Origin of the sequence: Rhodococcus sp. O3 (genome assembly GCF_048897285.1) — a bacterium.
Lineage (GTDB): Bacteria > Actinomycetota > Actinomycetes > Mycobacteriales > Mycobacteriaceae > Rhodococcus.
Window position 1 is genome coordinate 1 of the sequence record NZ_JBMBTE010000016.1, and the last position, 57,488, is coordinate 57,488.

A 57,488-nucleotide genomic window follows, 5' to 3' on the forward strand; every position below is an offset into this window, starting at 1 on the left:
GGCCGAACGCGCCGAACTTCTGGGCGTCGCCGCCGCGCCGGTTGCCGCACCGGTCGCGGTTCCCCCGGTGCCGGCCGCGCCGCGATCGGTCGAGGGTCTGCTCGTCGTCGACTTCAGTGCTCTGTGGGCGGGGCCGCTGTGCTCGCATCTGCTGGGGTTGGCCGGCGCGCGCGTGGTGAAGGTGGAGACCCCGTGGCGGCCCGACGGCGCGCGGCGCGGCAATCCCGACTTCTACCGGCTGCTGCACGCCGGCCACGAGTCGGTGGTGCTCGATCCGAACGTGCCCGGCGAACGCGACGCGCTGCGCAGTCTGGTCGCGGCGGCGGACATCGTGATCGAAGCGTCCCGGCCGCGCGCGCTCGCCGGATTCGGGCTCGACGCGGACGCGTTCGTCGCCGACGGGGGAACCTGGGTGTCGATCACCGCGCACGGGCGCGGCAGCAACCGCGTCGGTTTCGGGGACGACGTCGCCGCGTCCGCGGGACTGGTCGGATACGACCGTGGCACACCGGTGTTCGTCGGTGACGCGATCGCCGATCCCCTGACCGGACTGACCGCGGCCGCGCTCGCGATGTCGGCACCGAGTGGGGGTGGCGGGCACCTGTGGGATGTTGCGATGTCCGCGGTCGTCGCCGCCACGCTCATCGACTCCGATTCCGTTGTGCCGCAGACATATCGGTCCGGAGAGCGCTGGTGGGTGGACACCGCGAACGGCGCCGTCGCGGTCGCCGATCCGGCACTGCGCACACCGTCGGGTCTCGCGCCGGAATCGGGACGTGACACCGACAAGGTGCTGTCCGAGTTGAAGATCCGGCGATGAAGACGCTGCTGGTCCGCGACGTCGAGGTCGCGGGACGGCCCGGTGTCGACGTGCTGGTCCGGGCCGGGGTGATCGTCGCGGTCGGTTCCGGGCTCGACGTACCCGGCGCTGCCGAGGTGCTCGAGGGTCACGGCGGTGCCCTGATTCCCGGCCTGCACGATCACCATCTGCATCTGCATGCCGCTGCCGCACAGCGGATGTCGGTACGGTGCGGTCCGCCGCACGTGCGCTCATCAGGCGACCTCGCAGATGCGCTCGCCGCCGCGCCGGGCGACGACTGGATCCGCGGCGTCGGCTACATCGAGTCGGTGGCCGGACTGCTGGACTCGGCGGGCCTGGACCGGATCCACGCCACCCGGCCGGTGCGGATCCAGCACCGCAGCGGCGCGATGTGGGTGCTGAACACGGCCGCCGCCGCACAGGTCCGACTCGACGAGGCGGATCATCCGGGGGTGGAACGCGACGAACGGGGGCGGCCCACCGGCCGGGTGTGGCGCGCGGACGACTGGTTGCGCGACCGACTGCCCGCGACCGTGCCACCGCCCTTGGACGCGGTCGGCGCCGACCTGACGAGATTCGGGATCACGGGGATCACCGACGCCACCCCCGATCTGTCGGAGAGTTCGCTGGACGCGCTGGTCGACGCCCACCTCCGCGGGATCGTGCCCCAGCGGATGCGCCTGCTCGGGGTACCGCTCCACCACGAATCATCTTGGTGCACATACTCCCTGAGCTCAGGGCCCTACAAGATCGTGCTCGCGGACTCCGGCCTGCCCGAACTCGACGACCTCGTCGCGACGATCCGTCGCGTGCACACGGCCGGCCGCGCGATCGCCGCGCACTGCGTCACCCGCGAGGCCCTGCTCATCCTGCTCGTCGCACTCGACGAGGCCGGCACCGTCCCCGGCGACCGCATCGAGCACGGTGCGTTGATCCCGGCGGAGTCGGTCACGGAGTTGCGGCGGCGCGGCCTGACCGTCGTCACCCAGCCGGGTTTCCTGGCGCACCGCGGCGACGACTACCTGCGCGACGTCGAACCGCGCGACCTGCCGGACCTGTATCGGTGCCGGAGCCTCATCGACGGGCACGTCCCGACGGCGTTGTCCAGCGACGCCCCGTACGGCCCGCTCGACCCGTGGGAGGTGATCGCCGCCGCCGCGGACCGGCTCTGCCCGACCGGCGAGATCGTCGGGCCCGCAGAACGTATCGATCCGAGCGAGGCACTGGACCGGTACCTGGCACCGCTGGACGACCCCGGCGGTCCCGCCCGCACGATCCGTGTCGGCGCCGAAGCCGACCTGGTGCTGCTCGATCGCTCTCTCGCCGAAGTGCTGGCGTCACCGCACGCGGATCGCGTGCGCGCCACCGTGATCCGCGGCGAAGTGCGCTGACGCACCGGTGTGCCTTTGTGGCGGTCCCAGCCGCCACAAAGGCACACCGGGTCAGACGGACCACGTATTGGAACCGTTGAGCAGCGCCTGCAGATCCGCGGGCTTCTCCTGCCGCGCCTGTGCGACCTGTGCGCGCACCCCGTCGTCGTACGTGTTCCGCGCGACGGCGCGCAGAACCCCGGTGACGGTGTAGGTCAGATCGTGCGTCGACAGCCGCGTCAGCGCGTAGGCGTATTCGGGGTCGTCGGTGTACGCGTCGTGGACGACGATGTCCTCGGGTGCGGTCTCCGCCGTCGGTACCACCCGCAGGCCGAATCCGCTTCGCACCACGCACCATTGGTCGTCGATGCCGAAGACGATGGGCTTGCCGTGCACGACGGGGACGAGCCGGTGCTCCGCGCCTTCCTTGCGCAGGGCGTCGAACGAGCCGTCGTTGAAGATCGGGCAGTCCTGGAGGATCTGGACGAACGCGGTGCCGCGGTGTTGCGCCGCGGCCAGCAGCACCTCGGTCAGACCCGCCCGGTCGGAATCGAGGGCGCGCGCGACGAACGTGCCCTCGGCGCCGACGGCCAGTGACAGCGGATTGAACGGTGCGTCGAGCGATCCCATCGGCGTCGACTTGGTGACCTTCCCCGTCTCCGAGGTCGGCGAGTACTGCCCCTTGGTCAACCCGTAGATCCTGTTGTCGAACATGAGAATTCGCATGTTCACGTTACGGCGGAGGGCGTGGATGAGATGGTTGCCGCCGATCGAGAGGCTGTCGCCGTCGCCGGTGACGACCCACACCGACAGGTCCGGCCGGCTCACCGCCAAGCCGGTCGCGAGGGTCGGGGCACGGCCGTGGATCGAGTGCACACCGTACGTGTCGAGGTAGTACGGGAATCGGGAGGAGCAGCCGATGCCCGAGACGAACACGACGTTCTCCCGCTTGATGCCCAACTGCGGCAGCACCGACCGGACGGTCGCGAGGATGACGTAGTCACCGCACCCGGGGCACCACCGCACCTCCTGCGAAGACGTGTAGTCCTTGGGCTTCTGCGGTTCGTCGGTGTGCGGCACGTGCGCGTGCGCCGTCAACCCCGCGTGCTCCGTCAACCCGAGGTCGGCACCGACTCGCATCCCACCGGTCATGCCCGCTCCCCCTTCTTCACGACGGCCGCGACCGCGGCCCGGGTCTTCGCGTCCTCCGTCGCGGCGAGAGTGCCCGCGACCTCCGCGAGCAACGCGTCGTGCAGTTCGTCGGCCCGGAAGGCCATGCCGGACACCTTCGTCACGGGCTGGATGTCCGCGTCGAACCGCGCGCGCAGCAGCAGCGACAACTGGCCGAGGTTCATCTCGGGCACCAGCACCCGCCGGTACCGGCCGAGAACCTCACCGAGATTCGCGGGCATCGGGTTCAGATGCCGCAGGTGCGCCCGCGCGATCGCGTGCCCACCGCGCCGCATCCGGCGCACCGCCTCACCGATCGGCCCGTACGACGAACCCCAGCCGAGGACGAGGACGGTCGCGTCACCGGTCGGGTCGTCCACGTCGAGGTCGGGCACGGTGATCCCGGCGATCCGGGCCGCGCGTACCCGCGTCATGAGTTCGTGGTTGGTGTGGTGGTACGAGATGTCGCCGGTGCCGTTCGCCTTCTCGAGCCCGCCGATGCGGTGTTCGAGACCGGCCGTCCCCGGGATCGCCCAGTCCCGGGCCAGGGTGTCCGGGTCCCGCGCATACGGCAGGTGGCCGCCCTCGCCGTTCGCACGCGCGAGGTCCGGTTCGATGGCGGGCAGCGTCGCGACGTCGGGGATCCGCCACGGTTCGGAACCGTTGGCGATTGCGCCGTCGGACAGCAGCATCACCGGGGTGCGGTAGGTGACGGCGATCCGCGCGGCCTCGAGCGCCGCGTCGAAACAGTCGGCCGGGGACTGCGGCGCGACGATCGCGACCGGGGATTCGCCGTTGCGGCCGAACATGGCCTGCAGCAGGTCGGCCTGTTCGGTCTTGGTGGGCAGGCCCGTCGACGGGCCGCCGCGCTGGACGTCGACGACGATCAGCGGCAGTTCCGTCATCACGGCCAGGCCGATCGCCTCGGATTTCAGGGCGACACCGGGACCGGATGTGCTGGTGACGCCGAGCGCACCGCCGTAGGAGGCGCCGAGCGCGGCGCCGATCCCGGCGATCTCGTCCTCCGCCTGGAAGGTGACCACGCCGAAGTGCTTGAGTTTGCTCAGCTCGTGCAAGATGTCCGAGGCCGGGGTGATCGGGTAGGTGCCGAGGAAGACGTCCATCCCGGCCGACCGCCCGGCCGCGACCAGCCCGTACGCGAGCGCGGTGTTGCCGGTGATCTGCCTATAGGTCCCGGACGGCAGGGCCGCCGGCGCGATCTCGAATCGCGAGGCGAACGATTCGGTGGTTTCCCCGTAGTTCCAGCCGGCGCGCAAGGCCAGGATGTTCGCCTGCGCGACGTCGGGCCGGGCCGCGAACTTCCGGTCGAGGAATTCCTCCACCGCGGCGATCGGCCGTCCGTACATCCACGACAGCACGCCGAGCGCGAACATGTTCTTCGACCGCTGCGAGTCCTTCCGTCCGAGACCTGCCGGTTCCACGGCACCGACGGTCAGCGACGTCATCGGGATCGCATGCACCTGGTACTGCTCGAACTCCGGGGTCGCGAGCGGGTCGGTGTCGTAGCCGACCTTCGCGAGGTTGCGCTTGGTGAACTCGTCGATGTCGACGATGAGGATCCCGCCGGCCGGCAGGTCCGCGATGTTCGATTTCAGCGCGGCCGGGTTCATCGCGACGAGCACGTCCGGACGGTCGCCGGCCGTGAGGACGTCGTACTCGGCGATCTGGATCTGGAAGCTGGAGACACCGGGCAGCGTGCCCTGTGGAGCGCGGATCTCCGCTGGGAAGTTCGGTTGGGTGGCCAGGTCGTTGCCGAACGCGGCGGCTTCGGCGGTGAACCGGTCCCCGGCGAGCTGCATGCCGTCGCCGGAGTCGCCGGCGATGCGGATGACCACCTGTTCGAGGGCGGTCACCTCATCGCTACGGTCGGGTTCCCCCACCGCGCTGCGTCCTGCCGAACTCTGTACGTCCGAACTCATAGGCGAGTCTCACTTCCTTGTGTGACCGAACCTGCCGTGCGCACTCTCCATCGTCGTCCTCAGCCGGACGGACGCAACCTGCCCCGGTCGTCGCCCGCCGTCGTCGCGGCCGCGAACTCGAGAACCTGTGGCCAGGACACCGCATACGCTGCGGCGTTGACCGGGTTCGTGTGCCGGGCGCGCACGCTGAAACCGTGCTCGGCACCCGGGTAGACGTGCATGACGGTCGCACCCGACTCCCGGTTCTGCAAGGTCGTCTGCAACCGGGCGAACGTGGCCGGTGACATGACGGTGTCGGCGCCCGCGTGCAGCACCATCACCGGGGCGGTGATCCGCCCGGCACTGTCGACGGCATCGACGGTCTGGTTCGGGGGCCTCTGGTCGTGGATCGACGGGTGGTAGGCGACGACGTTCGCGAGTCGGTCGTCGCGGCTGCCGAGGATCAGGGCGAGACGTCCGCCGAGGCACCAGCCGATCACGCCGACCGATTGGAGTTCCAGTTCGCCGAACATGTGGTCGAGCAGGGTGCGCATCTCGGCGATGCATTCCTCGTCGTCGAGGGCGTTCATCAGTTCGACGAGGCGTTCGCGCGGGGCATCGTCGTCGCTGACCCCGTGGAACGGGTCCCACACGAGCGCGGTCAGTCCTGCCCCGGCGATGTCCTCCGCGTATTCGCGGACCTGCGCGCCGATGCCGGTGATCATGGGGAGAAGCAGCATCCCGCCGCGGCTGCGTCCGAGCGGTCGTGCGAAGAACGCGGACAATCCGCCGACAGTGATGCGTTCGGCCTCGATATCCTTCATGGCCTCGAACGTACGTCACCGGCAGGCGCGTTGCGGGAAAGTACACGCACCGCTGGGGCGACGCACTGCCCACCTGCCGGAACCCGCCGCGCGACTGTGACTTGCCATGCCCTAATCTGCCGACTATGACACGCACCACACTGATCACCGGTGGCACCGGCGGCCTGGGTTCCGCAGTGACCGCGCATCTGCTGGCGGCGGGCTGGCGGGTCGTCGTGCCGTGGCTCGTCAAGGAGGAGCTCGACCGCGTCCCCGAACACCCGAACCTGCACCTCATCGAGGCCGACCTGTCCGACGAGGCGCAACTCGAAGCGGCCGTCGACCTCGCCGCCGCCGATCCCGATGCCCCGCTGTTCGGTGTGGTCAACCTGGTCGGTGGCTTCGTGTCCGGTCCGCGCGTCCACGAGGCTCCGGTCGAGGTGCTCGATTCCCAGATCGACCTCAATCTGCGCACCACCTACGCGGTGACGCAGGCGGCGCTGCCGCATCTGATCCGCGGTGGTGGCGGCTCCGTGGTGTGCATCTCGGCGGCCGCGACCAACAACCCGTTCACCGGCGCGGCCGCCTACATCGCTTCGAAGGCAGCGGTCGCGTCGCTCGTGCAGTCTCTCGCCGTCGAGTACCGGCCCGACCGCATCCGCGTCAATGCGCTGTTGCCCGGGGTCATCGACACCCCCGGCAACCGGACCGCGATGCCCGACGCGGACACGACGCACTGGTCGAAGCCGGAGGATATCGCGAAGGTCATCTCGTTCCTGTTGTCCGACGAGAGCTCGGCGATCACGCGCGGACTGATCCCGGTGACCAGCCTCGGCTGAGCTCAGTCGAGCTGTTCGGACAGGTGCGCGCGCCGCGCGAGGGTCGCACCGATACCCGCCGCGGCCGCCCGCACCGACGCGGCGTGCTGCTGCGGCCGGAACCCGGTCACCGGGCCGGTGACACTGATCGCGGCGACCACGCGCCCCTCCGATTCGAAGATCGGCGCGCCGACGCACACGATGCCCGGCGCGGACTCCTCGAACTCGTAGGACACGCCCTCGGCGATCACCCGGTCGAGCAGCTGCCGCAGCATGCCCGGGGTCGCGACGGTGCGCGGAGTGCGGCGCGGCAGCGGGCCGGTGAGCACCTGCGTCACCACCTCGGGTTCCGCCCACGCCAGCAGGGCACGCCCGATTGCGGTGCAGTACAACGGCATCCGGCCGCCGACCCGCGACGGTGCGCCGACCTGCCGGTGACCGCCGATCTTGGTCAGGTAGATGACCTCCATGCCGTCGCGGATCCCGAAATGCACCGTTTCGTGGGTGCGTTCGTACAGGTCCTCCATGAACGGGATCGCGACCTCGACGAGACTGCGCTCCACCGAGGCACGCATCCCCAGTTCGAAGAGCTGACGGCCGAGCCGGTATCCGGCCGGGGTGCGTTCGAGCAGCCGTACCCCGACGAGATCGGTGGCGATACGGTGCAGCGAAGCCTTCGGGATATCCGTGCGGCGGGCGAGTTCGGCCAGGCTCACGCCGTGGTCGTCGATCGTGAAGGCGTGCAGCACGATCATGACCTTGCCGAGCACCGTGTTCCGGTCGAGGGCTCCGTGTGCGCTGCCGGCACCGACCTCGTCCGTCCCGTTCTCACCCACCGCGTGCCTTCCACACTCTCCGCGCGGCGTCCGCGCTGTCCGGTGCTCGCCGCATTCCCCGAGCGAATGTACCGCTCGGTCGGTTGAAGGAGACGAACGGTACATTCGCTCCGGTAACCCACCGTAGCGGCGAGCGGTCACGCGGACAGTACGCGCCCCAGCTTCCGCGCGCGGGCGTATGCGCGGCGTTCCGCATAGGTCATGCCACCCCAGATGCCGTGCGTCTCGTCCGCCTGCAACGCCGTCTCGCGGCATTCGGCGACCACCGGGCACGATCGGCAGATCGATTTGGCCGCGGATTCGGCGCGCGCCGCCGCGAGCCGGCCGTCCTCCTTCTGCGGGAAGAACGTCGTGGTGTCCATGCCCCGGCAGCGTGCCCACAGGGTCCAGTCGCGGTCCGTCATCTCGTGTCCTATGCGGTGGTGATCGAGGCAGCCATGCCCTGGCCGCCGCCGATGCACATGGTCACCAGTGCTCGGCCGCCGCCGCGGCGCTTCAGTTCGTGCAGGGCGGTCGCCGTCATGCGCACACCGGTCGCGCCGATCGGATGCCCCAGCGAGATACCGGATCCGTTGACGTTGAGGCGGTCCCGGTCGTCCCAGCCCCATTCCTTCAGCACACCGAGAACCTGGCAGGCGAATGCCTCGTTGAGTTCGACGAGATCGAAGTCGTCGAAGCCGAGTCCGTTGCGGTCGAACAACTTCCGGGTCGCCGCGACCGGGCCGAGACCCATGGTCGCGGGGTCGCAGCCGGCGGCGGTCCAGCCCTCCAGGAATCCGATCGGTTCGAGCCCGTACTCGTCGAGCTTGTCCTCGGCGACGACGAGAAGTGCTGCGGCAGCGTCGTTCTGCTGGCTTGCGTTACCGGCGGTGACGACGCCGTGCGGGGTCACGGTACGGAGCTTGGCGAGCGATTCGACGGTGCTGTCGGGCCGGATGCCCTCGTCGCGGGAGACGACGGTGGTGTTCCCCTTGCGGTCGACGATCTCGACCGGCACGACCTCGTCGTCGAAACGCCCTGCCTCCCAGGCTTCGTGGGCGCGGCGGTGACTTTCCGCCGCGAGCGCGTCGGAGTCCTCACGCGTGATACCGCACTGCTTGGCGACGTTCTCCGCGGTCTCGATCATTCCGCTGATCTTGCCGAAACGCCATTCCGGCTGCGATCGCTCGCGACCGCGGTCGAGGCGGTCGTAGAGGTTCAGGCTGCCGGCGCGGGTGCCCCAGCGGGCACCGGTGGTGTAGTGCTCGATGTTGCTCATCGACTCGACACCCCCGGCGACGACGACGTTCGCGGCGCCGGTCTGCACCATCATCGCGGCGGTGACCAGGGCCTGCAGGCCGGTGCCGCAGCGGCGGTCGGTCTGGATTCCGGCGACCGAGATCGGCAGGCCGGCGTCGAGGGCGGCCCAGCGGCCGATGCACGGCGCCTCGGAGCTCGCGTAGGACTGACCGAACGCGACCTCCTCGATCAGTTCCGGGTCGACGCCGGAGCGCGCGACGGTCTCCTTGACGACGGTGGTCGCGAGGGAGACGGCGGACACGTCACGGAGTGCACCACCGAATCGGCCGACGGGCGTGCGGACGGGGGCGACGAGGGCCGCTCGGGTCATGGGTTTACTCCTCAGCGGGAACACGATTTGTACGGCCATTTTTCGGTACGCGGCCGCCGACGTCAACAGGGCACGCCCCAGAATCTCGACGAATACGCAATCAGGGCCGGATTCGTGACCGAAAATCGTCACAAATCCGGCCCTGATTGGCCGTACATTCTCTAGCCGACGATGCCGGCGGCCCGCAGCCCCGCGACCTGCTCGTCGGTCAGGCCGAGCTCGGCCAGCAGAGCGTCGGTCTGCTCGCCGAGCGCGGGCACTGCTCCCATCGGCAGTTCGACGTCCCGGAAGTTCATCGGCGGACGAACCGCCCGGATGGGACCGGCCGGGGTCTCGACCTCGCGCCACCGATCGCGGGTGGCGAGCTGCGGATGCTCGATGAGCCCGCGCAGATCACGCAACCGTGCGGCGGGCACGCCGGCGGCGGCGAGCTTCTCGTCGAGCACGTCACTCGCGAACTGCTTCGTCGCCTCCCCGACGAGCGCGTCGACCTCCTCGCGGCGCCGCACCCGCTCGACGTTCGTCGCGTAGCGCGGATCGTCCGCCAGTTCCGGCAGTCCCAGCACATCGGTGAGGGTGCGCCAGCCGCGATCGTTCTGGACGCCGATGAGGATCTCGCCGTCGGCGGTCGGGTACTTGTCGTACGGCGCGATCGACGTGTGCGCCAGTCCCATTCGCGGAACCTGCCGATCTTGATACATCTGCAGGTACATCGGGTAACCGAGCCATTCGGCGGTCGCGTCGAACATCGACACGTCGATCGTCGCGCCCACGCCGGTGCGGCAACGACGCAGCAGCGCGGCCTGGATCGAGGTCAGCGCGTACATGCCGGCGGCGATGTCCGCGGTGGGGATGCCGGTCTTCACGGCCGTCTCGGGGGTGCCGGTGATCGAGCACAGCCCGGTCTCCGACTGCACCAGCAGGTCGTACGCCTTCCGGTCGCGCATCGGGCCGTCGGTGCCGTAACCGGACATGTTCACCACGATCAGTTCGGGATGGTCGGCGCGCAGTTCCTCGGCGCCGAGCCCGAGTCGTTCGGCCGCACCGGGCGCGAGGTTCTGCAGGAACACGTCGGCGCCGGCGATCAGGGATTTCACGGCGGCGATCCCGTCGCCGGCCTTCAGATCGACGGCGAACGACTCCTTGCCGCGGTTGAGCCACACGAAGTGGGCGGCCTGCCCCAGCACGGCGCTGTCGTAGGCACGCGCGAAGTCACCGTCGCCGACCCGTTCCACCTTGATCACCCGGGCACCCAGGTCCGCGAGGTGCCGGGTCGCGAGCGGCGCCGCGACCGCCTGTTCGAGGCTCACCACGGTGAAGCCGGCCAAGGGCAGGTCCGACGATCCGTTGTCTTTCGCGCTGAGTTCGCTCATATCTTTCACAGGTACCAGACGCGTCCGCACCGGCGCCGACTGCGCTCCGTGCAGGGCCACACGGGTGAGCAACACCGATTGATACGCGTTCGCTAACAATCACGCCGCCATCAAGTATTGGACAGCCACAGTCCGCGCTGGAATTCTTTGTGATGCGGAGCACAGGATACGGCTCGGCATCCGAGAACCCCATCCCCCCAGAAGAGAGGACGAGGTATGAGTGCGTCCCTAACCGACCGGGAAGTGACGAAGAAGGCCCGCAAAGCCGGAATCGCCTCCTTCGTCGGCACCACCATCGAGTGGTACGACTTCTACATCTACGGCACGGCGGCGGCGCTCGTCTTCGGCAAGGTCTTCTTCTCCGACGATCTCCCGGCGGGCGTCGCAACCCTCCTGGCGTTCGTCACGCTGTGGGCCGGCTTCCTCGCCCGCCCGATCGGCGGCGTGATCTTCGGGCACCTCGGCGACCGCATCGGCCGCAAGAACACCCTGGTGATCACGCTGATCATGATGGGTATCTCGACCGTCGGCGTGGGTTTGCTCCCCGCCTACGACCGGATCGGGATGTGGGCGCCGATCCTGCTGGTGTTCCTGCGGGTCCTGCAGGGCATCGCCGTCGGCGGCGAATGGGGCGGTGCCGTCCTGATCGCCAGCGAGAACGCCCCCAAGGGCAAGGGCATCCTGTACTCCGCATTCGCGCAGCAGGGTTCGCCCGCCGGCAACCTCCTCGCCACCATGGCGTTCTTCCTGCTCTCGTCGATGCCGACGCCCGAATTCCTGCTCTACGGATGGCGCATCCCGTTCCTGTTCTCGGCCCTGCTCGTGATCGTCGGCATGGTGATCCGGCTCAAGCTCGAAGAATCCGACGCGATGAAGGCGGTGCTGGCCAAGAAGAAGACCGTCAAGCTGCCGATCGCCGAGGTACTGCGCAAGCACTGGGTGCTCGTCCTGCTCGGCGCCGGCGCCCTGCCGCTCGCCCAGGTCACCTACTTCAAGAACACGTTCGCATTGTCCTGGGCGACAAGCGAACTCGGATACGAGCGCGGCACGTTCCTCGGCATCATCGCGATCGCACTCGTCGTCCAGTTCATCGTGCAGCCGTTCGGCGCCGTGCTCGTGTCGAAGATCGACATGCGCGTCGCGATGTGCCTGATGATCGTCCCGGAACTGTTCCTGATGCCGGCCATGTTCTACGCGATCCGCACCGAAACGTTCGCGATCGCCGCGGTCGGTATGTGCCTGGCGACGATTCCGCACTCGATGTTCTACGGGGCGATCGGCGGCCTCCTGGCCCGCGCCTTCCCCGCGAAGATCCGCTACTCGGGCCTGTCCGCGGCCTACCAGCTGTGCTCGCTCATCGTCGGCGGCGGCACCCCGGTCCTGGCGCAGTGGCTGCTCAACAGCTCCGGCAACGTCACCGGCGTCGCGATCGCCGCCGGAACGTACGCCGCAGTGTCGCTGGTCTGCACCCTGCTTCTGCTCAAGCGCACCGGCTACGACCCGAAGTCCCTGTCGAAGGCGGAGCAGGCCGACGAGGCCGAGCTGGAGCTCGAGGCGCAGGAAGCGGCCGAATCCGCGACCCGCACCGAGTCCGCGACCGAGTCGACCGGCCGGGTCCGCGTCGGAGCCTGACGAACTACCCGACACAAGCGAGCGGTGCCGAACCCTTCCCGGGTCCGGCACCGCTCGCTTGCGTCAGGACACTCTGTCGTCAGCACCCGCGGTCGGCTGAGCCGCAGCACCCGCGGTCGGCTGAGCCGCAGCACCCGCGGTCGGCAGAGCCGCAGCACCCGGGGTCGGCTGAGCCGCAGCACCCGGGGTCGGCAGAGCCTCCTCGGAAAGCCTAAGGACCTCCGCGAGCGCCGGGCTGGTGTCGTCCTCCCGCCACACCAGCCGCACGTCGATCGGCGGCTGCCCCTCGAGCGGTACGAACACCACCTCCGGGTTGACGACGTGCTGAGCCACCGACGAGACCGTCAGCGTGCAGCCCACATCGGCGGAGACCAGCGCGGCGAGGGACAGGGAATCCGGTGCGCTCTGCACGATCCGCGGCGTGAACCCGGCGTCGTGCGCGAGACGCAGCAGCAGCTCGCGCAGCATCGATCCCGGTTCGGCGGGGAGCATCACCCAGGATTCGTCGGCGAGTTCGTCGAGGCGCAGGCTCGTCCGCCCGGCGAGCCGGTGCTCGCGGGGGAGCCCGATCACCAGGTCCTCGCGGGCGACGACCCGCGATGCGATCCCGGGTGGGAAGAACAGCAGTCGCACGATGCCGATATCGAGAGTGCCCTCCGCAAGCCGGTTCACGACTTCGCTTGCGTAACTCGACCCGGCGAGCACGAATTCGATGCCGGGGTGGGTACGTCGCACCAGCTTCGCCCACTTGCCCACCAGGTGATGCGACGACGAGCCGGCGAACCCGATCCGCACCCGCCCGGTCCTGCCGCGTCCGGCGGCGGTGACCGCCATCTCCGCCAGTCGTACCGCGTCGAGGATGGCACGAGCCGGTTCGACGAGGGCGCGTCCCGCCTCGGTCAGCCGGACGCTGCGCGTGCTGCGCTCGAACAGCGTTGCCCCGAGCCCCTTCTCGAGCTGCCGGATGGTGCGGCTGAGCGGGGGCTGTGCCATGTGCAGACGCTGCGCGGCACGCCCGAAGTGCAGCTCCTCCGCGACCGCGAGGAAGGCTCTGATCTCATGGATCTCCACCACTCCAGATTATTCCTCTTCTGATATCAGAGCAGGCAACACTTTGTATTGGACTGCATCTATTGCGCATGTCACAGTCGTAGGACAGCAGAGAACGAGCAGGAGTTCGCAATGGCCGCAGACAAAGTCATGACGATGAGCGACGCCGTCGCCACATACGTGCAGGACGGGATGACGGTCGCCCTCGAAGGCTTCTCGCATCTCATCCCGTTCGCGGCCGCCCACGAGATCATCCGCCAGGGTCGCAAGGACCTGACCCTGTGCCGGATGACGCCCGACATCATCTCCGACCAGCTCATCGCCGCCGACTGCGTCTCGAAGCTGGTCGCGTCGTTCTTCGCGAGCGGCTCCGCCGGATCGCTGTACGAAATTCGCCGACGCATCGAGAAGCACGACCCCGTGAAGCTCGAGGTCGAGGAGTACAGCCACTACGGGATGGTGTGCCGCTACCAGGCCGGCGCGGCCGGACTGCCGTTCTTCCCGCTGCGTTCCTACGCCGGCAGCGACCTGCCCGCCCTCAACCCGCAGATCCGTCTCGTCGACGACCCGTACGGCGAGGGCAGCATCTACGTTGTGCCGCCGCTGAATCCGGACGTGACGATCATTCACGCGCAACGCGCCGACCGATCCGGCAACGTCCAGATCTGGGGCATCGCCGGTGTCCAGCAGGAAGCGGTGTATGCCGCGAAACACGCGATCGTCGTGGTCGAGGAGATCGTCGACGACGACGTGATCCGTTCCGACCCGAGCCGCACGCTCATTCCGTCCCACGCGGTGGACGCCGTCGTCGTGTGTCCCCGCGGCGCGCACCCGTCCTACGCGCAGGGCTACTACGACCGCGACTGCGCGTTCTACCGCCGGTGGACGGCGATCAGCAAGGACCCGCAGGCACTGCGCACGTGGCTGAAGGAGTGGGTCTTCGAACTCCCCGACCACGACGCCTACCTCGCCAAGCTCGGCGACGACTACTGGAGCGACCTCGAGGTCGCACCGCGCCATTCCGGTACCGTCAACTATGGGAGCCGAAAGTGACTGCTGCCGAAACCTTCTCCACGACAGAGCTGATCGTCTCGGTCGCCGCGCGCGCCCTGGCCGGCAAGACCCGGGTCTTCGCGGGCGTGGGACTTCCGACGCTGGCGGTGGACCTCGCGGCCCGCACGTCGAACCCCGACGTGGAGTTGATCTACGAATCCGGTGTGTGCGGTGCACATCCCGAAGCCATGGCCGAGGGAATCGCCGATTCGGTGGTGGTGTCCGGTGCCGAGTCCGTCGTCTCGATGGCGTCGCTGTTCGGATACGTGCTGCAGGGTGGCAACGTCGACGTCGGGTTCCTCGGCGCCGGCCAGATCGACCGATACGGCAGCCTGAACACCAGCCTCATCGGTGACTGGGACAAGCCCACCGTGCGGTTGCCGGGGGCGGGCGGCGCCGCCGAGATCATGCCGAATGCGGGTGAGGTCTTCGTGGTGATGCGCCGGCACGACCCGAGCTCCTTCCCCGCCGAGCTCGACTTCTGCACGTCGCCGTCCCCGGTGCGCGCCCGCGAGGCCGGTGTCGGGATGATGCCGCGCGGCCGGGGCGTGACCAAGGTGTTCACGAGCCTGGGTGTGCTCTCCCGCAGCGGTCCGTTCGACGAACTCGAACTCACCAGCGTGCACGAAGGCGTCACCGTCGACGAGGTGCGCGCCGCGACCGGCTGGGATCTGAAGGTGTCGGACACTCTGACCGTGACCGAGCCTCCGACCGCCCACGAGATCCACCTGTTGCGCGACGAGATCGACAAGGTGCGTCTCTACCTGCGCTGACCCCGCCCCTCGTGCGCGTTTTCGGTAGGGCCGGTGCTACCGAAAACGCGCACGGGTCAGGGGGCCACGGGGTAGTGACTGCGGACCGCGATGCGGTTCCACGCGTTCATGACGATCGCGAGCCACGTGATCGCGGAGACCTGCTCGTCGCTGAGCGAACCGTCGTCCCATTCGTGACGACCGGGCTCCATGGGGTGCGTGACCTCCTCCGCGAGCGCGAGCGCGGCCCGCTCCTGTTCGGTGAAGTACTGGGACTCCCACCAGGCCGCAAGGACCGCGAGACGGTCCGTGGTCTCGCCCTTGTCGAACGCATCCCGGGTGTGCATGCGCAGGCAGAACGCGCATCCGTTGAGCTGCGACACCCGGATCTTCACCAGTTCGGCCAGCTTCGGATCGAGTCCGGCCGCAGCGACGGCCTCCTCGACCTCCTTGTTCAGCGTCAGCACGCTCTTGTACGGGGCCGGGTGCTGCTTACCGAGATTCACGTGCGCCATCGTCGAGGTCCTTCCGGCGAGCGAAACCGGCCCGGATGCGACCGGCCGTTTCATTCTGCCAGTCGCACCCGGGCCGCCGGGGCAGCTACGCGGAACCTCCGGTGAGCAACGCCCACACGTCGCCGGACGCGACCGCGGTGTCGAGCAGTTCCGCGTCCCACGACGCGAGGGATCCGAATTCACTGCGCCACGACAGGATCCGGTTCGCGTGCCGGTGCAGTTCGTGTTCCATCGTGAAACCGATCGCGCCGAGCGCCTGGTGCGCGTTCCGCGCGATCTTCCCCGCCGCATGCCCGGCACACGACACCGCCGCGGCGATGTCGAATCGTGTTGCCGCATCGCCGAATCCGCGTTCGACGGCGGAATCGACCGCGGCGTCGGCGGCGGCCCGCGCGAGTGCCGCCTCGGCGGCCAGATCCGACACCAGTGCCTGGACGGCCTGGAACTTGCCCAGGGCGCGACCGAACTGCACGCGGGCGGTGGTGTGTTCGACGACCAGTTCGAGGATGCGGTCCATCGCGCCGGCCGACATCAGCACCCGGGCCAGCGCACCGCGGTAGCGGAAGTGCTCGGCGACGGTGTCGGATACCGACGTTCCCGACAACCCGGACAGATCGATCCGCACGTGGTCGCGGGGTTCGGCGGCAAGGTTGACCGCTTCGGTCAGCTCGATGCGGTCGCGGGGCACGTCGGCCACCGACCATCCGTCGGCGCCCTGCCACAGCACGACGACGGCATCCGCGTAGCGCGCCCACGGCACGTACCGGGCCTGCCCGTCGGCGTCGAGCACCGCGGCGGTGCGCACCTCGTCGCCGACGGGAAGGCCGGCCTGTTCGAGCAACCATCCGGCGAGCAGATCGTGTTCGGCGACGGGGACGGCCGCGGCGGCACGACCGGCCGCGGTGAGCAGCAGCGCGGCCTCGGTCCAGCCGGCACCGCTGCCACCGGTGGCCTCGTCACCGGTGAGCCGGGTCAGGCCGAGCTCGGCGAGCGTGGTCCACAGCGAGCGGTCGAGCTCGACGACCTCCCCGATCCGGTGATCGTCGCCGGCGGTGAGCACGTCGGCGAGCATCTTCTCGAAGTCCAGCAATTCGGTCGACTGCGTCATCTCAACCCCAATCCTCGTGCGACGACCCCGCGCAGGATCTCGCTCGTGCCACCGCGCAGCGTGAAACCGGGTCGCTGCATCACACCCGCCCGGACCAGCTGCGCGAGCTGGTCGTCGCCGGGGCCGTAGCCGACGAGTTCGTCGGCGAGTTCGGCGATGTCGCCTTCGAGCCCGGTGCCGAGCACCTTCACGACCGACGCCGACAGGGCCGCGTCCTCACCGCGCTGCAGCGATTCGGAGACGGCACGCGACATGCGGCGCAGCCCCGCGATCCGGCCGATCGACGCGCCGATCCGCGGATCGCGGTCGACGCTGCCGGCGCCCGCGCCGCGCACGAGCTCCTCGAGCAGGCCGAACGTGGACAGGAATCGTTCCGGCCCGCTGCGCTCGAAGCCCAGTTCGCTGGTGACCTGCTCCCAACCGGAGCCGATGCTGCCGAGCACCAGATCGTCGGGAACGAACACGTCCTCGAGCAGCACCTCGTTGAAGTGGTGCTCACCGGACATCGACAGGATGGGGCGGATCGTCACGCCCGGCGAGTCCAGCAGCACGATGAACTGGCTGAGCCCGTCGTGCCGGTGCGCCGGGTCCAGCGGCGCGGACCGGGCCAGCGCGAAGAACGCGTCGGCGTGATGCGCACCGGAGGTCCACAGCTTGGTGCCGCTGATGCGCCAGCCGCCGTCCACCTGCGTCGCGCGGGTCTTCACGCTCGCGAGGTCGGAACCGGAGTCGGGTTCGGACATGCCGATCGCCCAGCAGATTTCACCGGCCGCGATGCCGGGGAGGAACCGCCGCTTCTGCTCCTCGGTGCCGTACTTCAGCAGCGACGGCGCGGCCTGCCGGTCCGCGACCCACTGGGCCGCGACCGGGGCACCGACCGCCAGCAGTTCCTCGGTGACGACGAACCGCTCCATGAACGTGCGCCCGTGCCCGCCGTATTCGGTGGGGATCGTCATGCCGATCCAGCCCTTCGCGGCGAGCGCCCGCGTGAAATCGGGATTCCACCGCGTCAGCCAGGTGTCGATACCGGGGGTGAAGACCCCCTTCTCGATCTGCTCGTGCAGGAACTCCCGCACCTCGGTCCGCAGTTCCGCGAGCGCAGGATCGGGGGCGCCGGCCGGCGGCACCAGTTTCGTACTCATGTCCTAACCTTTCTTCCCGGCCGACGATTCGGGTATCTCCCCGGGGCACAGGAGGTTCAATGCCATCTCCGCGTACCGTTCGCCGAGTTCGGCGGGCGTGTCGGGTCCGTTCGGGTCGTACCAGTTCGCGATCGCTGCCGTCATCGCGAGAATCGACTTGCGGCAGTCGTCCGGGTACTTCGTCGTGAAGACCCCCGCCGCGACACCGTCGTCGATGATCGTGCGGATCCGCTGCCGCCCCACCCGTCGCCGCTCGTCGTAGAGCCGTGCGCCTTCGGGTTCGAGGTTGCGGATCTCGGTGGCGATCATGCGCCCGTGTTCGGGGAACTGCGTGCGGAATTCGACGTTCGCACGGACGAACGCGCGCAACTGCTCGACCGGGTCGTCGCCGGCGGCTTCCAGCGCCTTCTCCCACAGCGAGTCGTAGGTGTCCACGCCGTCCATGAGGATGGCGAGCAGCAGATCCTGCTTGTTCTTGTAGTGGTAGTACAGGGCGGACAGGCTCACGCCCGCCTCCTGCGCGATGGTGCGGATGGACGAGGATCCGTATCCGTTGCGGACGAACTCCTTTCGTCCCACCTCGACGAACATCCGCTGCCGCGGTGACAGTGCCATCAGTGTGCCTCGGCATCCGCGTACGTGTCGATCAGCTCCCGCAACGCACCCTTGACCATCTTGCCGGTGGGGGTGCGCGGCAGCTCGCCGACGAACCGCACCCGGCGGGGGCACTTGAACGACGACAGTCGGTCGCGACAGTAGTCGATGATGTCGCGTTCGGGGTCGTCGCCGGTGGCGACACCGGGAACGAGCTGGACGAATGCCTCCACCCGTTCGCCGCGATCGCGGTCCGGCACTCCGACCACCGCGACGTCGGCGACGGCCGGGTGCAGTGCGAGCAGGTTCTCGATCTCCTGCGGGTAGATGTTCACGCCGCCCGAGATGATCGTGAAGTTGTCGCGTCCGGTCAGGAAGAGGAAGCCGTCGGTGTCGAGGTAACCGAGGTCGCCGGTCGTCATCCAGTTCTCGTGGACCGGATGCCTTGTGCGTGCGGTCTTCTCGGGATCCTTGTGGTATTCGAGCCGATAGTCCTGCCGCTCGAAGTACAGGACTCCCGTCTCCCCGGAGGGAAGCTCGTTCCCCGCCTCGTCGCAGATGTGCGCGATGCCGAGTGTGCCCGGCCCGCCTGTCCGACCGACGCTGCCCGGTTTACGGAGCCAGTCCTGCGGGGTGATCACCGTGCTGCCGATGGCCTCGGTGGACGAGAAGTACTCGTACACGATCTCACCCCACCAGCGGATGAGCGCCTGTTTGACGTCGACCGGGCACGGCGCCGCCGAGTGCAGCGCGCACTTCATCGACGACAGGTCGTATCGGTCCCGCACCTCCTCCGGAAGCCTCAGCATCCGAACGAAATGCGTGGGCACCCACTGGCTGTGGGTAACGCGGTACCGCTCGATGTACTCGAGGCAGCGCTCGGCGTCGAACCGGTCCGTGAGCACGACCGTCCCGCCGAGCGCTTGGGTCGACACACCGTAGCGCAGCGGCGCGGCATGGTAGATCGGCGCCGGCGACAGGTAGACGGTGTTCTCGTCGAATCCGAAGCCCCGCACCGTGTTGAGTAGCGGCGGCCCCGGCTCGTCGTCGACCTGGGCGCCGCTGAGGGACGGCCGGATGCCCTTCGGACGACCGGTGGTTCCGGACGAGTACAGCATGTCGCTGCCGCGGGGCTGGTCGGCGGGCGGGACCGTCGACAGGTCCACGACCTCGTCCTCGTACACGAGGTGGCCGGGCACCGGACCACCGAATGCCAGGCGGTGCGCCACCTTCGGCGTGAGCGGCACGATGTCGTCGGCGAGCTGCGCCAGGGGCGCGGACACAACGAGCACCTTCGCGTCGCAGTCGTCGACGATGTACGCCGCCTCGGCGGGCGCGAGGTGCGTGTTGACCAGCGTGATGTACACACCCGAACGCACTGCGCCCCAGTACAGTTCGAACACCGTGGCATCGTTGACGGTGAGGACGGCGATGTGGTCGCCGACCCCGACACCGTGCTCGCGCAGCCAGTGCGCGAACCGTACCGACGCGTCCTCGAGCTCACGATAGGTGATCACGCGTCCGGTCGCGGCCTCGTGTACCGCCGGACGGTCCGGGGTGGTGGCGGCGTAGCGACCCGGATACATTCCTACAGCCCCAGATCCTTGGAGATGATCGTCTTCATGACCTCGCTGGTGCCGCCGTAGATGCGGGTGACGCGGGTGTCCGCGTACAGGCGGGCGATGGGGTACTCGGTGATGTAGCCGTAGCCGCCGTGCAGCTGCAGGCACTTGTCGATGACCCGCCCGGCGACCTCGGTGCACACGAGCTTGGCGCGCGCCGCGTCGGCGACCGTCAGCTCCTTGCGGTCGAGCAGTTCGAGGCAGTGGTCGACGTAGACGCGGGCCATCTGGGTCTCGGCCGAGCATTCGGCGAGAACGAACTTGGTGTTCTGGAACGCGGCGACGGGCTTGCCGAACACCTTGCGGTCCGAGGTGTAGGCGATCGCGTGCGCGATCGCGGCCTCGGCGAACCCGACCTGGTTCAGGGCGATGCTCAGGCGTTCCTGCGGCAGGTTGTGGGTCAGGTACGAGAAGCCCTTGCCCTCCTCGCCGAGGAGGTTCTCGACGGGGACCTTGACGTCGCTGTAGGACAGCTCGGCGGTGTCCTGCTGGTGCAGGCCGAGCTTCTTGAGCTTGCGTCCGACCGAAAAGCCTTCGTTCGCAGTCGGAACCGCAATGATGGACAGGCCACCGCGCCGGTTCTCGGGATCGAACGGCGAGGTTCGGCACACGGTGAGGATCAGGTCGGCGGTGGCTCCGCCGGTGATGAACGTCTTGGCGCCGTTGATGATGTAGTGGCTGCCGTCCTCGGACAGCTTCGCGGTGGTGGCGATATTCGCCAGGTCGGACCCGGTGCCGGGTTCGGTCATCGCGATGGCGGTCATGATCGAGCCGTCCGCGAAGCCCGGCAGCCAGCGCTTCTTCTGCTCCTCGGTGGCGTACTCGAGCAGATACGGCAGGATCAGGCACGCGTGAACGGTGTAGCCGCCGAAGGAGACTCCCGCTCGGGCGACCTCCTCGAACACGATGGTGTTGTACACGAAGCTGGACTCGCCACCGCCACCGAATTCTTCGGGGACCTGGATACCGAGGATGCCGAGTTCGCCGAGGCGCTTGAAGAATTCGCGGGGCGGGTGGCCGATCTCGTCCCATTCCTCGCGGTGCGGTGCGACTTCACGTTCGATGAAGTCGCGCACCATCTTCCGGAACTGCTCGTGCTCTTCGGTGAGAATTGTGCGCTTCATGTGATCGTCCTTGTCGAAAGTGTGGGCGGTGCCGGGGTCACTCGCCGGTGAAGTTCCCGGTGCGGCGTTCGAGGAAGGCGGACAGTGCTTCCCGGTGATCGGCGGTGTGGTGGGACAGCGCCTGCAGCGAGGCGGAGAGCTCGAGCAGCGTGTCGAGGTCGACGCGCTGGCCTTCGCGCAGAAGCTTCTTGGTCATACGCAGGGCGTTCGGCGGGTTGACGGCGACACGCTCGGCGAGTTCGTGGGCGGCGTCGAGCAGGTTCTCCGGCTCGACGACACGCGAAACCATGCCCCAGTCGAGGGCGGTGGCCGCGTCGACGCGATCCCCGGTGAACGCCATCTCGGCGGCGCGGGCCGCACCGATCGCGCGCGGCAGCAGCCAGGCGCCGCCGTCACCGGGGATGATTCCGAGCTTGACGAAGCTCTCGGCGAAGAACGCGGTGTTCGACGCAATCCGCATGTCGCACATCATCGCCAGGTCGCAGCCGGCTCCGACCGCGGGGCCGTTGACGGCCGCGATGATCGGAACCTCGCAGTGGTAAATGGCCTTCGGCAGGCGCTGGATGCCGCGGCGGTAGCCCTCGCGCAGCGCGTGCGGCGCGCCGGCGAACATGCCGGTGCGGTCGACCATGTCCTTGACGTTGCCGCCGGCGGAGAACGCGCTGCCGGCGCCGGTCAGGATCACGACGCGGGTCTCGATGTCGGCGTTCGCCTCGTCGACCAGTTCGACGAGGCGTTCGACGACGTCGTCACCGGAGATGGGATTGCGCAGGTCCGGGAGGTTGATCGTCCAGGTGACGACGTTGCCCTTGCGGGTGCTGACTACGACGTCGTTCGCGGTGCTCATGGCGAGGAGATCCCTTCCCGAAAAGTTGAGTCGAACGATCGTTAAAATTAGGGGAGCCGGCGGGACCTGTAAAGAGCCGCGAACGTTGTTGATCAGTCGGGCAGGCTAATGCCCGATTCGGCCGCGCCTATCGCAACGTCCTCCGGGAAGATGTTGCGGAACAGGTACAGGTCCTGGCCGAGCACCCAGCCCGGCGCCAGCGCCCGCGCATAACGCTCGAAGTACCCGAGCTGCTTGCCGAACAGCACCATTTCCTCCGGGCTCGCGACACCCCACCGTTTGCCGAGCCGGATCAACGCCATGATCAGGTCGCTCAGCCGCAGTTCCCCCAACTCCCCTCCCAAGAGCGGTGCGAGCGCCTCGGCGACCTCCAACCCCAACATCTCGTCGTCGAGATCCGTCCCGGTTCCGTAGCCGAGTTCGCGGATCCCGCGCGCCACGCTGGCGAAATCGCCGTCGACCGCGGTGGCATGGAACAGATCCCTGAGGATCACCCGCCAGGGCTCGGGCAGCTCACCGACGATCCCGAAATCGAGGAGCGCGAGCCGGCCGTCGTCGAGCAGCCACAGGTTTCCGGCGTGGACGTCACCGTGGAACGGGCCGTGCAGCACGACCGATTCGATCCACACCTTGACCCCGCGCCGGATCAGCAGCCGCGTGTCGATGCCGCTGTCCGGATCCGCGGCGACGCGGTCCATCGGAATCCCGTACAGGCGTTCCATGCAGATCACCCGCGGACCGCAGTAGTCCCAGTACACCTCGGGGGTGGTGACACCCTTGTTGTCACCGAACGCGCCGATCCTGTCCCGGAACCGCGACTGCCGGTCCGCTTCGACGGCGCTGTTCAGTTCGGTCATGGTCGCGGAGTAGAGGTCCCGGATGATCGCCGGTGCATTCGCGATCCGGAAGAACTCGAACACCTGCAACAGCCGCGCACCGGCGTACGCGGCGCGCAGATCGACGAGCATGCGGTGACGGATGCCCGGCCGCTGGATCTTCACCACCGCGTGGCGCCCGTCCCGCAACACACACGCGTGCACCTGCGCGACCGAGGCCGCAGCGAGCGGGGTGTCGTCGAACTCGGCGAACAACTCGTCGATCCGGTGTCCGAGATCCTCCTCGAGCACCGCGCGGGCCTTTGCGGCCGGGACAGGCGGAACGTCGTCGAGGCAGCGCAGGCACGCGTCGGCGAGGGGCTTCGGGAACAGACCCGACGACGACGCGACGAGCTGGCCGAGCTTCACGAACGTCGGCCCGAGTGTCTCGAACGCATCGACGACACCCTCGGCGGCCGCGTCGACGATCCCGCGACCGTCCGGCCGCAGCGGCCAGGCCAGCACCTTCATCAGCACGGCGATGACGATGACGACGGCGACGACGACCGCGCGGCCGAGTTCGGCCGGGCCGAACCTGTCGAGCGGCGGCATGGCCACCTGCAGTGCCTCGGGCGGCGGTCCGCCCGCGTACGGGCCGACGGGATGCTGCCCGTCACCGACGTGCGCTGCAACGTGCACGAAATCCCCCTCGTGTCCGGCGCCGGCGGCGGCGTCCTCGTGGTCCTGCGCAAGGTGCGACGGTACCCGGCGTGCACAGATACTTCGAGGGGTGTTTCTGTCGGTGCCGCCGACTACCCTCGGTCGGGTAGCCGAGAACATTCGTGTCGACCGAGGCGGGCAGGGGCCATGACCGAACAGGCGCTCGACGTAGTACAGGACATTCCGGAGTCGGTGGACGGTGCCGACGAGACCGACTTCATGAGCCGCGCGGATCCCTATCGCCGGGAGCTGCTGGCGCACTGCTATCGGATGAGCGGGTCGATCCACGACGCCGAGGACCTCGTGCAGGAGACCTATCTGCGCGCGTGGCGCGGGTACGAGAACTTCGGGGAGCGGGCGTCACTGCGGACGTGGCTGCACCGGATCGCGACCAACGTCTGCCTCACGGCGCTGGAGGGCCGTTCACGCCGTCCGCTGCCCACCGGCCTGGGCGCACCGAGCTCGGATCCCACGGAGGATCTGGTCCAGCGCCCCGAGGTGCCGTGGCTCGAACCGATACCGGGCACCTTCACCGACGACGGCCACTCCGACGACCCGTCCGATCCGGCCGTGATCGTCACGTCGCGGGATTCGATCCGGCTGGCCTTCATTGCCGCGCTGCAGCACCTGTCGGCGCGGCAACGCGCGGTGTTGCTGCTGCGGGAGGTGCTGCAGTGGCGGGCGTCCGAGGTCGCCGCAGCGCTCGGCACGACGACCGCCGCGGTGAACAGCCTCTTGCAGCGTGCTCGCGCACAACTCAACGAAGCCGAGGTCACGCGGGACGAACTCGCCGAACCCGACAGCGCCGAGACCCGCGAACTGGTCCAGCGATGGGTGGACGGTTTCGAGAACTACGACATCGACTCGATCGTCCGGATGCTCACCGAGCAGGCGGTCTGGGAGATGCCCCCTTTCGAGGGCTGGTACCAGGGTGCGGAGAACATCGGCACGCTGATCCGGGTCAACTGCCCGGCGAAGGGGCCCGGCGACCAGATCCTGATCCCGACGGTCGCGAACGGACAGCCGGCTCTCGGGCTGTACATGCGCGGCGAGGACGGGCAGCACCACCCGTTCCAGTTGCAGGTCCTCGACATCGTCGACGGCCGCGTCGTGCACGTGACCGCGTTCTTCGACGACGATCTGTTCGAGAAGTTCGGGCTGCCGCCCACCCCGCCGCCACGCGACTGATCACCCGGCCGACGCCGTCAGCAGTCGTGATCCACGACCTGCTCGGCGCCGGTGGTATCCGAGATCAGCCGTTGTAGTGGAACAGGGCGCCCGGGGTTGGGCGGCGCCGACGGCCGCGACGGTTCAGTGCAGCCTGCAGGGTCACGGTGCCGCCGATACCTCCGGCGAGGACGAGCAGCAGCGAGGCGACATTGAGGTTCACGGGCACTCCTTCGACGAAAAGTGACTGAGGCGAGAAAGCCGGGTGCGGCACCGATCAGCGCGTCGTCCTCGAACGAGAGCGGCGTCCGTCCGAGTCCTCGGCGTCGGTGTCGCCGAACATGGCCGCGATTCGAGCCTTGATCTCCGCGGTGCTGATCGCACCCGGACGGGCGACGCTGCCGGTCGTCGAGGACGTCCTGGAGCCGGTGGCGATGGTCATTGTGCAGATTCCTGCTTTCTCGGTTTCTCGTTCGAATTCTTTAGGTGAAAACTGTTGGGTCAGATCATGATCCAGGCAGCGGCGACCGTGAACAGGATCGCCAGCGTCGCTGCGAGAGCCACGCCCATCGATCCGGTGACGGCTCAGGAGGGAACGATCACGCACGCGGCGGAGGCGGTTGCGGCACGTACCCCCGATCCCAGCCGTCCGGCTTCGGATCGTGCCCGCGACCGATTGCCGTCTCGTCCCGAGGCGGTGCATTTGCCTCCACGGACGGAGCGAGCACCGCCGGTCGCGCGACGTACGTCGGACAGCCCTGCAGTACCCCCGGCACGGACGATGCTTCCGGGACGGACAGCGAATCGATCGGCGACATCGGCCACAGCTTCAGCGCACAAACCTTTCGAACCCCTTCTGCTCCCGAGCATCCGTCGGCAAGATCCCCTGCCCGAACGGCGGCATCAAACGAAATAACCGCAATTTCACTCCACAAACGCTGTGATGTGAATCACGGCAACTCGCGTGGACGTTCTTTCTACATGACAACGACCCGGCTCGGCCACTCGGACAATCGTCCAACTTCATTGATGCACCCGGTGCCACCTGCGGCAACGGTCGGAACTGCGCTTTCCCGCCCGGAAATTCCCAGCGAATTCGCCGGTACCGACAAATTGCACGTAATTTGCCGACACCGGGGAAATTACTCGCGCCAGACCACTTCGACATCAAATAATCGGCCCGACAGCGACACAGGAATCGAGAGGTCCGGAGCCCGCCGACAAAGGCCGCCGAACTCCGGCGCAACCGGACACCTCGGCGGCCCCGCCGAACGATCAACCATCTACGACTGCGCGGCCCCTTCCGCCTGCGGTCCCATCGCCGCTGCCGCCGCCTCGACGTCCATCCACGACACCTCCCACACGTGGTTGTCGAGGTCGCGGAACGCCCGGCCGTACATGAAGTCGACGTCCATCTCCGCCGACCCCGGCGTGGTCCAGTCGGTTCCACCGGCAGCGATCGCGGCGTCGACGAGGCGGTCCACGTCGGCGCGGCTGTCGGCGGAGACGGCGAGCAGCACCTCGCGGGCCTTGCCGGTGTCGCAGATGTCGTCGTTGATGAAGTTCCGGAACCGCGGTTCCTCGAGGAACATGATGTAGGTCTGCTCGTTGATCTCCATGCACGCGGTGTTCGCGTCGCAAAACATCTCGTTGAACGTGAAACCGAGTGCGTCGAAGAAAGCGCGGGTCGCGGCGACGTCCTTGACGGGGAGGTTGGCGAAGAGCATGCGGGACATGTGGGCTCCTGAGATTCGCGGCCCGCGCTGCGGGGCCGGTCGGTGCGGTCACATGGTTCGACTCGGGGGCGCGCAGAAACTCATCGCGCACGGCCCGGGAACATTCCGGCGACCGCCCGGGTTAGAGTAGTTGCACAGTCAATTACTTCGGGAGGAGCCCGCAATGCCCGCGGTCACCGTCGACAACATCCTGACCCTGCCCCGGATCGAGGCCCCGGCCCCCGATCGTCCCGCGCGCCCGGTGCTCGGGGTGCGCACCGCTCCGGTCGGCTTCGAAGGCGAGGGCTTCCCGGTCCGCCGCGCGTTCGCGGGGATCGACCAGCGTTTCCTCGACCCGTTCATCCACATGGACCAGATGGGTGAGGTCGAGTACGCACCGGGCGAGCCGAAGGGAACGCCGTGGCATCCGCACCGCGGCTTCGAGACCGTGACCTACATGATCGACGGCATCCTCGAGCACAAGGACTCGAACGGCGGTGGCGGCACGATCACCGGTGGTGACACCCAGTGGATGACGGCCGGCGCCGGCATCCTGCACATCGAGGCGCCGCCCGAGCACGTGGTTGTGAGCGGTGGTTTGTTCCACGGCGTGCAGTTGTGGGTGAACCTCCCCCGCGACAACAAGATGGCCCAGCCCCGCTACCAGGACATCGCCGGCAGCAACGTCGCGCTCGCGTCGTCGCCCGACGGCGGCACGCTGATCCGCGTGGTCGCCGGGGAGATCGGCGGCGTGCACGGCCCGGGCGTCACCCACACCCCGATCGCACTCGCCCACCTCACGATCGCGCCCGGCGCCTCGGTGACGTTGCCGTGGAACCCCGAGTACAACGCGCTCGCCTACATCCTGGCCGGCGACGGCATCGTCGGCACCGAGCAGGCACCGGCTCGTACCGGACAGACCGTGGTGTTCGGGCCGAGGGGCGACTCGATCACTCTGAGTGCTTCCACGACGCAGGATTCCCGCACCGATTCCCTCGAGGTGTTCCTCCTGGGAGGCAAGCCCATTCGCGAGCCGGTCGCGATGTACGGGCCGTTCGTCATGAACACGAAGGCCGAGATCATCCAGGCCTTCGAGGACTATCAGGCCGGCCGCCTCGGTTCGATCCCCGCCGAGCACGAGCAGCACTAGCTCTCGCTGCAACTACGCTGAAGCTCGCACCACCGAGAGGAACACCATGTCCCAGACCCCTCTGATCGACGTCCGCCGTGCAGCCGATCGGATGAAGACGAAGATCGACTGGCTGGATTCGAAGCACTCCTTCTCGTTCGGCCACCACTACGATCCGGACAACACCCACCACGGCCTGCTCCTCGTCAACAACGACGACATCGTCACGGCCGGAAAGGGTTTCGACACCCACCCGCACCGCGACATGGAGATCGTGACGTGGGTGCTGCGCGGCAGCCTGGTGCACCAGGATTCGATCGGCCATTCCGGCGTCATCTATCCGGGCCTGGCCCAGCGGATGAGCGCCGGCACCGGGATTCTGCATTCGGAGAAGAACGACTCGTGGCGTCTCGACGGCGTGACCGGTACGCGTGCCGCCGAACACGCGAACCCCGTGCGGTTCGTCCAGATGTGGGTGATGCCCGACGAGGCCGGCATCACCCCCGGGTACGAACAGCTCGAGATCGACGACGAACTGATGCGCGGCGGTCTGGTGCCCGTCGCATCCGGGATGGCGAAGGACCGCGACCACACGGCGATCCGGATCCACAACAAGTACGCGGGGCTGTCGGTCGCGCGACTGCAGCCGGACAAGACGGTGACCCTGCCCGAGGCGCCGTACCTGCACGTCTTCGTCGCCGAGGGCAGTGCCGATCTCGAGGGTGTCGGACCGCTCACCGAGGGCGACGCGGTGCGCCTGACGAACTCCGGTGGGCAGCGGCTGAGCACCACCACGGGAGCCGAGGTCCTGGTCTGGGAGATGCACGCGACGATCGGTCGCTGAGGGCCGCCACCCGGCCCTCACCGCTGACCCGTGATAGAGAGAACGGGTGACCATCAGCACCCAGACCGTCCCGCTCGACCGTCCCGTCACCGTCATGGGCATCACGCCGGAAGCCTTCTCCTCCGATTCCACGCAGATCGCCCAGACGCTCGGCCCGAGGCTGTTCGATCATCGCGGTGTCACCACGATCGGGTCGCTGGGTGTGTTCACCGACGTCGTGATCGGCGCGCCGGCCGCCGCCGCACTGCGGGATCGGGCCGGCGAGCCGGTCGGCACCGTCCTCGCACAGCTGAGTGTGTCGGCGGCGAACCGGTTCCCGGCTGGCGGCAGGATCGTCGGCACCGGCCGGGTCCTGCACACCGACGACGCAACGTCGCTGGCCGAAGCCGAGATCGTGGACGAATCGGACATTCTCGTCGCGCACGTCGTCGGCCGGGCCATGTCGGTCGGACGCGCACGCATCGACGACGCCGAGACCCTGCCGGACGCGGTAACGCAGAGCGTGCCGGAACCCGAGCCGTGGGACGGTCCGGAGTCCCTCTCCGGACGGTCCGGGCTCGGCATCGTCGAGGGCATCGCCGACGGCACGATCTCCCGGGGACCGCTGGCCGCGCTCCTCGGCCTGCGCGTGCAGCATTCCGAGCGCGGACGCGTCGACGCCCGCGTCACCCCGGCCGAGTGGATGGCCAATCGATACGGCTCGATCCACGGCGGTGTGCTCGTGTCCATCGCCGACACGATCGCCGGACTCGCCGCCCAGACCCTTCCCGAACAGGGCGGGCAATACCGGATCCTCAACCTCGGTATCGACTACCTGCGCTCCCCCGACGCTCCCGGACCCGACGTGCGGACCCAGGCCGAGGTCGTGCGGGCCGGACGCCGGCTGGCCACGATCGAAGCGCGGCTGACCGGCGAGGACGGCACGGTGTTCTTCCGTGCCCACGCGAACGCTCAACTGTTCGCCGCAAGCTCCGACTGAACCCGCACACAGGAACCTCCCAGGAATCTCACGACCGGCGTCCAGGGCCGCACGCCACGATGGAGTCACGATTTCGATATCGGGAGGAACCGTGAACAAAGACGTGGAGCTCAGCCGCAAACGGGTGAGCCGCCGCCGGGCACTGGCGCTCGGCGGAACCATCGGCCTCGGCGGCCTGCTCGCGGTCGCGTGCGGCACCGACAACGGCAGCAGCACCGCGACGACCACGGCCGGCTCCGCGACGACAGACGCGACCTCCGCCGGCTCGGGCAGCATCGAGGACCAGCTCAGGGCGCTCCTCGACCAGGCCCCGAACTGCGTGATGACCAGCGAGGAGACACAGGGGCCGTACTGGTTCGACGTCGACTCCATCCGTCGCGACATCCGGGAGGATCGCCCCGGGCTGGAACTGCAGCTCGCGCTCCGCGTGCAGGATCTGCAGAACTGCAGCGCCGACGGCTCCGCGAGCGCGGTCGCGAACGCGGTTGTCGAGATCTGGCACTGCGACGCCGGTGGCGTGTATTCGGGCTTCGAATCCGGATCGATCGCGGCCAACCAGGGCGGTGGGCGGGGTCCGGGACGCCCCGGCGGTACGCCGCTGCCCGGCGGACCCGGTGGGCCGGGCGGCCCTGGCGGACCTGGTGGACCTGGTGGCATGACCCCACCCGAGGGCATGGAACCGCCGGAAGGGATGGAACCGCCGAATAGTGGACCGACCGGTTCCGGAGAGACGTCGGACGGCTCGTACAGCGTCGGCGACCGCGAGGCCACCATGACGGACGACGGCACGTACCTGCGGGGCGCCCAGGTGACCGACGCGAACGGCATCGCGTACTTCACGACCATCTTCCCGGGCTGGTACGTGGGGCGCACGGTGCACATCCACGTCAAGGTTCACATCGACAAGTCGACGATGCTCACCACGCAGTTGTACTTCGACGATGCGCTCAACGACGAGATCTTCGCCGCCGTCGACCCGTACACCGAGCACACCGGGCGCGACACCCGCAACGACACGGACGGGATCTTCGACGAGTCCGGGATGACGACCGTGTCCCGGCAGCCGGATCGGGTTCTCGCCGCGATCAACCTCGGTATCGAGAGCTGACCCGGACGGTCACGCGACTCGGCGCGCGATGGACACCGCCTCGCCGCCGAGTCGCGGGAATCGCGCGTCCGAGATCGTCGTCGTCAGGTTGCTTCCGAGCCGGTTCGTCACGAATGCGACGGACAATCCGGTGTCGGGGTCCGCGAACGCGCCCGACCCACCGAACCCGTAGTGCCCGATGGAGCGTAAAGGCTGCTCCCGCAAGGCAACCCAACCGGGGTGATAGCCGAGCCGCCAGTTCGGCCGGATGCCGAGCACGTAGTCGCGACGACGCGTCTGCACCTCGACGATCTGCTCGATCGTGTCTTCCTTCAGAAGCCGAACCCCTTCGAGCGCACCGCCGTTCGCGAGCGCGCCGTACATGCGGGCGAGCGCGCGGGCACTGAACACACCGTTCCAGCCGGGCATCACGGCGTCGTGCGCGGACGGGCTGCGCATCAGCTCGTCGAAGCCTTCTGCCATGCCCGCTTCCGCGATGCCCCGGATTCCCGGCATCCGCGACATCACCCGCGCGGTGGTGCTCCACGACGAGGGCAGCGGGTTCACCTTGGGGAACACCGGGGCCAGGCGCCGCCGTTCGCTCTGCGGAACCCGGAACCAGAATTCGCGCAGACCCAGCGGTGCTGCGAGTTCCTGCTCCACGAGTTCCGGGAACGTCCGATTCGTCACGCGGCAGGCGATCTCCGCGACGAGGTTGCCGTAGGTGACCGCGTGATATCCGGGCCCGGACAGTCTGCGCCGATCGGGTGGGGCGGCGGCGAGCGCCTGGGCCACGGCCTCCGAATCCAGCAGGTCGAGGGGCCCGGGCACGAGTCCGCGCACGCGGTGCAGCCCCGCCCGATGCGACATCAGTTCGCGGATCGTGATCGCTTCCTTGCCGGCGGCACCGAACTCCGGCCAGTACGTGGCGACCGGATCGTCGTATTTCACCAGGCCGCGTTCGGCGAGACGGTGCAACACCGTGCTGGCCACGCCCTTGCCGGTCGAGAAGGACAACGCAATCGTGTCGTGCGCCCACCGCCGGTCGCGGCTCGCCCACCCTGCCCAGATGTCGAGGACCGGCTCCCCGTACAGATAGACGGCCAGGGCGCCACCGCCCTGCGACCGTGTACGGAACATCCGGAAGAATCGATCGGCGACCTGCAGGAATCGGGGATCGACGATCATCTCCGTCGACGGTACTGCATCCGCGGTCATGGCCGTGCTCTCCAGATCCTTCTCGTGTCGATGGCCCGTCCACGATCGTACGACCGGTATGCAACCGTCATCGGCGCGTTCGGTGCATCCGAGGCCGCCGGTTGTGACAGCACCCTTCTGCAGCGGTCCCCGTTTCGGTGTAAGGATGAAGCTCATGAGCATCGCCCAGCACTCGGAGGCACGGCACTCCGGCATCGACCTCAGCCACGTCGACGAGGGCACCCGCGCCCAGGACGACCTGTTCGAGCACGTCAACGGCCGTTGGCTCGCCACCCACGAGATCCCCGCCGATCGCGCGCTCGACGGCGCCTTCCGCACGCTCGCCGACAAGGCCGAGGTCGACGTGCGGACGATCATCGAGGAGGCCGCCGCCGCCGATGCCCCGGCCGGTTCCGACGCCCGGAAGATCGGCGACCTGTTCACCAGCTTCATGGACACCGAGCGAATCGAGGCGGCAGGCCTCGCCCCGATCGCCGCCGAACTCGACGCGATCGCCGGCGCGGCGGACCGGGAGGCGCTGGCCGCCGTCCTCGGACAGTTGCAGCGGGTCGGTGTGGGCGGCGCCGTCGGGCACTACGTCGACACCGATTCGAAGAATTCCGAGCGCTATCTCATGCACGTCGCCCAGTCCGGTATCGGGCTGCCCGACGAGTCCTACTACCGCGAGGACCGCTACGCCGAGATCCGCGACGAATACGTCGCCCACATCGGCCGCATGTTCGCGCTCGCCGGCCTGGACCACGATCCGCAGCGGGTTCTCGCACTCGAGACGAAGCTCGCCGGTGGACACTGGGACGTCGTCAAGCGCCGCGACGCCGACCTGACGTACAACCTGACCACCCTCGACGCACTGCTCACCGAGCACGCCGCTTTCGACTGGTCCGGCTGGATCGCGGGCCTCGGTTCGACGCCCGCGCAGTGGGCCGAGATCGTGGTCCGGCAGCCGAGCTTCCTGGACGTGTTCACCCGGGTGTGGACCGAGGAGTCGCTCGACGACTGGAAGACCTGGGCGACGTGGCGGGTGCTGCGGGCACGGGCCCCGTATCTCACCGAAGCGCTGGTGGACGAGAACTTCGCGTTCTCCGGACGCACCATGACCGGCGCGCAGGAGAACCGCGAACGCTGGAAGCGCGGCGTCTCGCTCGTGCAGGATCTGCTCGGCGAGGCCGTCGGCAAGCTGTACGTCGAGCGGCACTTCCCGGCCGAGGCGAAGGCACGCATGCAGGTGCTCGTGGAGAATCTGCAGGAGGCGTACCGGCGCAGCATCACAGATCTCGAGTGGATGAGTCCCGAGACGCGGACCGCCGCGCTGAAGAAGCTCGACAAGTTCACGCCGAAGATCGGCTACCCGGACGTCTGGCGCGACTATTCGGCCGTCACCATCGACCCCACCGATCTCGTCGGGAACTACCGCAGCGGGTACGCCGCCGAGTACGACCGGGATCTCGCGAAACTCGGTGGCCCGGTGGACCGCGACGAGTGGTTCATGACACCCCAGACGGTCAACGCGTACTACAACCCCGGCATGAACGAGATCGTGTTCCCCGCCGCGATCCTGCAGCCGCCCTTCTTCGACCTGCACGCGGACGACGCCGCCAACTACGGCGGGATCGGCGCGGTCATCGGCCACGAGATCGGCCACGGCTTCGACGATCAGGGCGCCAAGTACGACGGCGACGGCAACCTCGAGAACTGGTGGACCGATTCGGATCGTGAGGAATTCGGGAAGCGGACCGCCGCGTTGATCGCGCAGTACGACGAGTTCGAACCGAAAGCCCTTCCGGGACAGCGGGTCAACGGAAGTTTCACGATCGGCGAGAACATCGGCGACCTGGGCGGACTGTCGATCGCCTTGAAGGCCTACGAGATCGCGTTGGACGGCGAACCGGCACCGGTGATCGACGGGTTGACCGGTCTTCAGCGGGTGTTCTTCGGTTGGTCCCAGGTGTGGCGCACCAAGGTTCGCAACGAGGAGGCGACCCGCCGTCTCGCCGTCGACCCGCACTCGCCGCCGGAATTCCGGTGCAACGGCGTGGTGCGGAACATCGACGCCTTCTACGACGCGTTCGACGTGAATCCGGGCGATGCGCTGTATCTGGAACCGGAAGCGCGCGTGAAGATCTGGTGACACACGAACGGCGGCCGCCCCTCCTGTCATGGAGGGGCGGCCGCCGTTGTCCGGTTCGTGGATTCGCGTTACCGCGAACACGGGATCATGGTGCGGCGCTCAGCCGCGATTCGCTCCGGGGATCGGGATTCCGCGTGCGGCGAGCCACGGCGCCGGGTCGATCTTGGTGCCGTTGGCCTGCCACACCTCGTAGTGCAGGTGCGGGCCGGTGGACTGGCCGCGGTTGCCCATGGTGGCGATCTGGTCGCCGGCGCGGACCGGCTGCCCGGCCCGGACGAGCGACTGGTCGATGTGGCCGTAGACGCCGATCGTGCCGTCGTCCTGCTGGACGCGCACCCACAGCCCGAAGCCGGACGCCGGGCCGCTCTCGATCACGGTGCCGTCGGTGACGGCCCGGATCGGGGTGCCGATCGCGTTGGCGATGTCGACACCGTTGTGGTTCGTCCCCCAGCGCGGACCGAAGCCCGACGTGAAGGTGCCGTCGGTCGGGAACGACACTGCCGGACGACGCGCCGCCTCCTCGCGGGCGATGCGTTCGGCCTCTTCGCGGGCGTGGCGTTCCGCTTCCTCGCGGGCGATCCGCTCGGCCTCGGCCTTCTCCTGGGCGAGGCGCTCGGCTTCGCGCTGCGCGGCCTGTCCGAGCTGCTCGACGTAGACCGACAGGTCGGTGCGGGGCACGGCGAGCACCTGCGGTGCGGTGACGCTCGCTGCAGCCGTGGGGTTCCATCCCGCAGCTTCGACGGACGCGGCCTTCGGGGTTGCGTTCGCCGCGACGGTCCCGGCGCCGAGGAAGGCACCGACGGCCAGCGGTATCGCGACGAGCCCACCGGCGACTCGGCCCTTCCGGGAACGGGCGGGGGAGGACTGGGTGTTGCTCGGGTTGTAACGCAAAACGGTTTCCTTGTGTCGAACGCCGATCGGTAACAAACAGATCACGGTTTCGTCACAGGCTACAACGGCTCCTGCGTTTTCGGCGTGGCGCGCTTGACAGCGACGCGTTCAAGAGTCCGATTTACCCGAAGCTTGGCACCTCGTCGGTCACACTTGTCCCCTGCTGGTCACAGAAGCAACACGAGATCCACCCCCAGATGTGGCCGACGTCACAGTCGAACTACGGCTGATCGCGAGCCTTTCGTCCCGAAGCAGGCGAGGCCTGCTCACTTGCTCCGATTCAGAACCTTCTCGGCAGCCGCCCAGTGCTCGTCCTTCACCCACAGGTGCGCGAAGGCGGAGATCGCCTCCTCCGCCGACACCCCGGCCAGCACCCGCTTGATCTCCCCTGCCGGGTCGTTGGCGAGCGCGCGGGCGAGCGAACGCCAACCCTCCTCGAACGCCGCGCGCGGCAGCACCCGGTCCAGCAGACCCAGCCGCTCGGCCTCGAAGGCGTCGAGCACTGTGCCCGAGCCGGCTAGCATGAGCGCTCGCCCGCGGCCGACCAACGCGGAGAGCCGCTCGGCACCGCCCCACGCGGGCATGATCGCGAGCGACACCTGGTTGAAGCCGATCTTGATGTCGTCGGCCGCGATCCGAATGTCCGCGGCCACCGCCACCTCGGCGCCACCGCCGAGCGCGTGACCGTTGAGCGCGGCGACGACCGGGGCCGGGAAGGCCGCGATCCGGTCGCACACCGTCCGCATCTGACGGGCCATCTCGGCCGCCTGCTCCACGGTCCGGAGCTTGCTCAGTTCCTTGAGGTCGCCGCCGGAGACGAACGCGCGGTCGCCGCCACCGCGGATCACGAGCGCCTTCGCGCCCTCGGCCTCGTCGAGGGCCTTCTCCAGCTGTTCCATCGTCTCCGGCGCGATCGCGTTGCGTGCCTCCGGCCGGTCGATGGTGATGACCGCCAGGCCCTGTTCAAGCTCGAGATCGACCATGCGCTGCTCTCCGTTGCGATATTGGCATTCTGATTTTCGGAGAATAACATGCTCGCACAGCTGAAAATCGATCGGACCGACGCCCGCCGAGGCTCCGTGCAGTCCTCGGCGGCCCTATCCCGGGCATTGGAGCTCTCGCATGCGGCATATCCCCACCGAACTGGTCACGCGCTACGAGCAGGAGGGGTGGTGGACGAACGAGACACTCGGGGACATGCTCGGCCGAGGTCTCGCAGCCGCACCCGATGTCGAGTTCCGGGTGCACTCGGCCGCGCGGCCGTGGTCGGGAACCGTCCGGGACGTCGAGCTGGTCGCCCGCCGGCTCGCCGCCGGACTCCGGGCCCGCGGGGTCGGCCCGGGTGACGTGATCGCGTTCCAGTTGCCCAACTGGATGGAGGCCGCCGCGGTCTTCTGGGCCTCTTCCTTCCTGGGTGCGACCGTGGTCCCCATCGTCCACTTCTACGGACGCAAGGAAGTGGGCTACATCCTCGAGCAGACGAACCCGAAGGTGTTCGTCGCCGTGGAACGGTTCGGGCGGGCCGAGTTCCAGCCCGACCTGTGCAAGCACGTCCCCATCGTCGGCGTCGTGGGCCGCGACTTCGACGACCTGCTGAGCGACGAACCGATGGAGGGCATCGTCGCGGCCGACCCGGACGGAGCCGCGCTGATCGCGTTCACGTCCGGCACCACGAGCGCCCCCAAGGGAGTGGTGCACAGTCACCGCACCCTCGGCTGCGAGACGCGCCAGCTCTCGGCCCGCTACCCCGCCGATCGCGGCAAGCAGCTCACCGCGGCACCGGTCGGTCATTTCATCGGCATGGTCAACGCCTTCCTCATTCCCGTGATCGACGGGTCGCCCATCAATCTCGCCGACGTCTGGGACCCCGGGCAGGCCCTGGCACTGATGAAGTCCGACGGACTCACCGTCGGCGGCGGCGCGACCTATTTCGTCACGAGCCTGATCGACCATCCCGATTTCGGCGAGGAGCACCTGCCGTTCATGCGGTACGCGGGCCTGGGTGGATCGTCCGTCCCGGCGGCCGTGACCACCCGGCTCGCGAAGATGGGCATCTGCGTCTTCCGCGCGTACGGGAGCAGCGAGCACCCGTCGATCACGAGTTCGCTCTCGACCGCCCCGGAGGACAAGCGCCTGTTCACCGACGGCACGCCGGCGCCCGGTGTGGAGATCCGCCTGGCCGAGGACGGCGAGATCCTCAGCCGCGGACCGGATCTGTGCGTCGGCTACACCGACCCCGAGCTCACCGCCGCGGCGTTCGACGAGGACGGGTGGTACCACACCGGCGACATCGGTGTGCTCGACGACGACGGCTATCTGACGATCACGGATCGCAAGTCCGACATGATCATTCGCGGCGGAGAGAACATCGCCGCCCTCGAGGTCGAGGAAGTGCTGCTCACGGTCCCGGGTGTCGCCGAGGCCGCGGTGGTCGCGGTGCCGGACGACCGGCTCGGTGAGCGTGCCGCCGCCGTCCTCCGCCTGCACGAGGGCGCGACGATGCCGACGATGGACGAAATCCGCAACCACTTCGACCGCTCCGGAATGGCCAAGCAGAAGTGGCCCGAGCAGGTGCACCGGGTGGACGACTTCCCGCGCACCGCGAGCGGGAAGGTGCAGAAGTACCTCGTGCGCCGGGGCCTGAAGACCTCGTGAAGAGGACCTCGTGAGCCTGGGCATTGCCACACCCCAAGAATGAGAATAGGATTCTCATACAAAGAAAGGGAGGATTCCATGGCACGGAAAGAGCTGCCGTATCAGTTGTTCGACGCGGACAACCACCTGTACGAAACCGAGGAGGCCCTGACCAAGTTCCTCCCGGACAAGTACAAGGACACGATCAAGTACGTGCAGGTCGACGGCCGCACGAAGATCGCGATCCGCGGCCAGATCAGCGAGTACATCCCCAACCCCACCTTCGAGGTGGTCGCGCGACCGGGCGCGATGGAGGACTACTTCAAGAACGGCAATCCCGAGGGCAAGAGCAAGCGGGAGATCTTCGGCAAGTCGATGAAGTCGATCCCGGCGTTCCGCGAGCCGGCGGCGCGCCTGGAGCTGATGGACGAGCTCCAGATCGAGCGCACCCTGATGTTCCCGACGCTCGCGAGCCTCGTCGAGGAGCGCATGCGTGACGATCCGGACCTGATCCACGCGGTCGTGCACTCGCTGAACCAGTGGCTGTACGAGACCTGGGGATTCAACTACAAGGACCGCATCTTCACCGTTCCGGTCATCAGCCTCCCGATCGTCGAGAAGGCGATCGAGGAGCTCGAATGGTGTGTCGAGCGCGGCGCCAAGGCCATCCTGGTCCGTCCGGCGCCGGTCCCCGGTTTCCGTGGCCCCCGGTCGTTCGCCCTGCCCGAGTTCGACCCGTTCTGGAAGCGCGTCGTCGAGCTCGACGTCCTCGTCACCCAGCACTCCTCGGACAGCGGCTACGCCCGCTACAACCAGGAATGGGACGGCACGGGCGCCGAGATGCTCCCGTTCGTGACGAACGCGTTCCGCATGGTCAGCGAGTGGCGCCCGATCCAGGATGCCGTCGCGTCCTGGGTGTGCCACGGCGCGCTGTTCCGATTCCCGGAGCTGAAGATCGCGGTCATCGAGAACGGCGCCTCCTGGCTCCCGCACGTGCTGGAAACCCTCCGGGACGTCTACAAGAAGGCCCCCGAGGGCTTCGGCATGCAGGATCCGGTCGAGGCGATCAAGCGCAGCATCCACGTCAGCCCGTTCTGGGAAGAGGACTTCAGCAAGCTCACCGCCCTCATCGGAGCCGAGCGCGTGCTGTTCGGTTCGGACTACCCGCACCCGGAGGGCCTGGCCGAGCCGACGACGTACATCGACCACATCCAGCATCTGCCCTTCGAGGACCAGAAGCTGGTCATGGGCGGCAACCTCGCGAGGCTGCTCGGGGTATGACCTTCAGGACCATCCCCGAGATGGTCCTGAGCGTCGGCGACCGCTTCGGTGATGCCGAAGCGGTCGTCGACGGGGACCTCCGGATCACCTTCACCGAACTCGTCGACCGGGTGCGGCGTGCCGCCGGAGCGCTCGCCTCCATCGGTATCGACAAGGGCGACCGCGTCGCGATCTGGGCCCCGAACTCCGCGGAATGGATCGTCGCGGCATTCGGAATCCTTACTGCAGGAGGCATTCTCGTACCGGTCAACACTCGGTACAAGACGCAGGAAGCCGACGACATCATCCGTCGCAGCGGCGCGAAGGCGGTCCTGGTCCAACGGGGGTTCCTCGGCCTGGACTTCCAGGCTCCGGAGGACATCCCCGTGATCGATCTGAAGTCCGGGTTCCTTTCCGGCGGAGCACCGTACGAATGCGCGGTCGACGGCGAGGACATCGCGGACATCATGTACACGTCCGGCACCACCGGACGACCCAAGGGTGTGATGATGAACCACGCCCAGACGCTCCGGATGTTCTCGGAGTGGTGCGATCTGGCCGACCTGCGCGAAGGCGACCGGTATCTGATCGTCAACCCGTTCTTCCACATGTTCGGGTACAAAGCAGGTTTGATCGCATCCATGATCCGGGGCGCAACCGTTCTGCCGGTGCCGGTCCTCGACATCGACGAGGTACTGGCACTGGTGGAACGGGAGAAGGTCACCATGCTCCCCGGTCCCCCCACGCTCTACCAGTCGCTGCTGTCCGCGCCGAGCGGACACGACCTGTCGTCCCTGCGCGCCGCGGTGACCGGAGCCGCCGACATCCCCGTCGAACTGATCCGGCGGATCCGCGACGAACTGCCCTTCGAAACGATCATGACGGGATACGGACTCAGCGAAGGCGGTACCGCGACGGCGTCGCGCCGCGGTGACAGCTTCGAGCAGATCGCGACGACCGTCGGCCTGCCCTGCGACGGCATCGCGGTGCGCATCGCCGAGGACGGCGAGGTGCTCATGCGCGGATACAACGTCATGCAGGGCTATTTCGAGGACCCTCCCGCCACCGCCGAGGCGATCGATGCGGACGGCTGGCTGCACACCGGCGACCTCGGGAAGATCGACGACACCGGCAGGCTCCGCATCATCGGCCGCAAGAAGGACATGTTCATCGTCGGCGGATTCAATGCCTACCCCGCCGAGATCGAAGGTTTCCTGCTCACCCATCCGGCCGTCGACCAGGTGGCGGTCATCGGCGTTCCGGACGACCGTCTGGGGCAGGTGGGCAAGGCCTTCGTGGTATCGAAAAAGACTGTGGCAGCGGAAGATCTGATCTCCTGGAGCCGTGAGCACATGGCCGGATTCAAGGTTCCGAGATTCGTCGAGTTCCTCGACGCGCTTCCCCTCAACGCCACCGGCAAGGTGATGAAGGACCAACTGCGCTGACGCGCGACCGCTGCATACGTCGGCCCGGGTGCTGCGACACCGCTCCCGCATCCACCGAACCCTTGACCCCGCGAAGGAGGGACCCCAATATGACCGACGAAACCGCGATTCTCGCGTTCGCCACGAAATGGCGCCACTGGGACGGAGGCCCCGACGAGGACATCTTCGTCGAGTTCGGGGTCAGCCCCACCGTCTTCTTCCACCGGCTGCGGGCGATCCTGACCAGCCCGCGCTGGAGCCGGCTCTCACCACCTCTTGCACATCAACTCCTCGAGATCTGCGACAACCGGTTGCGCGGCCCCGAAACCCGCGCGAGCTGACCCTGCCGGCCGGCCCCCGTATCGTCGCGGGAGCCGGCCGCAGAGGTCCGGGCACCGATCGGTCGGTCAGTACTCCGTCACGCCCGCGTCGGGCGCGAGCTCGTGCGCGGTGATGTACTTCGACTCGTCGGACGCGAGGAACAGCACGGTGTCCGCGACGTCCTCGGGCTGCACGATGTCGATCGGCATCATGTTGATCATCATGGCGCCGAGCCGGGTGTTGCCTTCCAGCGCACGCGAGATCTGCCCGCCGAGGGCCCCGTCGTTCACCATCGGCGTGTTGACCCCCGTGGGATGCACGCTGTTGACCCGGATGTGGTGCTGGGCGAGCTCGGCGGCGAACGCCTTGGCCATCCCCCGCACCGCGAACTTGCTCGTGGTGTACGGAATCGCGAACGGCTGCACCTTGATTCCCGCGGCCGAGCTGATCAGGACGATAGACCCGCCACCGGCTTCGACGAGGTGCGGTGCACCGGCCATGACCGTGTTCCACACTCCCGTGACGTTGGTGCCGATCGTGTCCTCGAAGATCTGCGGGGTCATTTCGTTCCACGGTGCGGCCGAGCAGATGGCCGCATTCGCGACGACCACGTCCAGACGGCCCAATTCACGGACGGCATCGTCGACGATCCCGCGCAGGGCATCCAGGTCCCGCACATCCACGATCGCGGACACGACGCGACGTCCCGTTTTCTCCACCAGCCGGACCGTCTCCTCGAGATCCTCGGGGGTCGCCGGTGCGTAGGCGACGTCACCGACTCTGCCGCACACGTCCACGACGACGACGTCGGCACCTTCCTGCGCCAACCGGAGCGCATACGCGCGGCCCTGCCCCCGCGCCGCGCCGGTGATCAACGCGACCTTGCCCGCTACCCGTCCGCTCATGCGACCGACACCTTCTCCTTCGAATTCGCCTCGGTCCCGCCGAGGGGGAAATGACATGCGACGAACCGACCGGACCGTACCTCCCGCATCTCGGGTTCCTCGTCGGCGCACCGGTCCTGCGCGACCGGGCACCGGGTGCGGAACCGGCATCCGGCGGGCGGGGCCAACGGCGACGGCACGTCCCCTTCCAACGCCGGCCCGGCGAACGCCTTCTCCGGGTCGGTCGACGGCACCGAGTCGAGCAGCGCCCGGGTGTACGGGTGAGCCGGGTTGTCGTACACCTCGACGGAATCCCCGAACTCGCACACCTTCCCGAGATACATGACCATCACATTGTCGCTGACCGTGCGGACGACGCCGAGGTCGTGGGCGATGAACACGACGGTCAGATCGAACTCCGCCTTGAGTTCCTCGATCAGATTCAGGATCTGCGCCTGCACGGACACATCCAGCGCGGAAACCGGTTCGTCGCAGACCAGCAGGCGCGGATTCAGCGCGAGCGCGCGGGCGATCGCGACGCGCTGCGCCTGCCCGCCGGACAACTGCCGCGGCAGCATGCCGGCGAAGCGGTCGCTCCCGAGCCCCACCTGGTCGAGCACCGACGCCGACGTCGCGGCCCGCTCGACCTTGGGGACACCCGCGACCGCGAGCCCTTCCACGACGATGTCCCCGACGCTGCGCCGCGGATTCAGCGACGCCACCGGGTCCTGGAAGATCATCTGCATGTCGCGTCGCAGCGCACGCATCTGCTTCTCGCCGGCCTCCTCGATCCAGTCGTCACCGAACCGGATCCGTCCGGCCGTCAGCCGGTCCAGACGCAGCACGGCCCGGCCGGTGGTGGACTTGCCGCAGCCGGATTCGCCCACGATGCCGAGGGTTTCACCCGGCAGCACGTCGAAGCTGATCTTCGAGACGGCCTGAACCGTTCCCGATCCGGTGGGGTATTCGACGACGAGATCCTGCACGCTGAGCAGCGCCTGCTCGCCACGCAGGTGCGCGGAACCGCTACCGGCCATGTCATCGACCTCCCGAAAGTGCCGGTGCCGCGGCGGCAACCGGGTTCAGACACGCAACGAGATGATCCGCTCCCACGGATTCGAGATCCGGGCCGGTGAGGGCGCACTCGTCGAGGCGGTGTGCACACCGAGGTGCGAATCGGCATCCCTCCGGCGGCGCGGTGGGGTCGGGCAACGCGCCGTCGATCACCTGCAGCGGTGCATGCCGGGTGTGGTCGATGGTCGGCGTCGCTCCCAGCAACGCGTGCGTGTACCGATGCCGGGGCGCCTCGAACACCTCACGCGTGGAACCGACTTCGGCGAGCCGGCCGGCGTACATCACCGAGACACGGTCGGTGCGGCCCGCCACCACCGCCAGGTCGTGGCTGATGAGCATCATCGACATTCCGCGTTCGCGTTGCACGCGGCGCAGGAGATCGAGGATCTGCCGCTGAACGGTCACGTCCAGCGCGGTGGTCGGTTCGTCCGCGATGAGCAGGTCCGGTTCGCACGCGAGCGCGATCGCGATCATCACGCGTTGCCGCATACCGCCGGACATCTCGTGCGGATAGTTGCGCAGCCGCCGCTCGGGGTCGGGCACCCCGACCTCCTTCAGGAGGTCGAGGGCCCGGCCGCGAGCCTCCGAACGGCCGACTCCCAGATGCTTGCGCATGCCTTCGGTGAGTTGGCGCTCGATCCGCACCACCGGATTGAGCGAACGCCCCGGATCCTGGAAGACCATCGAGATCTGCTTGCCCCAGACCTCGCGCCTCTCCCTCCTGCTCAACGCGAGCAGGTCACGGCCCTGGAAGGTCACCGCGCCGGACCGCCCGGACCGCGGAGGCATCAGACCCATGATGGCTCGTGCCATCACGGACTTGCCGGAACCGGACTCACCGACGATCCCCAGTGCCTGCCCGGCGTCCAGGTCCAAGGACACGTTGTCGACGGCCCGGACGATCCCGCGGGGTGTGCCGATGTAGGCACGGAGATTTCTGACCTCGAGTAGCGGCTGAGTGCTCATGGTGAGCCGGCCCTTCCTGCCGTCGGCTACTTGTTGATCCACAGCTCTTCGGGCAGAGGCGATCCGAGCGTGTAGAGCTCCACGCCGTGAACGTTCTTGCCGATCGAGACCGCGGGAACGGCGCGGTAGTACCAGATGCCCGGGTTGAGCTCGGCGATACGCTTCTGCACGACCTCGTACGCCGCAGCACGGTCCTCGCCGGTGGTGGCCTGGCGGCCGGCGTCGAGTGCGTCGCTCAGTTCCTTGTCGTCGATCCCGGTGAAGTTACCGGTCGACGCGGAGTGGAATGCCGTCCACAGGCCGAAGTCCGGATCCTGGACGATCGCCGAGGTGATCACCATGTCGAAGTCGCGGGCGCCCGCCCGCGCGGTCGCGGCCGCGAAGTCGACGACCTCGACATTCATCTCGACGTTGTCGTATGCGCTGAGCTGGGCTTGGAGCGCCTCGCCGAGCGTGCGGCTTTCGGTCGTCGGGTACGACATGAACGTGAACTTGACCGGCTTACCCTCGGCGGCAAGTTCGTCGAAGAGCTTCTGCGCGGCGTCCTTGTCGTAGTCGTCGAGGGAGATGTCCGCGAAGTACGGCGATCCCTCCTCGAACAGTGTCCGCGGAATCTCACCGGCGTCGTTGTAGACGGCTGTGTTGATCGCATCGAGATCCACCGCCATCGACACCGCTCGGCGGGCACGTACGTCGTCGAACGGAGCTCGACGGGCGTTCATCCCGAGCATCTGTCCGCCCCCGGTGGGGACGACCTCGTACGCGAATCCCGCGCCTTCGACCGTGTTCAGGCTCGTCCAGTTGGTTTCCATGGCGAGATCCGCGCCACCGGTGGTGATGCTGTTGGCTCGCTGGTTGGTGTCCACGACCGTGCGGATGACCAGGCCGTCGAGATACGGTTTCGGCGCATCCCAGTAGCCCGGATTACGCTTCAGTTCGACCGCGTCCTGGCGGGTCCACTTCACGAGCGTGAACGGTCCTGCGCCGATCGGATTCTCGTCGAAAGCGGCCTGGCCCTTCTCGAGAGCAGCCGGAGACGCGATCCAGTTGAGTGCACCGGCGATGATCGCCTGCGCGAAATGCGGGTTGGGTGAAGCCATCACGACCCGGAGTGTGACAGGATCGACGACCTGGGTCTCCGCGATCTGCACCGCCTGCCGGATCGTCGTGGATCCCAGTGACGGATCCTTGAGCCGATCCCAGTTGAACTTCACGGCGGTCGAGTCGAGCGGCGTGCCGTCGCTGAACTTCAGGTCCGGACGCAGTTTCAGAGTGAACGACACTCCACCGTCGGTGGTCGAGAACTCGGTCGCCATCTTGTAACCGATCTCGGTGGTTTCGACGTCGTTGACCATCAGCGCGCCGTACAGCGCGTTGCCGAGCACGGGCTGGTGCGCCCAGGTGTTCGACAGCGCGGCCGGGTCGAGGGAGCGAGGTTCGCCCGTCTGCAGGATGCGCGCGACACCACCGGAGACGGGATCGCCGGCGTCGGCCGATCCGTCACCACCTGCCGATCCGCCTCCGCCGCAGGCGGTGAGGACGAGTGCCGCGATGCCGATCGCGGCGGCGAACCTGGGTATGCGTGTGTTTCTGAACAATTCGGAACCTCTCCGGGGGGGACGGACGACGGGTGGAACGGGGCGTGGATGGGGGGACCATCCCGCACGTCAGTCGTGCAGTGTTCGGTCGTACTTGGTCCGCAGGTGATCACCGACCTGGTTCAGGGCGAAGACGGTGAAGAAGATGACCAGTGCGGGGACGAAAACCAGATGTGGGTAGGTCGCGATCGCGTCCTTGCCGTCGCTGATCATCCCGCCCCAACTCGGCTGCGGCGGAGGGATTCCCAGGCCGAGGAAACTCAGCGATCCCTCAGCCACGATGAGCGCGGCCATGATGATGGGCAGGAACGCGGCCAGAGGCGCGAGAACGTTCGGCAGAATCTCCTTGAACAGGATCCTTCCGTGCCCTGCACCCATGTTCCGTGCAGCACGGATGAATTCCCGCGACGACCATGCCATGGTGTTCGCCCGGGAGAGCCTGATGAAGGAGGGGATCACCATCAGGGTGAGCCCGAGCAGCATCGTCGGGACGCTCGGCGTCAGGATCGATGCCAGGGCAAGCAGCAGGATCAACGGCGGGAAGGCGAGCATCGCGTCGGCCACGAGCGTGACGACGGAGTCGAGACGCCTGCCGAAGTAGCCGGCGAGCAGACCGGTCAGCGAACCGACCAGAAATCCGATGAGACCGGCAACCGCACCGATCACCAACGAGACACGGGCACCGTAGACGATTCTCGACAACATCGACCGCCCGAGAGTGTCGGTTCCCAGCAGCAGATCCAGGGAACCGAGTTGGGGTGTCGTGCGCGGCTTTCCGACCGGTGTCGCGTACGACGCCAGCGGGAGCAGGTCCGCGAACACGGCCGCCGCGATCAACACGACCAGCCATGCGATCGAGAGGTACACCAGGATCGATCGTTTCTTCCGGGGTGCCGGGACGACCGGTCTCGAATCGTCGGCGCTCGCCTCCTTACGGGTATCGGTGATCGCGACCTCGATCGCCGTCTGGCTCATGCTGCCGCCACCTTCCTGACCCGCGGGTCGATCACTTGGTAGCTGAGGTCCACGAAGGTGTTGATGCACACGTAGACCACAGCGATGAACACGACGATTCCCTGGACCATGATCACGTCGCGAGAGGTGATCGACGATGCGACGAGCTGACCCAGACCCGGTAACCCGAACAGTGTTTCGACGATGACGGTGCCTCCGATGAGGCGGCCGAGGTTGATTCCGGCGAGGGTGATCAAGGAAAACGACGACGGTCTCAGCGCGTGCCGGAACATGACGTATCTCGACGAGAGCCCCTTCGCACGGGCGGCAGCGACGAAGTCCTCACGCAGGGTGCCGACGAGGTCGGTGCGCAGCAGGCGATGGAATGCGGCGATCTCCGTCAGGGCGATCGCGATCGCCGGCAGGAAAGCGCTGCGCAGGTTCTCACCCAGTCCCTCGCTGATCCTCGACCATCCCATCACCGGGAAGATCTGCAGCTTGATGGCCAGGAAGTAGATGAGCACCGGGCCGGCGATGAAGGCCGGGACGGACAGGAACACCGCGGACAGCGCATTCGTCGAACGATCCAGCGCGCTTCCCGGACGGGATGCGGAGGCGATTCCCATGCCGATCGCGACGATCAGCGCGATCGTCAGCCCCATGACCGCGAGTTGGAGGGTCACCGGCAGTCGTTCGCCGATCGCCTCGCTCACGGATTGTCCGGTGAGCGGCGATGTTCCGAGTTCTCCCTGGACGGCGTTGCCGAGCCAGGTCGTGTACTGCGACCAGAACGGCGCGTCCAGGCCCAGTTCGGCGTTCATGGCCGCGACGGCTTCCGGGGTGGCGTTCTCCCCCAGAATCACCTGGGCGACCGAGCCGGGGGCCAGGCCGAGCAGCGCCACCACCGCGATCGTCACCAACAGGATGACGAGGATGCTGCGACCGATTCGGTTCACGACAGTGAGAATCATCCAACTCGACTTTCATCGGGGGATCGGATGTCGAAGTCGCCCGTGTGCACGAACGAGCAAGAGCTACAAGAAATTACGACGGCTCAGTTCACATCGACGAAGCGATTGTGACCTACGCAATATATGCGACTGCGGGGGTTGTGACAAGAACCTGACTCGCGAGTCTTGTTTTTCGTCGAAAAGCCCAGTTCCACAGAAAATTCGGACATGACGACGCCCGCGTCGCGTGGTGCGACGCGGGCGTCGGCGCTGCGTGCAGACCTGTGCAGCGGTGGACGGAACGTCAGGAAGCGGATCCCTCGAGGATCGTCACCGCCGACACGGCCGTCGGTCCACCGATGTTGTGTGCCAAACCGATTCGAGCGCCGTCGACCTGGTTGACGGCGTTGCCGCGCAACTGCTCGAACAGCTCGACACACTGGGCGACACCGGTGGCACCCGGCGGATGCCCCTTGGAGATCATGCCGCCACTGGGATTCACCGGGAGCGTTCCACCGATGGCGGTGGCCCCGGATTCGATCAACTTGTAGGCCTCGAACCGGTTCGCGAAGCCGAGATCCTCGTAGCTGATCAGTTCGATGCCGGTGAAGAAGTCGTGAACCTCCGCGACATCGACGTCGGAGGGCGTCAGGCCGGCCATCGCGAACGCCTGCTTCGCAGCCCGCACAGTCGCCGGGAAGCTCGTCATGTCCTTCTTGTGCTGGTGCATCACCGAATCCAGCCCGATGCCGACACCGCGGACCCACACCGGGCGATCGGTGTAGCGGTCCACGACGTCCTCGGCGGCGAGTACCAGAGCGGCGGCACCGTCGCTCTGCGGCGCACAATCGTAGACACCGAACGGCGTCACCACGGTCTGCGCGTTCAGCGCTTCCTCGACGGTGATCTCGAAGCGCCGGAACGCCTTCGGATTGTTCAGTCCGTTCAGATGGTTCTTCACCGCGACCATGGCCATGTGCTCGCGCGTCGCCGGGGACTCGTGCAGGTAGCGTCGCACGTGCAGCGCGAAACCGGCCTGCGCGAGACCGAGCGGGTAGTCCCACGCCATGTCACGCGTGAGAGCCTCCCATTCCCAGATCATGTCCTTCGACGCCGTCTCGCGGACCTTGTCGGCACCCATCACCAGCGCCACGTCGAACGCTCCGGAGGCGATCCCGAACAAGGCATTGCGGATGGCGTCATGTCCCGTGGCACACGAGTTCTCGACGCGCGTCACCGGAATTTCCGGGAGACCGAGGGTGTCGGCGAGGATCCCGGCGGGGAACCCGTCGGTGGTCCCCATCGCACCGAACCACGCGGCCTGCAGGTCCGAGGTGCGGATGCCCTTGTCGACCGTGGCCGCGCATTCGGCGTACGCCATCGGCAGCAACTCGCGGATGCCCAGGGAGAAATGTTCGGCGAAGGGCGTCATTCCCGCACCGACGATCGCGACTTTCCTCATGACGCCTCACTTTCGGGATGGAACGCGTAGCCGTAGTCCGGAACCCCGGACCGCACCGCGACGCGGCGCAGCACCATGCGACCGCGATCACCGATGTCGACGGTGCCCGGCTCCACACCGGTCACCTTGACCAGTGCCCGCACGTCGACGTCGTCGAGCTCGACGAGAACGAGCGAGTACGGGGTGTCCAGACCGGGGACCGGAACACGGACGGTGACCTCGGTGTAGACGCTCCCGGTTCGCGGCAAGGACACGAACTCGTAACTGCTGCCGAGTGTTCCGTCATCCCCCACGCGATATCTCGGCGGGAAGTCCAGGTCGTCGGAGCCAGGATGGCGGCCCGCTTCCCAGCGGACCTTGGCTTCGAACGCCCGCTCGTATGCCGCGAGCGAGATCGGGATGTCCGGGCCGGGCACGTGAACCGGCGCGGTCCGCTCCCGCACCGGCGGTTCGTGTCGACGGATCTCGGTGACGCCGTCGGCGACGGTGATCGCCGACAGGCTCGCCTGCTCCACTCCCACCAGTGGACCTTTCGTCTCCGATTCGGCCATCGCCGCGAGCGCGAACAACGGCGAACTCGCACCCGTGGTGGGCAGTTCCACCGGTGGGGCGGCGCACAGGTCCGCCGCGTACCGGGGCTCGACGCCGGCGACGGTCACCGGGTCGTCCACCCACGAGGAAGCGAGGGACGCGAGGAAGCCGCGCTGTTTGACCAGGCGCGGATCCCCGTAGTCGTGCACCATTCCGTTCTCGGTGCGGGTGCGGACCGGGAGGCTGCGCGAGACGCGCGCCGCGGTGCGCACCTGCAAGCCCTGATCCGCGGTGAGCGCCGCCGCCGCCCCGGCGGGAGCGAGATCCACACCGATCACCAGGGTCCGCGGGCGCGCGGAACCGAGCGCGTCGAGTGTTGCCGGTGCACCGCCGAGGCGTTCGGTGACCTCGATCTCCGGATCGAGTCCGAGGCCCGCGAGCAGCACCGCGGCGTTGCTGCTCTCGAGCAGTGGCAGGTCCCGGCTGACCAGGACCACGTACTGAACCGAACCCGTCTCGGCCACGGCGGCGCGGCCCGCTTCGACAGCGAGTGTGATCGCGTCCTCGTCGTCACCGGGCACGCGGGCCCCGGGTGATCCCCAGCACGGCAGGTAGGTACCTATCGAAGCGATGTATGGCATGAGATTCTCCGGTGTTCTGTGGCGGTCGCAGTCCTAGGGCGTGTCTCCCGATCCTTCTCGCGCCGAAATGGGGATCGGGAGACATGCCCTACGTGACTGCGCCCGCCGTCTTCAGCGCGATGATGCGGTCCCAATCGAGACCGAGTTCGAGCAGCACCTCCTCGGTCTGCGCAGCGAATTCCGGTGCGGGACCGGTCGCCGGTGCGGTGACATCGAACTGGACCGGGTTGGCGACCAGTTCGAGTTCGCCTGCCTTGACGATGTATTCGTTGGCGCGGATCTGCGCGTCGTCGGAGACCTGGAGCGAGTCCTGCACCGGCGCCCACGGGCCGGCGAGGGTCGCGAACCGCTCGGTCCACTCGGCGAGGGTCCGCTGCCCGATGACCTCGCGCAGAATTGCCACCGCCTCTTCCGTATTGGTGGCGATCTGCTGGGCATCGGCGAACCGCGGATCGTCGATGAGGTCGGGCCGGTCGATGTGACGGCACACGTCCGCCCAGAACTTGCCGGGCTGGAGCATCACGAACGACAGATACCGGTTGTCCGACGTCGCGTACAGGCCCGACAGCGGATTCGTCGGTGCGCCATGGGCTCCCGGGACGGGGGCGACCATGTGCTCGTCGAGGTGCAGCGACAGTGCGACGCCGTGCCCCATCGCCCAGAGACCGCTGCCGAGCAGCGACACGTCCACCACCGACGTCTCCCCGGTGCGTTCGCGCTTGAAGAGTGCAGCCGCGATACCGCCGGCGAGGTTGGTGCCGGAGATGGTGTCGCCGAACGCCGGTCCGGGCGGAGCGATCATGCCCTCGACCCCGGGCGGGGTGATGGTCGCGGCGATGCCGCCGCGCGCCCAGAACGCCGTCATGTCGTAGCCGCCCCGGTCGGATTCGACGCCGCGCGGACCGAGCGCGCTACCCCGCGCGTAGACGATCGACGGGTTGACGGCGCGGATGTCGTCGACGTCGATCCCGAACTTGGTGCGGGCCTGCGGCAGGAAGCTGGTCAGGAACACGTCCGAGCGGCGGGCCAGTTCGAGCAGGACCTCCCGGCCCTCCTCGCTGCCCATGTCGAGACCGATGCTGCGCTTGCCGCGGTTGGCGTGTTCGACGTTCGGGTTCGGATCACCCTCGACCCGCATCCTCCCGACCTGGCGCAGTCCGCGCTGCGGGTCGCCGGTGACCGAGTGCTCGACCTTGACGACGTCGGCGCCCCACTCGGCGAGCACGGCGCCCGCCGACGGGACGAAGCCGTACATCGCGACCTCGAGGACGCGGACTCCTTCGAGGGGCTTCACTTGACGACCGCCGCGAAGGACTTGATCTGCTGGAATTCGTGCAGGCCGGCGACGCCCATCTCGCGGCCGATGCCGGACTGCTTGTATCCGCCGAACGGCACCTCGGGCGTGAAGTAGTTGCCACCGTTGATGCTGAACGTGCCGGTGCGGATCCGGCGGCCGATCGCGGTGGCGCGCTCCTCGTCGGCGCTGAGCACACCGCCGGACAGGCCGTAGATGGAGTTGTTGGCGATGCGGACGGCATCGTCGTCGTCGTCGAACGGGATGACGGCGAGGACCGGACCGAAGACCTCTTCCTGCGCGATCTCGCTGTCCGGGTCGACGTTCGCGAGCAGCGTCGGCTTGTAGAAGAAGCCGGGGTCGACCTTCTCGCCGCCGGTGACGAGGGTCGCGCCCGCCTCGACGGCCCGCTTGACCATGCCGTCGATCTTCTCGCGCGACTTCTCGTTGATGACCGGACCCATGTAGATCTTCGGGTCGGACGGGTCGCCGAACGGCACATTGCTCATCATCGCGCCGACCGCGGCGACGATCTCGTCGTGCTTCTCGCGCGGCACGAGCAGGCGCGTGGTGAGCGCGCAGCCCTGGCCGGCGTGCGAGCAGATGCTGAACGCCGCGAACTGCGCTGTGGTCGGGATGTCCGCGTCGTCGAGCACGATGAGCGCGGACTTGCCGCCGAGCTCGAGGAAGACGCGCTTGAGGGACTCGGAGGCCGCGGCCATGATCTTGCGGCCGACGACGGTGGAGCCGGTGAAGGTGACGACGTCGACGTCCGGGTGGGTCGTCATGATCTCGCCGGTCGACACCTGGGTGGAGGAGAGAATGTTGACGACGCCGGCGGGGATGTCGGTGTGGTTGGCGATGATCTCGCCGAGCGCCTGCGTGACGAGCGGGGTGTCGGGTGCGCCCTTGAGAACGATCGTGCAGCCGGCGGCGAGTGACGGGGCGAGCTTCGCAAGCGCGAGCTGCGTCGGGTAGTTGTAGGCGACGATCGCGGCGACGACGCCCGCGGCCTCGCGCTCGATCCAGCGGCGGTGCTTCTGCCCGCGGATCTCGACCTCGCCGAGGTCCTCGGTCAGCGGGTACTTGCGGAGGAGGTCCGCGTAGTAGCGGACGATGTTGATCGGGGCGTCGAGCTGGTTGCCGTAGGTGAGCAGGCGCGGTGCGCCGACCTCGGCGATGGTGAGTTCGCGCAGTTCTTCGGCGTTGTCGAGCAGTGCCTGGTGGAGTTGGTCGAGGCACTTGATGCGGAATTCGACGTCGGTGGACCACGTCGTGGTGTCGAAGGCGCGGCGCGCGGCCTCGATGGCGGTTTCAGCCTCGGCGACACCGGCATCCGGCGCGTAGCCGACGAGCTCACCCGTCGCGGGGTTGAACGACGGGAAGGTCTGCTCGGTCGTGACGAGCTGCCCGTCGATGAGCAGGCGCTTGTGCACCTCGGTCCCGGCCTCGGCCTGCACGGTCTCCTGCGTTGACATCCGGTTCTCCTCACTGTGTGGAAATACGATTCTCACTATCGAGAATTCAGTCCCCGTATTGGTGTGAATGTAGCAATCAGAGCCTGGTTCGCATACCCCAAATCGAAGCCTGAATTGTCCTGACCAGCGGCTGATCCGGCCTTGCGGGCAACTCGACGCGGAGAGTATGGTTCTCGAAAACTGGAAGGGAGCTTCTTGTGATCAAGACTACAGCAATCACCCCGGCCCTGGGAGTAGAGGTCAGCGGAGATGTCGACCTCGAGAACCCCGAGGTGATCGGCAAGCTGACCGAAGCGCTGAAGTGGCGCGGAGTGCTGCTGTTCCGCGGCCTGAACCTCGACGACGAAGGTCAGCTCGCCTTCAGCCGCAAGCTCGGTCAGCTCGTCCAGCCGATCCCCGGCGAGGAGATCTTCACGGTGTCGCTCGACCCGGCGAAGTCGCCGTCGGCCGAGTACCTCAAGGGCACCTTCAGCTGGCACATCGACGACACCACCAACGACATCCCGGCCAAGGCCACGGTGCTCAGCTGCCGCCACGTCGCCGCCGTCGGCGGTGGCACCGAGTTCGCGAGCACCTACGCCGCCTACGAGAACCTCTCCGAGGCAGAGCGCAAGCGCTACGACGGACTGCGCGTCGTCCACAGCTTCGAAGCCGCGCAGCGCCTGGTCTACCCGGATCCGACCGAGGACCAGGTCGCCCGTTGGCGGCAGCTCCCCACGCACGAGTCCTCGCTCGTGTGGGAACGCCGCGACGGCCGCCGCTCGCTGGTCATCGGCGCCACCGCCGACCACATCGTCGGCATGGAACCCGACGAGAGCCGCGCGCTCATCGACGAACTGCAGGCGTGGACCACGCAGGAGCGCTTCTGCTACGCCCACGACTGGGAGGTCGGAGACCTGGTCGTGTGGGACAACACCGGCATGCTGCACCGGGCCCTGCCCTACGACCCGTCGTCCGAGCGACTCATGCGCCGCGTGACCATCGTCGGAGACGAGGCGTGGAAGTGACAGCAGGAACAGCTTCCACCGCCCGAACCGCCGTCGTCACCGGCGGCGGTTCGGGAATCGGCGCGGCCATCGCCGAGCGCTTGCGCAACGACGGCCACCGGGTCGCGATCCTGGACATCAATCCGTCCGACGCCAAGTTCTCCTATGTCGCGGACGTGTCCGATCGCGCGTCGGTCGACGCTGCGCTCGACGAGGTCCGAAAGGAACTCGGCCCGATCACGATTCTGGTGAACGCCGCGGGCCGGGAACTGTACAAGCGCTTCCACAACATCGACATCGACACCTGGAACCAGATCGTCGCGGTCAACCTGAACGGTGTCTTCCACTGCGTCCAGGCGGTGCTCCCCGACATGCGCGAGGCGCAGTGGGGCCGCATCGTGAACATCTCGTCGTCGAGTGCGCAGTCCGGGCAGCAGTTCATGACCGCGTACGTCTCGTCCAAATCCGGCGTCAACGGGCTCACCAAGTCGCTCGCCCTCGAATACGGCCCCGACGGAATCACCGTCAACGCCGTCCCACCCGGATTCGTCGATACCCCGATGCTGCGCAACTCCGAAAGCAAGGGCCTGCTCGGCGGAACCATCGAAGAACACATCCAGCGGACCCCGGTACGCCGGGTGGGCCGCCCGGAGGACATCGCCGCGGCATGCGCATTCCTCGTCTCCGAGGAAGCCGGCTACATCACCGGCCAGATCCTCGGCGTCAACGGCGGACGCAACACCTGACCCGACCGTCCGCGAATCTCCCGACAGCGAAAGTTAGCGAAAGGAAACAACAGTGGGGCGTGTAGAAGGCAAGGTCGCGTTCGTCACCGGCGCCGCTCGCGGGCAGGGCCGCAGCCACGCGGTCCGTCTGGCCGAGGAGGGCGCGGACATCATCGCGATCGATCTGTGCGAGGACATCCCGTCGATCGGATACCCGATGGCCACCCCCGAGGACCTCGAGGAGACCGTGCGCCTCGTCGAGAAGCAGGGTCGTCGCATCGTCGCGGTCAAGGCGGACGTGCGTGTGGCCTCCGAGGTCCGTGCCGCTCTCGAGCAGGGTCTCGCCGAGTTCGGCAAGCTGGATGTCGTTGTCGCGCAGGCAGGTGTCGCCGGCATGAAGGGCGAACCACAAACCCAGGCTTGGTCGGATGTGGTCAATACCAATCTCGTCGGCACGATCAACGCCGTGCAGGAAGCGTTGCCGCACCTGAGCGCCGGCGCATCGATCATCGCGACGGGCTCGACCGCGGCCCTGATGGACGTCGCCAAGGTCGACCAGCCGGGCAAGGACCTCGGTGGTGTCGCGTACGTGTACTCGAAGCGTGCGTTGGCACAGTTCATCCACGAACTCGCAACGCATCTGGCGCCCCGCAGCATTCGCGCCAACGTGCTGCACCCGACCAACTGCAACACCGACATGCTGCAGAGCGAGCCGATGTACCGCTCGTTCCGTCCCGACCTCGCACACCCCACCCGCCAGGACGCGGAGCCGGCATTCGGTGTGCAACAGGCCATGCCGATTCCGTACATCGAGCCCCAGGACTCCAGCAACATGGTGCTTTTCCTGGCTTCCGACGAATCACGGTACGTCACCGGCATGCAGATGCGCGTCGACGGAGGCGGCTACCTGAAGTGGTACGACTACCACATCTGATCCCGAATCCCGTCGCTGCTACCGTCCCCGGAGGATTCCGGCGAAAGGGATCCGAACTACCCCGGATACAACGGAAGTCTGGAGGAGAATTTTGAAGGTCCGCGTCGATCCCGACAAGTGCCAGGGCCACACGCTCTGTGCCATGGCCGCACCGGACGTCTTCGAGCTCAGTGAGATCGACGGTCACGCGTCGGTCGCAAACGAAGAGGTGCCCGCCGACCAGGAGGAAGCGGTGAAGGAGGCCGCCCGCTCGTGCCCCGAGCAGGCGATCACCATTTTCTGATCTGCCGTTTCGAACAGCCCCCCAAAGCTCGACGTGCAAGAGAGGACAACGCCGTGAGCGTTGACGACGTCGTCACGGACGACAACCGCAAGGCGAACAGGTTCGATTTCGACCGCCACGCCGCCGACTACCGCGACAACTTCCTGCCGATCACGCAGGAGATGCACGCCAAGTGTCCGATGGCGTGGTCCGAGACCCACGGTGGCCACTGGGTGGCCGCCGGCAGCAAGGAGGTGTTCGCGCTCGCCCGCTCGGCGGACGTGTCCACCGACCACGACATCCACGGAAAACGCCGTGGTTACAAGGGAATCGCGATCCCGACGATGGAACGTGCGTCGGGCGTGCGCGGCGGCATCCTGGAGATGGACGACCCCGAGCACCACGAGTTCCGTGCCCTGCTCAACCCGTACCTGTCCCCCGCCGCGGTCAAGCGATGGACACCGTTCATCGACGAGATCGTGCGGGCCAGCATCGACGAGAAGATCGAGACCGGCCGCATCGACTTCGTCGACGACCTGGCGAACATCGTGCCCGCCGTGCTCACCCTGGCGATGATGGGCATCCCGATCGCCAAGTGGACCATCTACAACGAACCGGTCCACGCCGCGGTGTACACGCCGCCGGACTCGCCTGACGTCCCGCGCATCGCCGAGATGCACCGGACGATGGGCATCGACCTGCTCACGAACCTGTTCGAGATCCGGGAGAATCCCCGCCCGGGCCTGATCAACGAGCTCGCGCAGGCCACCGTGCTCGGCGAAAAGCCCGACGACATGGAGCTGCTCGGCATCCTGAGCCTGCTGATCGGTGGTGGCTTCGACACGACGACGGCGCTGACCGCGCACTCGCTCGAGTGGCTCGCGCACAATCCCGACAAGCGCACGATCCTCAGCGAGGAGCGAGACACGCTGCTCGATTCGGCGACCGAGGAGTTCCTGCGGTACTTCACCCCTGCACCGGGTGACGGCCGGACGTTCTCGGCGGACTGCTCGTTCAACGGCACCGATTTCAAGGAAGGCGAGCGCCTCTGGCTGTCCTGGGCGATGGCCAACCGCGACCCGGAACTGTTCGACGATCCGAACGAGGTCGACCTGGAGCGTCGCGGAAACCGGCACTTCAGTTTCGGTCTCGGCATCCACCGGTGCATCGGCTCGAACATGGCCCGCCAGGTGTTCAAGCGGATGCTCGTCGCCGTGCTCGACCGCATGCCGGATTACAAGTGCGACCCGGCGGAGGCAGTGCACTACGACTCGATCGGCGTCATCCAGGGCATGCGGCACCTGCCGGCCACGTTCACGCCCGGACCGCGCCTCGGCGCGGGTCTCGACGAGACGCTCGAGAAGCTCCAGAAGATCTGCGACGAGCAGCGTCTCGCGGAGCCCATCACGGTGAAGAGGTCGGAGGCTCAGATCGGTGACTGATTCAGCGGTGGTCGACCCCGAGGACACGGAGAAGGGCAAGGCGCCGAAATCGGGCCGTCCCCTTCCCCAGGTGACCGAGCAGAACCGGTTCTTCTGGACCGCCGGTGCGGACGGGATCCTGCGCATCCAGGAATGCGAATCCTGTTCTGCGCTGATCCATCCGCCGCAACCGGTGTGCCGGTACTGCCGCGGTCACCGGATGGGCGTGCGCGAAGTGTCGGGCACTGCCACGCTCGCCGGCTTCACGGTCAACCACCGCTTCGGTCTCCCCGGCCTGCCGCCGCCCTATGTGGTGGCGCAGGTCGCGATCGACGAGGACCCCCGGGTGCGGCTGACGACCAACATCGTCGACTGCGATCCGGAGACCCTCGAACTCGGCCGGCGGATGGAGGTCGTCTTCCAGCAGGACGACGACGTCTGGCTGCCGCTGTTCCGTCCGGCAGCCGAGCAGGTCGCGCCTGCTCGGCTGCCGGCCGACGAGATCGAACCCGAGGACTTCCGCAAGCACGTGCGGCCCATGGCATCTCGCGAGAAGTTCGAGGACCGGGTGGCTCTCACCGGAGTCGGGATGTCCGAGATCGGGCGCCGGCTCATGCGCTCCCCTCTGGACCTGACGATCGAGGCGTGCGAACGCGCCGTCGCCGACGCCGGTCTCACGCTCGACGACATCGACGGGATCGCCAGCTACCCCGGCGCCGGCCAGGTCGGCGGTTTCGGCGAGGGCGGTGTCCTGACCGTCGAGGCCGCACTCGGGCTCAACCCGACCTGGCACAACGGCGGCATCGAAACCTTCGGTCCCGGTGGCTCGGTCATTGCCG

54 protein-coding genes (1 of these 54 running past the window's edge) are annotated in these 57,488 nt (G+C 67.7%); 22 read left to right on the plus strand and 32 right to left on the minus strand.

Translation table 11 applies throughout. From position 1 onward, the window contains the following. Positions 1-820 (plus strand): CoA transferase (locus ACN675_RS07435; protein ID WP_420750237.1); only part of this gene is annotated, 820 nt, incomplete at its 5' end. After that, positions 817-2,211 (plus strand): amidohydrolase family protein, encoded by a 1,395-nt coding sequence (locus tag ACN675_RS07440; protein WP_420750238.1) that lies wholly within the window; start codon positions 817-819, stop codon positions 2,209-2,211. The genes ACN675_RS07435 and ACN675_RS07440, both read left to right, overlap by 4 nt. 51 nt (positions 2,212-2,262) lie before the next feature. Here the strand turns inward: ACN675_RS07440 and ACN675_RS07445 are convergent, their stop codons facing one another. The 3 genes from ACN675_RS07445 to ACN675_RS07455 are packed head-to-tail and all read right to left on the minus strand — an operon-like array spanning position 2,263 to position 6,103. Further along, positions 2,263-3,342, minus strand: a complete 1,080-nt coding sequence (locus tag ACN675_RS07445) for a 2-oxoacid:ferredoxin oxidoreductase subunit beta (RefSeq protein WP_420750239.1) — start codon at positions 3,340-3,342, stop codon at positions 2,263-2,265. Continuing rightward, a complete protein-coding gene (locus ACN675_RS07450; RefSeq protein ID WP_420750240.1) occupies positions 3,339-5,300 on the minus strand; it encodes a 2-oxoacid:acceptor oxidoreductase subunit alpha in 1,962 nt (653 codons plus the stop codon). The genes ACN675_RS07445 and ACN675_RS07450 overlap by 4 nt, the downstream gene beginning before the upstream one ends. A gap of 59 nt (positions 5,301-5,359) precedes the next feature. Continuing rightward, positions 5,360-6,103 (minus strand): dienelactone hydrolase family protein, encoded by a 744-nt coding sequence (locus tag ACN675_RS07455; protein ID WP_420750241.1) that lies wholly within the window; start codon positions 6,101-6,103, stop codon positions 5,360-5,362. A gap of 125 nt (positions 6,104-6,228) precedes the next feature. Here ACN675_RS07455 and ACN675_RS07460 point away from each other — a divergent pair, with 125 nt between their 5' ends. Then, positions 6,229-6,921 (plus strand): SDR family NAD(P)-dependent oxidoreductase, encoded by a 693-nt coding sequence (locus ACN675_RS07460; RefSeq protein WP_420750242.1) that lies wholly within the window; start codon positions 6,229-6,231, stop codon positions 6,919-6,921. A gap of 2 nt (positions 6,922-6,923) precedes the next feature. On the opposite strand, the gene ACN675_RS07465 is transcribed toward ACN675_RS07460, so the two are convergent. From ACN675_RS07465 to ACN675_RS07480, 4 genes are all read right to left on the minus strand, one after another. Then, positions 6,924-7,655: an IclR family transcriptional regulator gene (locus tag ACN675_RS07465; protein ID WP_420750295.1), complete on the minus strand. Its 732-nt coding sequence runs from the start codon at positions 7,653-7,655 to the stop codon at positions 6,924-6,926. A gap of 218 nt (positions 7,656-7,873) precedes the next feature. Next, entirely contained in the window at positions 7,874-8,140 is a 267-nt protein-coding gene (locus tag ACN675_RS07470) for a WhiB family transcriptional regulator (protein WP_420750243.1), read from the minus strand. Positions 8,141-8,148: 8 nt separating this feature from the next. Then, the gene (locus ACN675_RS07475) at positions 8,149-9,345 is read right to left on the minus strand and encodes an acetyl-CoA C-acetyltransferase (RefSeq protein ID WP_420750244.1); all 1,197 of its coding nucleotides are present in this window, start codon (positions 9,343-9,345) and stop codon (positions 8,149-8,151) included. 161 nt (positions 9,346-9,506) lie between these two features. Further along, on the minus strand, positions 9,507-10,718 hold the full coding sequence (locus ACN675_RS07480) for a CaiB/BaiF CoA transferase family protein (RefSeq protein WP_420750245.1): 1,212 nt from the start codon (positions 10,716-10,718) through the stop codon (positions 9,507-9,509). 216 nt (positions 10,719-10,934) lie between these two features. On the opposite strand from ACN675_RS07480, the gene ACN675_RS07485 reads away from it, so the two are divergent. Beyond that, the gene (locus ACN675_RS07485) at positions 10,935-12,350 is read left to right on the plus strand and encodes an MFS transporter (protein WP_420750246.1); all 1,416 of its coding nucleotides are present in this window, start codon (positions 10,935-10,937) and stop codon (positions 12,348-12,350) included. A gap of 63 nt (positions 12,351-12,413) precedes the next feature. Here the strand turns inward: ACN675_RS07485 and ACN675_RS07490 are convergent, their stop codons facing one another. After that, entirely contained in the window at positions 12,414-13,421 is a 1,008-nt protein-coding gene (locus ACN675_RS07490; RefSeq protein WP_420750247.1) for a LysR substrate-binding domain-containing protein, read from the minus strand. A gap of 111 nt (positions 13,422-13,532) precedes the next feature. Here ACN675_RS07490 and ACN675_RS07495 point away from each other — a divergent pair, with 111 nt between their 5' ends. Beyond that, positions 13,533-14,453 (plus strand): CoA transferase subunit A, encoded by a 921-nt coding sequence (locus tag ACN675_RS07495; RefSeq protein ID WP_420750248.1) that lies wholly within the window; start codon positions 13,533-13,535, stop codon positions 14,451-14,453. Further along, positions 14,450-15,226 (plus strand): CoA-transferase subunit beta, encoded by a 777-nt coding sequence (locus tag ACN675_RS07500; RefSeq protein ID WP_420750249.1) that lies wholly within the window; start codon positions 14,450-14,452, stop codon positions 15,224-15,226. Before ACN675_RS07495 ends, ACN675_RS07500 begins: the two co-directional genes overlap by 4 nt. Positions 15,227-15,282: 56 nt before the next feature. Here the strand turns inward: ACN675_RS07500 and ACN675_RS07505 are convergent, their stop codons facing one another. The 8 genes from ACN675_RS07505 to ACN675_RS07540 all read right to left on the minus strand — a co-directional run bounded on the left by ACN675_RS07505 (position 15,283) and on the right by ACN675_RS07540 (position 23,584). Beyond that, entirely contained in the window at positions 15,283-15,720 is a 438-nt protein-coding gene (locus ACN675_RS07505; RefSeq protein ID WP_420750250.1) for a carboxymuconolactone decarboxylase family protein, read from the minus strand. 85 nt (positions 15,721-15,805) lie between these two features. Then, positions 15,806-16,828 (minus strand): acyl-CoA dehydrogenase family protein, encoded by a 1,023-nt coding sequence (locus ACN675_RS07510; RefSeq protein WP_420750251.1) that lies wholly within the window; start codon positions 16,826-16,828, stop codon positions 15,806-15,808. Continuing rightward, complete coding sequence (locus ACN675_RS07515) at positions 16,825-17,970, minus strand: acyl-CoA dehydrogenase family protein (RefSeq protein WP_420750252.1); 1,146 nt, start codon at positions 17,968-17,970, stop codon at positions 16,825-16,827. Before ACN675_RS07515 ends, ACN675_RS07510 begins: the two co-directional genes overlap by 4 nt. Before the next feature lie 3 nt (positions 17,971-17,973). Next, the gene (locus tag ACN675_RS07520) at positions 17,974-18,585 is read right to left on the minus strand and encodes a TetR/AcrR family transcriptional regulator (RefSeq protein WP_420750253.1); all 612 of its coding nucleotides are present in this window, start codon (positions 18,583-18,585) and stop codon (positions 17,974-17,976) included. Next, positions 18,585-20,150 carry an acyl-CoA synthetase gene (locus ACN675_RS07525; RefSeq protein ID WP_420750254.1) on the minus strand — a complete coding sequence of 522 codons (1,566 nt, stop codon included), beginning with the start codon at positions 20,148-20,150 and terminating at the stop codon, positions 18,585-18,587. The genes ACN675_RS07520 and ACN675_RS07525 overlap by 1 nt, the downstream gene beginning before the upstream one ends. 2 nt (positions 20,151-20,152) lie before the next feature. Beyond that, the gene (locus tag ACN675_RS07530; protein ID WP_420750255.1) at positions 20,153-21,310 is read right to left on the minus strand and encodes an acyl-CoA dehydrogenase family protein; all 1,158 of its coding nucleotides are present in this window, start codon (positions 21,308-21,310) and stop codon (positions 20,153-20,155) included. Positions 21,311-21,347: 37 nt separating this feature from the next. After that, positions 21,348-22,157 carry a crotonase/enoyl-CoA hydratase family protein gene (locus ACN675_RS07535; RefSeq protein WP_420750256.1) on the minus strand — a complete coding sequence of 270 codons (810 nt, stop codon included), beginning with the start codon at positions 22,155-22,157 and terminating at the stop codon, positions 21,348-21,350. A 92-nt stretch (positions 22,158-22,249) separates the two neighbouring features. After that, on the minus strand, positions 22,250-23,584 hold the full coding sequence (locus ACN675_RS07540) for an ABC1 kinase family protein (protein WP_420750296.1): 1,335 nt from the start codon (positions 23,582-23,584) through the stop codon (positions 22,250-22,252). Between the two features lie 255 nt (positions 23,585-23,839). On the opposite strand from ACN675_RS07540, the gene ACN675_RS07545 reads away from it, so the two are divergent. Next, on the plus strand, positions 23,840-24,880 hold the full coding sequence (locus tag ACN675_RS07545; RefSeq protein ID WP_420750257.1) for a sigma-70 family RNA polymerase sigma factor: 1,041 nt from the start codon (positions 23,840-23,842) through the stop codon (positions 24,878-24,880). Between the two features lie 64 nt (positions 24,881-24,944). Here ACN675_RS07545 and ACN675_RS07550 read toward each other — a convergent pair whose 3' ends face one another. The 3 genes from ACN675_RS07550 to ACN675_RS07560 form a co-directional block, all read right to left on the minus strand. After that, complete coding sequence (locus ACN675_RS07550; protein ID WP_420750258.1) at positions 24,945-25,082, minus strand: hypothetical protein; 138 nt, start codon at positions 25,080-25,082, stop codon at positions 24,945-24,947. A gap of 54 nt (positions 25,083-25,136) precedes the next feature. Next, complete coding sequence (locus ACN675_RS07555; RefSeq protein ID WP_420750259.1) at positions 25,137-25,301, minus strand: hypothetical protein; 165 nt, start codon at positions 25,299-25,301, stop codon at positions 25,137-25,139. A gap of 841 nt (positions 25,302-26,142) precedes the next feature. Next, positions 26,143-26,595, minus strand: a complete 453-nt coding sequence (locus ACN675_RS07560; RefSeq protein WP_420750260.1) for a VOC family protein — start codon at positions 26,593-26,595, stop codon at positions 26,143-26,145. 163 nt (positions 26,596-26,758) lie between these two features. Between ACN675_RS07560 and ACN675_RS07565 the strand changes: the two genes are divergently transcribed. The 4 genes from ACN675_RS07565 to ACN675_RS07580 all read left to right on the plus strand — a co-directional run bounded on the left by ACN675_RS07565 (position 26,759) and on the right by ACN675_RS07580 (position 30,634). After that, positions 26,759-27,724, plus strand: a complete 966-nt coding sequence (locus tag ACN675_RS07565; protein WP_420750261.1) for a pirin family protein — start codon at positions 26,759-26,761, stop codon at positions 27,722-27,724. Between the two features lie 46 nt (positions 27,725-27,770). Further along, positions 27,771-28,547 (plus strand): pirin family protein, encoded by a 777-nt coding sequence (locus tag ACN675_RS07570; protein WP_420750262.1) that lies wholly within the window; start codon positions 27,771-27,773, stop codon positions 28,545-28,547. Positions 28,548-28,593: 46 nt separating this feature from the next. Next, positions 28,594-29,526 carry a PaaI family thioesterase gene (locus tag ACN675_RS07575; protein WP_420750263.1) on the plus strand — a complete coding sequence of 311 codons (933 nt, stop codon included), beginning with the start codon at positions 28,594-28,596 and terminating at the stop codon, positions 29,524-29,526. 91 nt (positions 29,527-29,617) lie between these two features. Further along, on the plus strand, positions 29,618-30,634 hold the full coding sequence (locus ACN675_RS07580) for a protocatechuate dioxygenase (RefSeq protein ID WP_420750264.1): 1,017 nt from the start codon (positions 29,618-29,620) through the stop codon (positions 30,632-30,634). Between the two features lie 9 nt (positions 30,635-30,643). Here the strand turns inward: ACN675_RS07580 and ACN675_RS07585 are convergent, their stop codons facing one another. After that, complete coding sequence (locus ACN675_RS07585; RefSeq protein WP_420750265.1) at positions 30,644-31,831, minus strand: serine hydrolase domain-containing protein; 1,188 nt, start codon at positions 31,829-31,831, stop codon at positions 30,644-30,646. Between the two features lie 154 nt (positions 31,832-31,985). Between ACN675_RS07585 and ACN675_RS07590 the strand changes: the two genes are divergently transcribed. Further along, positions 31,986-33,959, plus strand: a complete 1,974-nt coding sequence (locus tag ACN675_RS07590) for a M13 family metallopeptidase (RefSeq protein WP_420750266.1) — start codon at positions 31,986-31,988, stop codon at positions 33,957-33,959. Between the two features lie 99 nt (positions 33,960-34,058). On the opposite strand, the gene ACN675_RS07595 is transcribed toward ACN675_RS07590, so the two are convergent. Both ACN675_RS07595 and ACN675_RS07600 read right to left on the minus strand, forming a co-directional pair. Continuing rightward, positions 34,059-34,772, minus strand: coding sequence for a M23 family metallopeptidase (locus ACN675_RS07595; protein WP_420750297.1), 714 nt, complete (start codon positions 34,770-34,772; stop codon positions 34,059-34,061). A 344-nt stretch (positions 34,773-35,116) separates the two neighbouring features. After that, complete coding sequence (locus ACN675_RS07600) at positions 35,117-35,833, minus strand: enoyl-CoA hydratase/isomerase family protein (RefSeq protein ID WP_420750267.1); 717 nt, start codon at positions 35,831-35,833, stop codon at positions 35,117-35,119. 139 nt (positions 35,834-35,972) lie between these two features. On the opposite strand from ACN675_RS07600, the gene ACN675_RS07605 reads away from it, so the two are divergent. The 4 genes from ACN675_RS07605 to ACN675_RS07620 all read left to right on the plus strand — a co-directional run bounded on the left by ACN675_RS07605 (position 35,973) and on the right by ACN675_RS07620 (position 40,509). Beyond that, the gene (locus tag ACN675_RS07605) at positions 35,973-37,505 is read left to right on the plus strand and encodes an AMP-binding protein (RefSeq protein WP_420750268.1); all 1,533 of its coding nucleotides are present in this window, start codon (positions 35,973-35,975) and stop codon (positions 37,503-37,505) included. A 78-nt stretch (positions 37,506-37,583) separates the two neighbouring features. Next, positions 37,584-38,765: an amidohydrolase family protein gene (locus tag ACN675_RS07610; protein WP_420750269.1), complete on the plus strand. Its 1,182-nt coding sequence runs from the start codon at positions 37,584-37,586 to the stop codon at positions 38,763-38,765. Next, positions 38,762-40,189 carry a FadD3 family acyl-CoA ligase gene (locus ACN675_RS07615; RefSeq protein ID WP_420750270.1) on the plus strand — a complete coding sequence of 476 codons (1,428 nt, stop codon included), beginning with the start codon at positions 38,762-38,764 and terminating at the stop codon, positions 40,187-40,189. Before ACN675_RS07610 ends, ACN675_RS07615 begins: the two co-directional genes overlap by 4 nt. 89 nt (positions 40,190-40,278) lie before the next feature. Continuing rightward, positions 40,279-40,509, plus strand: a complete 231-nt coding sequence (locus ACN675_RS07620; RefSeq protein WP_420750271.1) for a DUF3263 domain-containing protein — start codon at positions 40,279-40,281, stop codon at positions 40,507-40,509. A 66-nt stretch (positions 40,510-40,575) separates the two neighbouring features. On the opposite strand, the gene ACN675_RS07625 is transcribed toward ACN675_RS07620, so the two are convergent. From ACN675_RS07625 to ACN675_RS07670, 10 genes are all read right to left on the minus strand, one after another. Then, on the minus strand, positions 40,576-41,394 hold the full coding sequence (locus ACN675_RS07625; RefSeq protein ID WP_420750272.1) for a mycofactocin-coupled SDR family oxidoreductase: 819 nt from the start codon (positions 41,392-41,394) through the stop codon (positions 40,576-40,578). Beyond that, the gene (locus ACN675_RS07630; RefSeq protein ID WP_420750273.1) at positions 41,391-42,410 is read right to left on the minus strand and encodes an ABC transporter ATP-binding protein; all 1,020 of its coding nucleotides are present in this window, start codon (positions 42,408-42,410) and stop codon (positions 41,391-41,393) included. The genes ACN675_RS07625 and ACN675_RS07630 overlap by 4 nt, the downstream gene beginning before the upstream one ends. A 1-nt stretch (position 42,411) precedes the next feature. Continuing rightward, the gene (locus tag ACN675_RS07635; RefSeq protein WP_420750274.1) at positions 42,412-43,413 is read right to left on the minus strand and encodes an ABC transporter ATP-binding protein; all 1,002 of its coding nucleotides are present in this window, start codon (positions 43,411-43,413) and stop codon (positions 42,412-42,414) included. 26 nt (positions 43,414-43,439) lie between these two features. Continuing rightward, a complete protein-coding gene (locus ACN675_RS07640) occupies positions 43,440-45,011 on the minus strand; it encodes an ABC transporter substrate-binding protein (protein WP_420750275.1) in 1,572 nt (523 codons plus the stop codon). Between the two features lie 69 nt (positions 45,012-45,080). Then, complete coding sequence (locus ACN675_RS07645) at positions 45,081-45,986, minus strand: ABC transporter permease (protein WP_420750276.1); 906 nt, start codon at positions 45,984-45,986, stop codon at positions 45,081-45,083. After that, positions 45,983-46,936 carry an ABC transporter permease gene (locus ACN675_RS07650; RefSeq protein ID WP_420750277.1) on the minus strand — a complete coding sequence of 318 codons (954 nt, stop codon included), beginning with the start codon at positions 46,934-46,936 and terminating at the stop codon, positions 45,983-45,985. The genes ACN675_RS07645 and ACN675_RS07650 overlap by 4 nt, the downstream gene beginning before the upstream one ends. 283 nt (positions 46,937-47,219) lie before the next feature. Further along, positions 47,220-48,377 carry a thiolase C-terminal domain-containing protein gene (locus ACN675_RS07655; protein ID WP_420750278.1) on the minus strand — a complete coding sequence of 386 codons (1,158 nt, stop codon included), beginning with the start codon at positions 48,375-48,377 and terminating at the stop codon, positions 47,220-47,222. Next, positions 48,374-49,549, minus strand: a complete 1,176-nt coding sequence (locus ACN675_RS07660; RefSeq protein WP_420750279.1) for an OB-fold domain-containing protein — start codon at positions 49,547-49,549, stop codon at positions 48,374-48,376. Before ACN675_RS07660 ends, ACN675_RS07655 begins: the two co-directional genes overlap by 4 nt. 88 nt (positions 49,550-49,637) lie before the next feature. Continuing rightward, positions 49,638-50,843, minus strand: a complete 1,206-nt coding sequence (locus ACN675_RS07665; RefSeq protein WP_420750280.1) for a CaiB/BaiF CoA transferase family protein — start codon at positions 50,841-50,843, stop codon at positions 49,638-49,640. Then, positions 50,840-52,321: an aldehyde dehydrogenase family protein gene (locus ACN675_RS07670; RefSeq protein ID WP_420750281.1), complete on the minus strand. Its 1,482-nt coding sequence runs from the start codon at positions 52,319-52,321 to the stop codon at positions 50,840-50,842. Before ACN675_RS07670 ends, ACN675_RS07665 begins: the two co-directional genes overlap by 4 nt. A 197-nt stretch (positions 52,322-52,518) precedes the next feature. Here ACN675_RS07670 and ACN675_RS07675 point away from each other — a divergent pair, with 197 nt between their 5' ends. From ACN675_RS07675 to ACN675_RS07700, 6 genes are all read left to right on the plus strand, one after another. Continuing rightward, entirely contained in the window at positions 52,519-53,328 is an 810-nt protein-coding gene (locus ACN675_RS07675) for a TauD/TfdA dioxygenase family protein (protein WP_420750282.1), read from the plus strand. Further along, positions 53,325-54,053, plus strand: a complete 729-nt coding sequence (locus ACN675_RS07680) for an SDR family NAD(P)-dependent oxidoreductase (RefSeq protein ID WP_420750283.1) — start codon at positions 53,325-53,327, stop codon at positions 54,051-54,053. Before ACN675_RS07675 ends, ACN675_RS07680 begins: the two co-directional genes overlap by 4 nt. A gap of 52 nt (positions 54,054-54,105) precedes the next feature. Next, entirely contained in the window at positions 54,106-54,966 is an 861-nt protein-coding gene (locus ACN675_RS07685; RefSeq protein WP_420750284.1) for a mycofactocin-coupled SDR family oxidoreductase, read from the plus strand. A 91-nt stretch (positions 54,967-55,057) separates the two neighbouring features. After that, positions 55,058-55,249, plus strand: coding sequence for a ferredoxin (locus ACN675_RS07690; RefSeq protein ID WP_197257563.1), 192 nt, complete (start codon positions 55,058-55,060; stop codon positions 55,247-55,249). Between the two features lie 53 nt (positions 55,250-55,302). Further along, a complete protein-coding gene (locus ACN675_RS07695) occupies positions 55,303-56,670 on the plus strand; it encodes a cytochrome P450 (protein ID WP_420750285.1) in 1,368 nt (455 codons plus the stop codon). Then, positions 56,663-57,488 carry the start of a thiolase C-terminal domain-containing protein gene (locus ACN675_RS07700; protein ID WP_420750286.1) on the plus strand. Its footprint extends 878 nt past the window's final position, so only the first 826 of its 1,704 coding nucleotides appear in the window; the start codon lies at positions 56,663-56,665; its stop codon lies beyond the right edge, outside the window. Before ACN675_RS07695 ends, ACN675_RS07700 begins: the two co-directional genes overlap by 8 nt.

Bases quoted from the DNA above. Each gene is read 5' to 3' on its own strand.
- ACN675_RS07440 (WP_420750238.1), top strand. From the start codon at position 817: ATGAAGACGCTGCTGGTCCGCGACGTCGAGGTCGCGGGACGGCCCGGT.
- ACN675_RS07445 (WP_420750239.1), bottom strand. From the start codon at position 3,342: ATGACCGGTGGGATGCGAGTCGGTGCCGACCTCGGGTTGACGGAGCAC.
- ACN675_RS07450 (WP_420750240.1), bottom strand. From the start codon at position 5,300: ATGAGTTCGGACGTACAGAGTTCGGCAGGACGCAGCGCGGTGGGGGAA.
- ACN675_RS07455 (WP_420750241.1), bottom strand. From the start codon at position 6,103: ATGAAGGATATCGAGGCCGAACGCATCACTGTCGGCGGATTGTCCGCG.
- ACN675_RS07460 (WP_420750242.1), top strand. From the start codon at position 6,229: ATGACACGCACCACACTGATCACCGGTGGCACCGGCGGCCTGGGTTCC.
- ACN675_RS07465 (WP_420750295.1), bottom strand. From the start codon at position 7,655: ATGATCGTGCTGCACGCCTTCACGATCGACGACCACGGCGTGAGCCTG.
- ACN675_RS07470 (WP_420750243.1), bottom strand. From the start codon at position 8,140: ATGACGGACCGCGACTGGACCCTGTGGGCACGCTGCCGGGGCATGGAC.
- ACN675_RS07475 (WP_420750244.1), bottom strand. From the start codon at position 9,345: ATGACCCGAGCGGCCCTCGTCGCCCCCGTCCGCACGCCCGTCGGCCGA.
- ACN675_RS07480 (WP_420750245.1), bottom strand. From the start codon at position 10,718: ATGAGCGAACTCAGCGCGAAAGACAACGGATCGTCGGACCTGCCCTTG.
- ACN675_RS07485 (WP_420750246.1), top strand. From the start codon at position 10,935: ATGAGTGCGTCCCTAACCGACCGGGAAGTGACGAAGAAGGCCCGCAAA.
- ACN675_RS07495 (WP_420750248.1), top strand. From the start codon at position 13,533: ATGGCCGCAGACAAAGTCATGACGATGAGCGACGCCGTCGCCACATAC.
- ACN675_RS07505 (WP_420750250.1), bottom strand. From the start codon at position 15,720: ATGGCGCACGTGAATCTCGGTAAGCAGCACCCGGCCCCGTACAAGAGC.
- ACN675_RS07510 (WP_420750251.1), bottom strand. From the start codon at position 16,828: ATGACGCAGTCGACCGAATTGCTGGACTTCGAGAAGATGCTCGCCGAC.
- ACN675_RS07515 (WP_420750252.1), bottom strand. From the start codon at position 17,970: ATGAGTACGAAACTGGTGCCGCCGGCCGGCGCCCCCGATCCTGCGCTC.
- ACN675_RS07520 (WP_420750253.1), bottom strand. From the start codon at position 18,585: ATGGCACTGTCACCGCGGCAGCGGATGTTCGTCGAGGTGGGACGAAAG.
- ACN675_RS07525 (WP_420750254.1), bottom strand. From the start codon at position 20,150: ATGTATCCGGGTCGCTACGCCGCCACCACCCCGGACCGTCCGGCGGTA.
- ACN675_RS07530 (WP_420750255.1), bottom strand. From the start codon at position 21,310: ATGAAGCGCACAATTCTCACCGAAGAGCACGAGCAGTTCCGGAAGATG.
- ACN675_RS07535 (WP_420750256.1), bottom strand. From the start codon at position 22,157: ATGAGCACCGCGAACGACGTCGTAGTCAGCACCCGCAAGGGCAACGTC.
- ACN675_RS07540 (WP_420750296.1), bottom strand. From the start codon at position 23,584: ATGCCGCCGCTCGACAGGTTCGGCCCGGCCGAACTCGGCCGCGCGGTC.
- ACN675_RS07545 (WP_420750257.1), top strand. From the start codon at position 23,840: ATGACCGAACAGGCGCTCGACGTAGTACAGGACATTCCGGAGTCGGTG.
- ACN675_RS07555 (WP_420750259.1), bottom strand. From the start codon at position 25,301: ATGACCATCGCCACCGGCTCCAGGACGTCCTCGACGACCGGCAGCGTC.
- ACN675_RS07560 (WP_420750260.1), bottom strand. From the start codon at position 26,595: ATGTCCCGCATGCTCTTCGCCAACCTCCCCGTCAAGGACGTCGCCGCG.
- ACN675_RS07565 (WP_420750261.1), top strand. From the start codon at position 26,759: ATGCCCGCGGTCACCGTCGACAACATCCTGACCCTGCCCCGGATCGAG.
- ACN675_RS07570 (WP_420750262.1), top strand. From the start codon at position 27,771: ATGTCCCAGACCCCTCTGATCGACGTCCGCCGTGCAGCCGATCGGATG.
- ACN675_RS07585 (WP_420750265.1), bottom strand. From the start codon at position 31,831: ATGACCGCGGATGCAGTACCGTCGACGGAGATGATCGTCGATCCCCGA.
- ACN675_RS07590 (WP_420750266.1), top strand. From the start codon at position 31,986: ATGAGCATCGCCCAGCACTCGGAGGCACGGCACTCCGGCATCGACCTC.
- ACN675_RS07600 (WP_420750267.1), bottom strand. From the start codon at position 35,833: ATGGTCGATCTCGAGCTTGAACAGGGCCTGGCGGTCATCACCATCGAC.
- ACN675_RS07605 (WP_420750268.1), top strand. From the start codon at position 35,973: ATGCGGCATATCCCCACCGAACTGGTCACGCGCTACGAGCAGGAGGGG.
- ACN675_RS07610 (WP_420750269.1), top strand. From the start codon at position 37,584: ATGGCACGGAAAGAGCTGCCGTATCAGTTGTTCGACGCGGACAACCAC.
- ACN675_RS07615 (WP_420750270.1), top strand. From the start codon at position 38,762: ATGACCTTCAGGACCATCCCCGAGATGGTCCTGAGCGTCGGCGACCGC.
- ACN675_RS07620 (WP_420750271.1), top strand. From the start codon at position 40,279: ATGACCGACGAAACCGCGATTCTCGCGTTCGCCACGAAATGGCGCCAC.
- ACN675_RS07625 (WP_420750272.1), bottom strand. From the start codon at position 41,394: ATGAGCGGACGGGTAGCGGGCAAGGTCGCGTTGATCACCGGCGCGGCG.
- ACN675_RS07630 (WP_420750273.1), bottom strand. From the start codon at position 42,410: ATGGCCGGTAGCGGTTCCGCGCACCTGCGTGGCGAGCAGGCGCTGCTC.
- ACN675_RS07635 (WP_420750274.1), bottom strand. From the start codon at position 43,413: ATGAGCACTCAGCCGCTACTCGAGGTCAGAAATCTCCGTGCCTACATC.
- ACN675_RS07645 (WP_420750276.1), bottom strand. From the start codon at position 45,986: ATGAGCCAGACGGCGATCGAGGTCGCGATCACCGATACCCGTAAGGAG.
- ACN675_RS07650 (WP_420750277.1), bottom strand. From the start codon at position 46,936: ATGATTCTCACTGTCGTGAACCGAATCGGTCGCAGCATCCTCGTCATC.
- ACN675_RS07655 (WP_420750278.1), bottom strand. From the start codon at position 48,377: ATGAGGAAAGTCGCGATCGTCGGTGCGGGAATGACGCCCTTCGCCGAA.
- ACN675_RS07660 (WP_420750279.1), bottom strand. From the start codon at position 49,549: ATGCCATACATCGCTTCGATAGGTACCTACCTGCCGTGCTGGGGATCA.
- ACN675_RS07670 (WP_420750281.1), bottom strand. From the start codon at position 52,321: ATGTCAACGCAGGAGACCGTGCAGGCCGAGGCCGGGACCGAGGTGCAC.